This is a genomic window from Halobacterium hubeiense (assembly GCF_001488575.1).
In the GTDB taxonomy this organism is placed as follows: domain Archaea; phylum Halobacteriota; class Halobacteria; order Halobacteriales; family Halobacteriaceae; genus Halobacterium; species Halobacterium hubeiense.
Window position 1 is genome coordinate 1 of the sequence record NZ_LN831302.1, and the last position, 56,340, is coordinate 56,340.

General features: G+C 67.8%; 49 protein-coding genes, 3 tRNA genes and 3 rRNA genes (1 of these 55 only partly in view). 32 read left to right on the forward strand and 23 right to left on the reverse strand.

Annotated elements, in window-relative coordinates:
* Positions 1-15: 15 nt before the first annotated feature.
* The 3 genes from HHUB_RS00005 to HHUB_RS00015 are packed head-to-tail and all read right to left on the reverse strand — an operon-like array spanning position 16 to position 1,904.
* The gene (locus tag HHUB_RS00005; RefSeq protein ID WP_059055069.1) at positions 16-861 is read right to left on the reverse strand and encodes a Zn-ribbon domain-containing protein; all 846 of its coding nucleotides are present in this window, start codon (positions 859-861) and stop codon (positions 16-18) included.
* A complete protein-coding gene (locus HHUB_RS00010; RefSeq protein WP_059055071.1) occupies positions 861-1,253 on the reverse strand; it encodes a DUF2073 domain-containing protein in 393 nt (130 codons plus the stop codon). Before HHUB_RS00010 ends, HHUB_RS00005 begins: the two co-directional genes overlap by 1 nt.
* Before the next feature lie 6 nt (positions 1,254-1,259).
* Positions 1,260-1,904 (reverse strand): Era-like GTP-binding protein, encoded by a 645-nt coding sequence (locus HHUB_RS00015; RefSeq protein ID WP_059055072.1) that lies wholly within the window; start codon positions 1,902-1,904, stop codon positions 1,260-1,262.
* A 1,158-nt stretch (positions 1,905-3,062) separates the two neighbouring features.
* On the opposite strand from HHUB_RS00015, the gene HHUB_RS00020 reads away from it, so the two are divergent.
* Positions 3,063-4,559 carry a Cdc6/Cdc18 family protein gene (locus HHUB_RS00020; protein ID WP_059055073.1) on the forward strand — a complete coding sequence of 499 codons (1,497 nt, stop codon included), beginning with the start codon at positions 3,063-3,065 and terminating at the stop codon, positions 4,557-4,559.
* A gap of 156 nt (positions 4,560-4,715) precedes the next feature.
* On the opposite strand, the gene HHUB_RS00025 is transcribed toward HHUB_RS00020, so the two are convergent.
* Both HHUB_RS00025 and HHUB_RS00030 read right to left on the reverse strand, forming a co-directional pair.
* Positions 4,716-5,021, reverse strand: coding sequence for a hypothetical protein (locus HHUB_RS00025; protein ID WP_059055074.1), 306 nt, complete (start codon positions 5,019-5,021; stop codon positions 4,716-4,718).
* Positions 5,022-5,034: 13 nt separating this feature from the next.
* The gene (locus HHUB_RS00030) at positions 5,035-5,556 is read right to left on the reverse strand and encodes a DoxX family protein (RefSeq protein WP_059058124.1); all 522 of its coding nucleotides are present in this window, start codon (positions 5,554-5,556) and stop codon (positions 5,035-5,037) included.
* A 157-nt stretch (positions 5,557-5,713) separates the two neighbouring features.
* Here HHUB_RS00030 and HHUB_RS00035 point away from each other — a divergent pair, with 157 nt between their 5' ends.
* Positions 5,714-6,088: a winged helix-turn-helix domain-containing protein gene (locus HHUB_RS00035; RefSeq protein ID WP_197570628.1), complete on the forward strand. Its 375-nt coding sequence runs from the start codon at positions 5,714-5,716 to the stop codon at positions 6,086-6,088.
* On the forward strand, positions 6,085-6,360 hold the full coding sequence (locus tag HHUB_RS00040) for a DUF7521 family protein (protein WP_059055076.1): 276 nt from the start codon (positions 6,085-6,087) through the stop codon (positions 6,358-6,360). Before HHUB_RS00035 ends, HHUB_RS00040 begins: the two co-directional genes overlap by 4 nt.
* Before the next feature lie 58 nt (positions 6,361-6,418).
* On the opposite strand, the gene HHUB_RS00045 is transcribed toward HHUB_RS00040, so the two are convergent.
* A complete protein-coding gene (locus tag HHUB_RS00045) occupies positions 6,419-7,204 on the reverse strand; it encodes a S26 family signal peptidase (protein ID WP_237582724.1) in 786 nt (261 codons plus the stop codon).
* 85 nt (positions 7,205-7,289) lie between these two features.
* On the opposite strand from HHUB_RS00045, the gene HHUB_RS00050 reads away from it, so the two are divergent.
* A complete protein-coding gene (locus HHUB_RS00050) occupies positions 7,290-8,960 on the forward strand; it encodes a DNA-directed DNA polymerase II small subunit (RefSeq protein WP_059055078.1) in 1,671 nt (556 codons plus the stop codon).
* A gap of 230 nt (positions 8,961-9,190) precedes the next feature.
* Here the strand turns inward: HHUB_RS00050 and HHUB_RS16440 are convergent, their stop codons facing one another.
* Positions 9,191-9,364 (reverse strand): DUF7535 family protein, encoded by a 174-nt coding sequence (locus HHUB_RS16440; RefSeq protein WP_157533960.1) that lies wholly within the window; start codon positions 9,362-9,364, stop codon positions 9,191-9,193.
* A gap of 50 nt (positions 9,365-9,414) precedes the next feature.
* The gene (gene leuS / locus HHUB_RS00055) at positions 9,415-12,264 is read right to left on the reverse strand and encodes a leucine--tRNA ligase (protein ID WP_059055079.1); all 2,850 of its coding nucleotides are present in this window, start codon (positions 12,262-12,264) and stop codon (positions 9,415-9,417) included.
* Between the two features lie 130 nt (positions 12,265-12,394).
* Between leuS and HHUB_RS00060 the strand changes: the two genes are divergently transcribed.
* Positions 12,395-12,862 (forward strand): hypothetical protein, encoded by a 468-nt coding sequence (locus HHUB_RS00060; RefSeq protein WP_059055080.1) that lies wholly within the window; start codon positions 12,395-12,397, stop codon positions 12,860-12,862.
* A 13-nt stretch (positions 12,863-12,875) separates the two neighbouring features.
* Here the strand turns inward: HHUB_RS00060 and HHUB_RS00065 are convergent, their stop codons facing one another.
* The 7 genes from HHUB_RS00065 to lipA all read right to left on the reverse strand — a co-directional run bounded on the left by HHUB_RS00065 (position 12,876) and on the right by lipA (position 20,511).
* Positions 12,876-13,274 (reverse strand): Hsp20/alpha crystallin family protein, encoded by a 399-nt coding sequence (locus HHUB_RS00065; RefSeq protein ID WP_059055082.1) that lies wholly within the window; start codon positions 13,272-13,274, stop codon positions 12,876-12,878.
* A gap of 212 nt (positions 13,275-13,486) precedes the next feature.
* The gene (gene pheA, locus HHUB_RS00070; RefSeq protein ID WP_059055084.1) at positions 13,487-14,293 is read right to left on the reverse strand and encodes a prephenate dehydratase; all 807 of its coding nucleotides are present in this window, start codon (positions 14,291-14,293) and stop codon (positions 13,487-13,489) included.
* A gap of 57 nt (positions 14,294-14,350) precedes the next feature.
* A complete protein-coding gene (lpdA, locus tag HHUB_RS00075; protein ID WP_059055086.1) occupies positions 14,351-15,775 on the reverse strand; it encodes a dihydrolipoyl dehydrogenase in 1,425 nt (474 codons plus the stop codon).
* The gene (locus HHUB_RS00080; RefSeq protein WP_059055088.1) at positions 15,775-17,241 is read right to left on the reverse strand and encodes a 2-oxo acid dehydrogenase subunit E2; all 1,467 of its coding nucleotides are present in this window, start codon (positions 17,239-17,241) and stop codon (positions 15,775-15,777) included. Before HHUB_RS00080 ends, lpdA begins: the two co-directional genes overlap by 1 nt.
* A 1-nt stretch (position 17,242) precedes the next feature.
* The gene (locus HHUB_RS00085) at positions 17,243-18,220 is read right to left on the reverse strand and encodes an alpha-ketoacid dehydrogenase subunit beta (RefSeq protein WP_059055089.1); all 978 of its coding nucleotides are present in this window, start codon (positions 18,218-18,220) and stop codon (positions 17,243-17,245) included.
* Position 18,221: 1 nt separating this feature from the next.
* On the reverse strand, positions 18,222-19,304 hold the full coding sequence (gene pdhA, locus HHUB_RS00090; protein ID WP_059058126.1) for a pyruvate dehydrogenase (acetyl-transferring) E1 component subunit alpha: 1,083 nt from the start codon (positions 19,302-19,304) through the stop codon (positions 18,222-18,224).
* A gap of 271 nt (positions 19,305-19,575) precedes the next feature.
* Positions 19,576-20,511: a lipoyl synthase gene (gene lipA, locus HHUB_RS00095; protein WP_059055091.1), complete on the reverse strand. Its 936-nt coding sequence runs from the start codon at positions 20,509-20,511 to the stop codon at positions 19,576-19,578.
* Between the two features lie 126 nt (positions 20,512-20,637).
* On the opposite strand from lipA, the gene HHUB_RS00100 reads away from it, so the two are divergent.
* From HHUB_RS00100 to pheT, 7 genes are all read left to right on the forward strand, one after another.
* Complete coding sequence (locus tag HHUB_RS00100; protein WP_059055094.1) at positions 20,638-22,050, forward strand: MATE family efflux transporter; 1,413 nt, start codon at positions 20,638-20,640, stop codon at positions 22,048-22,050.
* A gap of 271 nt (positions 22,051-22,321) precedes the next feature.
* Positions 22,322-24,658, forward strand: a complete 2,337-nt coding sequence (locus tag HHUB_RS00105) for a DEAD/DEAH box helicase (protein ID WP_059055095.1) — start codon at positions 22,322-22,324, stop codon at positions 24,656-24,658.
* Positions 24,659-24,697: 39 nt separating this feature from the next.
* Entirely contained in the window at positions 24,698-25,450 is a 753-nt protein-coding gene (locus tag HHUB_RS00110) for a PDDEXK family nuclease (protein ID WP_059055097.1), read from the forward strand.
* Between the two features lie 25 nt (positions 25,451-25,475).
* Positions 25,476-26,507: a tRNA-intron lyase gene (endA, locus tag HHUB_RS00115; protein ID WP_059055099.1), complete on the forward strand. Its 1,032-nt coding sequence runs from the start codon at positions 25,476-25,478 to the stop codon at positions 26,505-26,507.
* A 2-nt stretch (positions 26,508-26,509) separates the two neighbouring features.
* Positions 26,510-28,063, forward strand: coding sequence for a tryptophan--tRNA ligase (locus HHUB_RS00120; protein ID WP_059055100.1), 1,554 nt, complete (start codon positions 26,510-26,512; stop codon positions 28,061-28,063).
* 242 nt (positions 28,064-28,305) lie between these two features.
* The gene (pheS, locus tag HHUB_RS00125; protein WP_059055102.1) at positions 28,306-29,814 is read left to right on the forward strand and encodes a phenylalanine--tRNA ligase subunit alpha; all 1,509 of its coding nucleotides are present in this window, start codon (positions 28,306-28,308) and stop codon (positions 29,812-29,814) included.
* Positions 29,814-31,529: a phenylalanine--tRNA ligase subunit beta gene (gene pheT / locus HHUB_RS00130; RefSeq protein ID WP_059055103.1), complete on the forward strand. Its 1,716-nt coding sequence runs from the start codon at positions 29,814-29,816 to the stop codon at positions 31,527-31,529. Before pheS ends, pheT begins: the two co-directional genes overlap by 1 nt.
* A 5-nt stretch (positions 31,530-31,534) precedes the next feature.
* On the opposite strand, the gene HHUB_RS00135 is transcribed toward pheT, so the two are convergent.
* Positions 31,535-32,584, reverse strand: a complete 1,050-nt coding sequence (locus tag HHUB_RS00135) for a quinone-dependent dihydroorotate dehydrogenase (protein WP_059055105.1) — start codon at positions 32,582-32,584, stop codon at positions 31,535-31,537.
* A 4-nt stretch (positions 32,585-32,588) separates the two neighbouring features.
* Positions 32,589-32,786 (reverse strand): AbrB/MazE/SpoVT family DNA-binding domain-containing protein, encoded by a 198-nt coding sequence (locus HHUB_RS00140; protein WP_058984575.1) that lies wholly within the window; start codon positions 32,784-32,786, stop codon positions 32,589-32,591.
* 225 nt (positions 32,787-33,011) lie between these two features.
* Here HHUB_RS00140 and HHUB_RS00145 point away from each other — a divergent pair, with 225 nt between their 5' ends.
* The 8 genes from HHUB_RS00145 to HHUB_RS00180 all read left to right on the forward strand — a co-directional run bounded on the left by HHUB_RS00145 (position 33,012) and on the right by HHUB_RS00180 (position 40,773).
* Positions 33,012-33,320, forward strand: a complete 309-nt coding sequence (locus HHUB_RS00145) for a non-histone chromosomal MC1 family protein (RefSeq protein ID WP_059055106.1) — start codon at positions 33,012-33,014, stop codon at positions 33,318-33,320.
* 897 nt (positions 33,321-34,217) lie between these two features.
* Positions 34,218-35,690 (forward strand): 16S ribosomal RNA (locus HHUB_RS00150).
* 109 nt (positions 35,691-35,799) lie between these two features.
* Positions 35,800-35,871 (forward strand) — tRNA-Ala (locus tag HHUB_RS00155).
* Positions 35,872-36,239: 368 nt separating this feature from the next.
* Positions 36,240-39,162 (forward strand): 23S ribosomal RNA (locus HHUB_RS00160).
* A 128-nt stretch (positions 39,163-39,290) separates the two neighbouring features.
* Positions 39,291-39,412 (forward strand): 5S ribosomal RNA (rrf, locus tag HHUB_RS00165).
* Together the 16S, 23S and 5S rRNA genes with 2 tRNA genes alongside form the textbook arrangement of a ribosomal RNA operon.
* A gap of 124 nt (positions 39,413-39,536) precedes the next feature.
* A tRNA-Cys gene (locus HHUB_RS00170) sits at positions 39,537-39,612 on the forward strand.
* A gap of 102 nt (positions 39,613-39,714) precedes the next feature.
* Positions 39,715-40,515, forward strand: coding sequence for a hypothetical protein (locus HHUB_RS00175; RefSeq protein ID WP_082687127.1), 801 nt, complete (start codon positions 39,715-39,717; stop codon positions 40,513-40,515).
* A 54-nt stretch (positions 40,516-40,569) separates the two neighbouring features.
* Positions 40,570-40,773 carry a hypothetical protein gene (locus tag HHUB_RS00180; RefSeq protein ID WP_059055108.1) on the forward strand — a complete coding sequence of 68 codons (204 nt, stop codon included), beginning with the start codon at positions 40,570-40,572 and terminating at the stop codon, positions 40,771-40,773.
* Positions 40,774-40,950: 177 nt separating this feature from the next.
* Here HHUB_RS00180 and HHUB_RS00185 read toward each other — a convergent pair.
* Positions 40,951-41,024, reverse strand: a tRNA-Lys gene (locus tag HHUB_RS00185).
* Between the two features lie 81 nt (positions 41,025-41,105).
* On the opposite strand from HHUB_RS00185, the gene HHUB_RS00190 reads away from it, so the two are divergent.
* A complete protein-coding gene (locus tag HHUB_RS00190) occupies positions 41,106-42,335 on the forward strand; it encodes a M20 family metallopeptidase (protein WP_059055110.1) in 1,230 nt (409 codons plus the stop codon).
* Here HHUB_RS00190 and HHUB_RS00195 read toward each other — a convergent pair.
* Positions 42,332-42,988 carry a DUF7119 family protein gene (locus tag HHUB_RS00195; RefSeq protein ID WP_059055112.1) on the reverse strand — a complete coding sequence of 219 codons (657 nt, stop codon included), beginning with the start codon at positions 42,986-42,988 and terminating at the stop codon, positions 42,332-42,334. The genes HHUB_RS00190 and HHUB_RS00195 overlap by 4 nt on opposite strands.
* Positions 42,989-43,020: 32 nt before the next feature.
* Positions 43,021-43,170, reverse strand: coding sequence for a hypothetical protein (locus HHUB_RS16960; protein ID WP_169793375.1), 150 nt, complete (start codon positions 43,168-43,170; stop codon positions 43,021-43,023).
* Positions 43,171-43,407: 237 nt separating this feature from the next.
* On the opposite strand from HHUB_RS16960, the gene HHUB_RS00200 reads away from it, so the two are divergent.
* The 3 genes from HHUB_RS00200 to HHUB_RS00210 all read left to right on the forward strand — a co-directional run bounded on the left by HHUB_RS00200 (position 43,408) and on the right by HHUB_RS00210 (position 45,878).
* Positions 43,408-43,695: a hypothetical protein gene (locus HHUB_RS00200; RefSeq protein ID WP_059055116.1), complete on the forward strand. Its 288-nt coding sequence runs from the start codon at positions 43,408-43,410 to the stop codon at positions 43,693-43,695.
* 87 nt (positions 43,696-43,782) lie between these two features.
* Complete coding sequence (locus HHUB_RS00205; protein WP_059055117.1) at positions 43,783-45,543, forward strand: nitrite/sulfite reductase; 1,761 nt, start codon at positions 43,783-43,785, stop codon at positions 45,541-45,543.
* A 65-nt stretch (positions 45,544-45,608) separates the two neighbouring features.
* Complete coding sequence (locus HHUB_RS00210) at positions 45,609-45,878, forward strand: DUF6360 family protein (RefSeq protein ID WP_059055120.1); 270 nt, start codon at positions 45,609-45,611, stop codon at positions 45,876-45,878.
* Here HHUB_RS00210 and HHUB_RS00215 read toward each other — a convergent pair whose 3' ends face one another.
* A complete protein-coding gene (locus HHUB_RS00215) occupies positions 45,879-47,129 on the reverse strand; it encodes an MBL fold metallo-hydrolase (protein WP_059055121.1) in 1,251 nt (416 codons plus the stop codon). It abuts the gene before it with no gap.
* A 203-nt stretch (positions 47,130-47,332) separates the two neighbouring features.
* Between HHUB_RS00215 and HHUB_RS00220 the strand changes: the two genes are divergently transcribed.
* The 6 genes from HHUB_RS00220 to HHUB_RS00245 all read left to right on the forward strand — a co-directional run bounded on the left by HHUB_RS00220 (position 47,333) and on the right by HHUB_RS00245 (position 54,143).
* Positions 47,333-47,818 (forward strand): plastocyanin/azurin family copper-binding protein, encoded by a 486-nt coding sequence (locus HHUB_RS00220; RefSeq protein ID WP_059055122.1) that lies wholly within the window; start codon positions 47,333-47,335, stop codon positions 47,816-47,818.
* A gap of 199 nt (positions 47,819-48,017) precedes the next feature.
* Positions 48,018-50,015 carry a TAT-dependent nitrous-oxide reductase gene (nosZ, locus tag HHUB_RS00225; protein ID WP_059055123.1) on the forward strand — a complete coding sequence of 666 codons (1,998 nt, stop codon included), beginning with the start codon at positions 48,018-48,020 and terminating at the stop codon, positions 50,013-50,015.
* 132 nt (positions 50,016-50,147) lie between these two features.
* Positions 50,148-50,855, forward strand: coding sequence for a hypothetical protein (locus HHUB_RS00230; RefSeq protein WP_082687128.1), 708 nt, complete (start codon positions 50,148-50,150; stop codon positions 50,853-50,855).
* 6 nt (positions 50,856-50,861) lie between these two features.
* The gene (gene nosD / locus HHUB_RS00235) at positions 50,862-52,253 is read left to right on the forward strand and encodes a nitrous oxide reductase family maturation protein NosD (RefSeq protein ID WP_059055126.1); all 1,392 of its coding nucleotides are present in this window, start codon (positions 50,862-50,864) and stop codon (positions 52,251-52,253) included.
* Positions 52,246-53,205: an ABC transporter ATP-binding protein gene (locus HHUB_RS00240; RefSeq protein ID WP_059055127.1), complete on the forward strand. Its 960-nt coding sequence runs from the start codon at positions 52,246-52,248 to the stop codon at positions 53,203-53,205. The genes nosD and HHUB_RS00240 overlap by 8 nt, the downstream gene beginning before the upstream one ends.
* On the forward strand, positions 53,202-54,143 hold the full coding sequence (locus HHUB_RS00245) for an ABC transporter permease (RefSeq protein ID WP_059055128.1): 942 nt from the start codon (positions 53,202-53,204) through the stop codon (positions 54,141-54,143). The genes HHUB_RS00240 and HHUB_RS00245 overlap by 4 nt, the downstream gene beginning before the upstream one ends.
* On the opposite strand, the gene HHUB_RS00250 is transcribed toward HHUB_RS00245, so the two are convergent.
* A complete protein-coding gene (locus HHUB_RS00250; RefSeq protein WP_059055129.1) occupies positions 54,140-54,421 on the reverse strand; it encodes a hypothetical protein in 282 nt (93 codons plus the stop codon). The two genes, HHUB_RS00245 and HHUB_RS00250, sit on opposite strands and share 4 nt — an antisense overlap.
* A 147-nt stretch (positions 54,422-54,568) precedes the next feature.
* Here HHUB_RS00250 and HHUB_RS00255 point away from each other — a divergent pair, with 147 nt between their 5' ends.
* Both HHUB_RS00255 and HHUB_RS00260 read left to right on the forward strand, forming a co-directional pair.
* Positions 54,569-54,988, forward strand: coding sequence for a 30S ribosomal protein S6e (locus HHUB_RS00255; RefSeq protein ID WP_059055130.1), 420 nt, complete (start codon positions 54,569-54,571; stop codon positions 54,986-54,988).
* Positions 54,989-55,030: 42 nt separating this feature from the next.
* Positions 55,031-55,468, forward strand: a complete 438-nt coding sequence (locus HHUB_RS00260; RefSeq protein WP_059055131.1) for a DUF5807 family protein — start codon at positions 55,031-55,033, stop codon at positions 55,466-55,468.
* On the opposite strand, the gene HHUB_RS00265 is transcribed toward HHUB_RS00260, so the two are convergent.
* Positions 55,469-56,340 carry the 3' portion of a DHH family phosphoesterase gene (locus HHUB_RS00265; RefSeq protein ID WP_059055133.1) on the reverse strand. 214 nt of this gene lie beyond the right edge of the window, so only the last 872 of its 1,086 coding nucleotides appear in the window; the start codon falls outside the window, past its right edge — the gene reads right to left on this strand; its stop codon occupies positions 55,469-55,471.

Below are 56,340 nucleotides of genomic sequence, written 5' to 3' on the forward strand. Positions count from 1 at the left end.
GGGACTGCTCGCGCGCTACTCGTCGGTCTCCCACGCGTCCGGCACCTCGATGACGTACTGGCCGTCCTCCTGGAGCGCGATGATGTACTCCTGGCGGTCGTACAGCTCCATGAGGTTGAGCTCGTACTGGCCGGGCGCGACGATGCGGATGGACTCGAACTGGTCGTTGAGCTCCTGCCGGAGCTCGTCGAGGTCCGGGCGGTCCTCGGAGTCGTCGGGCTCCTTGACGACGCGGCCCTCGGCGGGCGCGTCCGGCAGCGAGTCCGTGTCCACGACGGAGCTCCGGGCGTCCGCCTGCGCGGCGTCTTCGCCGTCGGTCTCGGTGCTGGCGTCGATGGCCTCGGCGGGCTCGTCGCCCGACTCCTCGACCGCCTCGCCCCCCGTTTCGGGTGCGCTCGGATCGGCTTCGGCGTCGGGAGTGCCGGACGCGTCAGCAGTGGTCGCGTCGGCAGTGGCCGCGTCGGCGGCGTCCGCTGTGTCGGCAGCGTCCGAGGCGTCCGCAGCGTTGGCAGTGCTGGCGGTGTCAGCGCCGTCGGTGGTGGTAGCGTCATCGGCAGTGGCGGCGTCAGTCGCGTCCGTGTCCTCGGCAGACGTACGCGCTGCGGGGTCGGGGTCGCTGGTCACGGCGTCCCGGACCTTGTTCGCGGCGCGGCCGACCGCGCCCGCGACCGAGCCGCCCTCCGGCTCCGGTGGCTCGGGCGCGTCGGCGTCCGCGTCGGCTGGCGGGTCAGCGGGCTCGGACTCGGCGACGTCGCCGGGGTGGTACTGGAACTTGTTCCCGCCGCAGTCCGGGCACCCCGACAGCATCTCCTTGGAGCCGTCCGCGAAGACGTGCCCGCAGTTCGTACACTGGTGAGGCATTACTTGCGGGACACGAGCGCGCTGATGAGCGTCTCGTCCTTGTGGAGGGACTGAATCTGGTTCGCCGGTCCGACGACCGTGAGCTTCGACGTCGACTGCTTGCCCATCAGCCGGCCGAGCAGGCCGGTGTCGCTGGCCTCGGACTGCGGGAAGCTCTCGATCTCGATGCCGGAGAAGCCGTCCGGGTTGATTTCGCTCATCGTCACCTCGATGAGCTTCGACTCCTCGTCGGGAGTCAGGCCCGCTTCGAGGACGACGATTTTGCCGTCGCGGACGCCGTCCAGAATCATCCGGATCTTCTCCATGGACGTCTTCCCGGACATCCGCTCGGCGCTGATGAGATCGATTTGGACGCCGTCACCGGGTCCGTCGTCGCTCGTTGTTTCAGGCATCGTGGGTCACCCGAAGTACTCCGCGATCTTCTCGTAGACCTCGTCCATGTTCTCGCCCTCCAGCGCGGAGAGCGGAATCGTCTCGTGCTGGGGGAACGCGTTCGACACGCGCTGGATGTTCGAGCCCTCGAGGTCGGTCTTGTTCGCGAGGATGAGCACGGGCAGGTCGCGGCTCTCGATGATGCCGATGAGCATCGTGTTCACCTGCGTGAACGGGTCCTCGGTGGAGTCCAGCACGTAGATGACGCCGTCGACGTCCTCGCGCAGCCAGTGCATCGCCTCCGCGACGCCCTCGGTGGCCTCGCGGGAGCGACGCACGGCCTCGTCTTTCTCCATGTCGTGCTCGAGGAACTCCGAGTAGTCGACTTTCGTCGTCACGCCGGGCGTGTCGACGATGTCGATGTTGACGGTCTTCCCGTTGCGCTTGATTTCGACGTTCTCCTTCCTACGCGCGCGACGCGTCTCGTGCGGGATGTGGCTCTCCGGGCCGACCGCGTCGCCGGTCCAGTCGCGAGCGATGCGGTTCGCGAGCGTGGTCTTGCCGGCGTTCGGCGGGCCGTAAATCCCGATTCGTTTCGGTTCCGAGTCGTCGGCGAACAGGCTCGCCGACACCCGTGAGATGCTGTCTCTGAGTTCTGCGAACAGTCCCATCCTTGGCCTCCATACGCACCCCGCGCCTTGTATGCTTGACGCAGGATACGGACGGTTGCTACGGTAGAGCGGCCGAGCGGACTTAAACCTACGTCAGACGTATCGGCACGGAGATAGGTATTCGGACGGTCAGGTATGGAGTGATTCGGATGGGGTGGGACTGACAGAACAGAGCAGAGCGGAAGGAAACGAGGTGGGACGGAAGGGGTGGAACGGAATAGAGCGGAAGGAAACGGGACGAAACGGAACGGTTCGACGCGAAGCGGGCGGGTGCGTGAATGTGGGTTGACGAGAGCGCGTCAGCGGAGCCGGATGGAGACCGGTCGGGACTAGGCCGGACGGACCGGAACTGCGTGGGGAGTGCTAGCAGGAGCAGGCCGGAAGGCCCCCACCCCTTCGTTTCGAGTGGAAACGAGAGACGGAACGGGACCGTCGCCACAGAACAGGAGTTTCGACCGAGAACACGACTAGTCCTAGACCAGACCACGCCCACAAAATCCGGTTTAGGCTGTATTGCGGTTACTGTTTCTGAGTGTATTACTTAGTCTTTTCTCTCTCCTAGAACCAATCGTGTACTGGACCCCCTCCCCCGGTCTGTTTCGCCGTTCCACTCGAAACGAAGGGGTGGGGGGCGGACCCCTGTCCCCCACTCCGACCCCCCTGTTTCCGATGGAACCCGCAATACGCCGGGTCGAGACCACCCACTCCTCGGAACGTCTACCCCGAGCTGACTCTCACCACCGTTTCACCGCGCAGTCGAAACGCTCCCGCGGGACCCCTTCTCGCCGCTCACCTCGCTCGACAGAGATATTCTCTAGCACGCTCCGGTCGCGGTTCCGGAGCGAACGCCGGCTGCTCCTCCAGTAGTGCTACACTCCTCTCTTCGCCCACTCTCGCTCGTCTCTCCCCGTCTCGGGCGCACTTGCGCCGTCTCGCTCGCTGCCGCTCGTCTCCGACATCCCCCTGGCTTCGAGTCCGATTGTCAGTCACCGACCTGACCCCATCGAAACTTATTAGTCCCTCTCGTTTCCATTAGTTCATCTGCATCAACTGGAGCGCCCGGTCACTGAACCGCCTCGAACGCCCCGTTCGCGTCGGTCTGTGGCTTCCTCTCCGTGCGCGGCGCTCTCCACACGAAACGAAGGGGCTCCGCAAACTATGTCAGACGAACCGACGACGGACGGCCGACGCACTGCCGACCGGGACTTCGAGGTGGACCTCGACGACGTCCTCGAGGACGACGAGGACGGCGACGAGGGGCTGTTCGACGACCTGCTCAGCGGCGAGCCCATCTTCGAGAACAAGGAGGTGCTGCGCCCGTCGTACACGCCACACGAACTCCCGCACCGGAAAGACCAGATCAACAACATGGCGACGATTCTCGTCGCGGCGCTGCGCGGCGAGACGCCGTCGAACATCCTCATCTACGGGAAGACCGGGACGGGGAAGACCGCCAGCGCGAAGTTCGTCAGCCAGGAACTGGAACGGACCTCCCAGAAGTACGACGTCCCCTGCGAGGTCGAGTACATCAACTGCGAGGTCACGGACACCCAGTACCGCGTGCTCGCGCAGCTCGCGAACACGTTCATCGCGCAGAACCGGGCGTTCGTCGACGAGCGCGTCGAGGAACTGCGGGACCTCCGCGAGGCCGCCGAAGACGACCCGAGCGTCCTCGAATCCGACGACGACAACGACGACCACCTCGACTTCGACTCCCCGGAGGCCGTCGACGAGCACGTCGAGGCGCTGCTCGAGGAGAAGGCCGAGATGGACGACGTCCCGATGACGGGGTGGCCGACCGACCGCGTGTACGCCCGCTTCTTCGAGGCCGTCGACTACGTCGAGCGCGTCGCGGTCATCATGCTCGACGAGATCGACAAGCTCGTCGAGAAGTCCGGCGACGACACCCTCTACAACCTCTCGCGGATGAACTCCGAGCTGGAGAACTCCCGGGTCTCCATCATCGGCATCAGCAACGACCTGAAGTTCACCGACTTCCTCGACCCGCGCGTCAAATCCTCGCTCGGCGAGGAGGAGATCGTCTTCCCGCCGTACGACGCCAACCAGCTCCGGGACATCCTCCAGCACCGCTCGGAGGTGGCGTTCAAGGAGGACGCGCTCTCCGAGGACGTCATCCCGCTGTGCGCGGCGTTCGCCGCCCAGGAGCACGGCGACGCGCGGCGCGCGCTGGACCTCCTCCGGACTGCCGGCGAACTCGCGGAGCGCGACCAGTCGGACTCCGTCACCGAGGAGAACGTGCGGCGCGCGCAGGACAAGATCGAACTCGACCGCGTGGTCGAGGTCGTGCGCACGCTCCCCACCCAGAGCAAGCTCGTCCTGTACGCCATCCTCCTGCTGGAGGACAACGGCGTCCACAACGTGAACACGGGCGAGGTCTACAACATCTACAAGACCCTGTGCGACGAGCTGGACGCGGACGTGCTCACGCAGCGCCGCGTCACCGACCTCATCAGCGAACTCGACATGCTCGGCATCGTGAACGCGGTCGTCGTCTCGAAGGGCCGGTACGGCCGCACGAAGGAAATCTCGCTGTCGGTGCCCGTCGAGGAGACCGAGGCCGTCCTCGAAGCCGACTCCCGCCTCAGCGACATCGAGAACGTCACGCCGTTCGTGCAGGCGCGCTTCGACAACTGAGGCCCGTTCGACGTTCCACGGTTCCCGACCCCCTTCGTTTCCCGTCCACACACCACGACGACGTAGCGACGGCCGTCCACTCGAAACAGTCCCGTCCGGGACGAACTCGCGCTCACTTCCCGCAAAAGGGGGTCGAAAAGTCAGTTCTCGCCGCCGTCAGTCGCTGGGCTGCGTCTCGGGCGTCGTGCTACCGGTGCCGGAGCCGACGTGTGGCACGGCGAGCCGGTAGATCGCGTACACGAGCAGCACGAGCAGCGCCGCGACGACCAGCGCCGTCCGGATGTTCGGATCGATGGTCGGCTGGGCGATGACTTCGCCCGCGTCGTTGGTCGTGGCCGCCGGGCTGCGCGGCGCGCCGTCCAGCGTTTCTATCAGGCCGGTGACGACGATGCCCAGCAGCAGCAGGCCGCCGCTGAGGTACATCGCGAGTCTGTCCACGAGGTCGACGTCGTTGGATTGCATGTTCTGTCACCTCCTATCCGAGTAGGTACTTCAAGCGCGGTCTGTTCTGGACGAACTCGGTGCGCTCGACGACGGCGTCGAGACCGTAGTACCGGCCAGCGGCGAACACGATCATCGTCACGAACAACAGCAGACCCATGAGGTCGCCGTTGATGATGCCGGTGCCGAACTCGGCGTTCCCGACCCAGAACAGCGACATGAAGACCACGCCGCCGAACGAGGCCAGCCGAGTGAGCAGGCCGGCGACGAGCGCGAGCCCGATGAGCGTCTCGAATATCGGGACCATCGCCCCCATCAGGTCGGGGAACCCGCCGAGGAACGTGGCCACCGGGCCGAGCGTCGTGCCGTCCATCCCGTTCAAGTACGTCGCCGCGTACCCGTAGCTCAGTCCGCTGTCGAGGAGCTTCCCGATCCCGGAGTGGAGGAACCACCACCCCGTAATCACGCGAAGCATCGCGATCCAGTACGTCGCCCACGGCCCCGAGAGTTCGAAGTCGACCCCGTTCCTCAAGGGGGTAGCCGCGTCGTATGACATTCCCATCACCTCACGTGTGGAGGTAGTCGCTGCACCCCTATAACCCGGGCTGCGATTCCAACGCGGTAAGACGCGTTCCCAGATTCTGAGAAGGACGTTCCCGGACTCTGAAAATCGGACGACCAGTTAACTCCCAGTACCCCAGAGAGTCGTGGTGATGCGTGCTCCGCTCGGGACGGACGAGACGCCCGAACTCCAGGCCGTCCTCGACGCCCTGGACGACGAGGGATGCAGACGCATCATCGAGGCGCTCGACGAGCCGATGGCCGCCAAGGAGCTCTCCGAGGAGTGCGACATCCCGCTGTCGACGACCTACCGGAAGCTCGAACTCCTCACGGACGCCGCGCTGCTGGAGGAGCGGGCGGTGCTCCAGCCGGACGGCCACCACACGACGGAGTACGATCTCGTCTTCGAGGAGGTCGTCATCCAGCTGGACGAGGACCGCACGCTCGACGTCGGCGTCACGCGGCCGTCGCAGTCCACGGACGAGCGCCTCGAAACGCTCTGGGCGGAGGTGAGCAAGGAAACATGATAGACATCACGGTAGTCGTCGTCGCGTTGAAGACAGTCACGCTGCTGCTCGGCGGCGCGGTCACGTACTTCGCCACGAAGGCCTGGCAGCGAACCGGCTCGCCGGCGCTGCGGTCGCTGGCCATCGGCTTCGGGTTCGTGACCTTCGGGGCGCTGCTCGCGGGCATCGCCGACCAGGTGCTGGCCGTCGAGCGCACGCTCGCGGTGTTGACCGAGAGCGCGCTCACGGCCGTCGGGTTCGCGGTCATCGTCTACTCGCTGTACGTCGACTGACCACGCCCGAACGCCGAGTCCGCGCGGCCGGAGTGAAATGCGCGCGCGAGAAACTATACTACGTCACCGGCGCGAGCGCGACGCCGGACCCGTTCTCCGCGGTCGAATCAGCGCCGATAGCAGCCGGTCCGCCGCCACTCGCGCCGGCTGACGCAACGTCGGCGCTCGTCGTGCCCGGCGTAAGCGTGCCGGCGAACGTCAGCCGCACCCAGCCGAGGTACGGGATGCGGTACTCCGCGGTCCCCTTCACCCACGCGGGCTTGACGGGGCTGGAGATGCCCCGCGTCTGGTCGTAGTAGTCGTTCGTGACCGAGTTGTCGCCCTTCGTGATGAACCCGGCGTGGGGCGCGGGGCAGTTCCGGAGCTCCTCGCAGTTGTCGGCGTCCACGTACTCGGGGTCGGCCTTCGAGTACCAGTTCTCGCCGTCGTCGACCCAGAAGCGCGCGCGGTGTATCACCGGCGTCTCTCGGGCGTTGCCGTACGGCTGGTAGACGACGACGTCGCCGAGGCCGCCGAACTGCCGGTAGCCGTGGTCGGTGGCGTCTTGGTGGGTGACGACGCCGGTGTCGCCAGTGGCGTACTCGGGGGCGAACCGTTGTTCTTCCATCACGAACACGAGGTCGCCGCGCTCCATGTTCGGCTGCATGCTGCCGCTCTCGACGGCGACCAGCGGCGGCCAGACGCCGCTGACCGAGAACAACAGTAGGCCGACCATGGCGACGGTGAGGGCGCTGCTGGCGGCCTCGCGGACGAACATCACGGCACCGTGGTCGGTGCGGAGGAACCAGACGAGCGCGGCCCGCGGGCCGCCGCGGGGGTCGGGCACGTCGTCGCCGTTGGTCATCTACTGGGAGTTCGCCGCTCCCGCGTTTCAACTTTCCCCTCGCGGACCGCCACCCTTTTGCTCGCGCTCGCCGTGCTGACGTGGTGTGCCACGAGAACCCCCGGTCCGGGTCGTCCGCGAACTCACCAGCCGGGGGTACAACGCGGAACGCGAGGCCGTGACGCTGCTCGCGGGCGCCAGCGACCCCGCGGCCGCCGTCGAGCGCGCGGTCGACGCCGCGCCCGACGACGCGCTGACGCTGACCACCGACCACGTCCGCGAGGTGGTCGATGACGCGACGCCGAACGCCTCGGACAGCGAGGCCGACGCGTCGGGCGGCGACGCGCCGACCGCTCCGACCGAAACTGCCGCGGCCGCTACCGCCACGCAGTCCGCCGACCCCGGGCCGGAAGCGCCCACCGACGAGACGGCTTCCGCCACCGCTTCGACTGGAGCCACAGACGACGATATCCAGCCGACAGAGAGCACTACTCCAGTTGAAACGAAGGGGGTAAGCGAGGGGCAGAACGCGGCGGGGCGGCGGGACGGCCGCGACGCCCGCGACGACAGCCAGCGCAGCGTCGAAATCGACGGCGACATCACCGGCGAATCGACGGGGACCGGCGAGTACGCGGACTTCGTCGCGACGTTCCGCGACCGCTACGACCGCCTCTCGAAGAAACTCCGCGGCCGCGTCAACCACCGGCCGACGGACGCGCTCGACTCGATGCCCGGCGGCAGCGAGGCCGCGGTCGTCGGTATGGTCAACGACGTCCGCTCGACCGCCAGCGGCCATTGGCTCGTCGAGGTCGAGGACACGAACGGCGTCTTCCCGACGCTCGTGATGAAAGACCGCGACATCGCCGACCACGTCGACGAACTCCTCACGGACGAGGTCATCGCCGTCGAAGGGACGATTTCGGACGACGGCGGCATCCTGTTCGCGGACGAACTCCACTTCCCGGACATTCCCCGCACCCACAGCGCATCGACCGCGGACCGACACGTGCAGGCCGCGCTCGTCTCCGACGTCCACGTCGGCAGCCAGGAGTTCGCCGCGGACGCGTGGCAGGCGTTCGCCGACTGGCTCCACACCGAGGAGGCCGACCCCGTCGAGTACCTCCTCATCGCGGGCGACATGGTCGAGGGCGTCGGCGTCTACCCCGACCAGGACGAGGAACTGGACATCGTCGACATCTACGAGCAGTACGAGACGTTCGCGGAGCACCTCAAAGACGTCCCCGGGGACATGGAGATCGTGATGATTCCTGGCAACCACGACGCCGTCCGCCTCGCGGAACCCCAGCCCGCCTTCGACGAGGAGCTGCGCTCGATTATGAGCGCCCACGACGCCCGCTTCACCGGGAACCCCTCCACGGTCACCGTCGAGGGCGTCGACGTTCTGATGTACCACGGCGTCTCCATCGACGAAATCATCGCCGAGTACCCCGGCGACGACATCTCCTACGACAACCCCCACCGCGCGATGGAGCAACTGCTGAAGAAGCGCCACGTCGCCCCGCAGTTCGGCGGCCGCACCCGCGTCGCCCCCGAGAAGGAGGACTACCTCGTCATCGACGACGCGCCCGACGTCTTCCACACCGGCCACGTCCACAAGCTCGGCGTCGGCGGCTACCACAACGTCCGCCTCGTGAACTCGGGGTGCTGGCAACACCAGACGGAGTTCCAGAAGTCCGTCAACATCGACCCCGACGTCGCCACCGCACCCATCCTCGACTTGGACACGCTGGACGTGACCGTCCGCAAGTTCGCTTAGCCACTTTTTGCTGCGCTCGGTCGCTACCGCTCCCTCGCTTGCAAAAACTTGGGGAAAAAGCGCTCCTCCCTTCAGCCGCGCCCTCCGGGCGCGTTAGTCGGTCGTCGGCCCGCGCTCCCTACGGTCGCGCGGTGAGCCGCTCGTGCTGGCGGCTTACGAATCGCTGCGCTCCCCGTTCGCACGAACCGAGGCGCGTAGCGTCGTGAATGTCTGACTGTTCGGCGTCCCGCTTAGCTGGTGAGCCGCGTGACGAGCCAGATGACCGCGAGGAACGGCAACACCGGCAGCAGCAACACGAGCAGGCCCACCGCTATCGCGTAGCCGACCGCGCTCATCTCGGCGTTCGCCATCGAACGCGCGTGTCGTCGGACGCTCCGCGGCGCTTCGTCGTTCTCGTCGCTCATGTGTGGGCCTTCGCTGTCCGGCGGAAAAAGTCGTCCGGTAGACAGGACCGCTACGCGAGGTCGATGGCGGGGCGGAACGGCACCGCGCGGGACGCGCGCTCGGCGTCAGTCTCGGTCTCGGGGACGACGTCGATGTCGGCGTCGAACTGCCGGGCGAGGAAGCCCGCCGCGTTCTCGTAGACGTCCTGCTCGTCGACCTCGTCGAGCGCCGCCAGCTCGTCGTCGGAGCGCTCGCGGACGTCCGCCACGAGGTCCTGCACGAGGTCGTTGACCGCGTCGCCCTTCTCGCGCAGGCTCTCGTGTTGCATCACCTTCCCCATCACCGCGCCGACGTCCGTGCCGGTCTCGCGGACCGTCTCGTAGACGGTCCGCTTCCACGGCGCGGGCGTGAACACCGTAATCTGGTCGGGGTCGGTGTCGGTCACGTCGATGACCTCCCGCACGTCCTCGGTCAGCGACTCCACGAGCTGCTCCTCGACTTCCACACGCTCGGACTCCAGTTCGGGGTCGGCCTCCGGCCAGTCGTCCTGCCCGACGGGCTCGCCCGTGAGCTGTTCGTGGAGTTCGTTCGCGAGGAACGGCACGATGGGCGCCAGCAGGCGCAGTCGCGTCCGCAGCACCTCACGGAGCGTCCACCGCGCGCCGTCGCGGTCGAGGTCCGTGCGCTTGCGGTACCACGTCAGGTGCTCCTCGAAGTGGTAGAACGCCTCCTGGCTGGCGGCGCGCGTCTGGAACTCGTCCATCGCGTCGGTGGCGTCCCGAATCGTCGACTGGAGCTTCGACAGCAGCCAGCGGTCGATGCGCTGCAACTGGACGTCCTCGCGGTCGCCGACGCCCTCGGCGTTCTCGATGACGTCCTGCGCGCGCTCGTAGAAGCTCGCGAGCTGGTCCTGCGTGGTGCCGACCTCGTCGTCGCGCCAGTCGACGTCCTGCCACGGCTCCGCGGAGTTCAACAGCACGAACCGCACGGTGTCGGCGCCGTACTCCTCGATGGCCTCCGTGGGTAGCACGACGTGGCCCTTCGAGGAGGACATCGCGTCGCCCTCCAGCAGCACCATCCCCATCACGGTGATGCCCTCCGGCCACTTCGCCTCCTCGAAGAGGTCGGTGTGGTGGAAGAGGTAGAACGTGAGGTGATTCGAGATGAGGTCGTTGCCGGAGACGCGCTGGTCGACGGGGTACCAGTAGTCCCACTCCTCGCGGAGGTCCAGCGCTGTCTCGTCGGGGTCCTCGACGGCCTCGGCGCCGTAGAACAGCGTGTCGAAGAACTCGCGGTCCATCTCCTCCGGCGGCACGTCCTGCAGCCGGTGGGCGATGGTGTAGTAGGACATATACACCGTCGAGTCCGACAGCGGCTCGATGACGAAGTCGTCGTCCCACGGCAGGTTCGTGCCCAGCCCGAAGTTCCGGATGCAGGGCCACTCGTTGAGCCAGTCGACGGTGTGGTCCAGCTGGTCGCCCGCGCTGTCCGGGCGCGCGTCCAGCTGGCTAATCGCGTCGTGGGCGAGCTGCTTCCAGTCGTCGTCGCTGTACGTCAGGAACCACGTGTCCTGCTTGGCGACCTCGACGTCGCCGCCGCAGCGGCAGACGACCTCCTCGGAGAACTCGTACATCGAGTCGAACTCGCCGCTCGACTGGAAGTGCTCGGCCAGCTCGTCGCGGACGTCTTCCACGGTCGCGCCCGCGTACTCGTCGTACATGTCCTTCAGTTCGCCCGCGTGGAACTCGCGGTTGTACACCTCTTGGGTGGCCTCTTCGAGCGCGGGGTCGTCGCTCGATTCGATGCCGTGCTCCTCGACGGCCGCGCGCGCCGGGAACGGGTCGTCGTAGCCGTCCACGTCGATGATGGCCTTCGGCTGAATCTCCTCGACCTCGGCGGGGTCGATGCCGTACTCGCGCATCCGCTCGTCGTCTTTCTTGGCCTCCTGGAGGGCCATCCAGTCGTCCGGCGAGTGCGCCGGCACCGACATCACGACGCCGGTGGCGTTGTCCGCGTCCACGAAGTCCGCGGGCAGCACGAGCACGTCCTCGCCCGTGACGGGGTTGGTGACGCGCTCGCCGACCAGCGCCTCCCCGGTGAACCGGTCGAGAATCTCGACGTCGCGCTGCTGGAGGACGAGCTTCTGTGCGCCCTCGTCGCTGAGCAGCCACGTCTCGCCGTCCACGTTCGCCTCCACGTAGCTGGCGTCCGGGTCGATGTACGCGTTCGTCACGCCCCGCACCGTCTCCGGGCGCAGCGTCGCCATCGGCACTACGGTGTCGCCCTTCCGGAACTTCACGAGGGTGTACTGCTGGAACTCCGCCTCCTCGCCCTCCAGCAGGTCGTGGGTGGTGACGGGGTTCTCCTCGTTCGTGCAGTACTTCACCGGGTGGAGCCCCTTCTCCAGTCGGCCGTGGTCGCGCAGCGTCTCGTACTGCCACGTGACGAACTTCGAGTAGCGCTCGTCGTTGGTCGTGAACTCCCTCCGCCAGTCGATGCTGAGGCCGAGGGACTTCATGTTCTGCTTGTAGTGGTTCTCGATGAAGTAGCGCGCGAACCCCATCGGCGTCTCCAGCTGTTCGAGCTCGGACTCCGGGACGTTGTACGTGTCCCGCAGCACCGACATCTGCTCTTCCTCGCGCTCCTGGAGGCGGTTCACGGCGCCGACGATGGGCGTGCCCGTGACGTGCCACGCGATGGGGAACAGGACGTTGTCGCCCTGCAGGCGTCGGTAGCGGGCGTAGACGTCCGGCACCGTGTACGTGCGGGCGTGCCCGATGTGCATCCCACCGGAGGGATAGGGGTACGGGACCGTCACGAACGTCGCGTCCTCGTCGGGGTCGGGGTCGGCGTGGTAGCGGCCGCCGTCCTCCCAGCGGTCCTGCCACTTCCGCTCGACTTCCCGTGGCTCGTAGGTCATATCCGGTGTGACACTCTGCCGGGCCAAAAGCCCTCCCATAGTGACTGTCGCGCCCGTCGGGTTCCCGGCCGACCTCGCCGCGACCACCCCACGGAAACGCCTTTGCCGCCCCGGCGCCTCCGCCGAGCTCGTGGGCGAGTTCACCGACGCCGTGCACGCACGCCTCCGGGACGCGCTCGCCGCCCGCGACCCCGGCCGCGAGTGGACGACCGAGTGGTACGTCCAGCGCACGCCCGTCGACGTCGCCGGCGTCCCCGACGCCGACGCGCCGCTCGTGCTCGTGGAGGTGGAGATGCGGCGCGCCGACCCCGCGAACAACCCCGTGAAACTCGCCCGGCACGCCGCCGACGGCGCGTTCGACCGGCCGGTCGCCCTCGTGCACCTGTTCAGCGACTACTACGCGCTCGCGGACGGCGGCCACTCCTCGAAGCGCGAGAACGCCGAGTTCGTCGGCGGACTCGCCAGCGACGCGCTCGACGGCTTCGACTACCACGCCGTTGACCTCGCGCTCGCGCCGCCCGTGCGCGGCGACGACCCGCCGGCGGACTGGGAGGATGCGGTCGAGAACGCCGCCGACCGCGTCACCGACCGCGTCTGAGAAGAACGGGTCGCTACTCGATGTCGACGCTCGTGGACTCCTCGCTGGTGTGTACCTTCGGGAGTTCCACCGTCAGCACGCCGTTCTGGAAGGCGGCCGATGCCCCCGCTTCGTCGACTTCCTCGGGGAGCGTGACGCTCCGGGAGAGCGAGCGCTTGCTGCGCTCCCGGCGGACGTAGTTGTCCTCGCCCTCCTCGGTCTCCTCCTCGTGGCGCGCCTCGATGCGGAGCGTCCGGTCGCGGACCTCCACGTCGATGTCGTCCTTCTCGAAGCCCGGGAGGTCCGCGGTCACGACGAACTGGTCGTCCTCGTCCTCGACGTCGACCGCGAGCCCCCCGCCGGCGCGCTCCCGGGCGTCGTTCATCTTGTCCAGCAGTCGCTCCAGCTCGTCGAACGGGCTGCCTCGTGCCATATTCGACCGTTCACCGCGAATCCCAGAAAAGGTATTGGCCAGCCAAACTCGACAGCCGACGAGCATCCGCGAGCGCCAGCGGCGCTCGCGGTTCACCGCGCCGGAGGCGCGGGCGCCGAGGACCCCCGAAGGGGGTCCGACGGCGCTTTTTCCCCAAGTTTTTGCCGAGCGGGGTGCGCCTCCGGCGCACCCCCGCAGCGCAAAAAGTGGTTTCAGACGACGTGCTCGACGTCGTAGGAGCCGAGGCGGCGCACCCAGCCGTTCTCGGCGAGCGCTTCGATTTCTTCGAGGGCGGCCTGCGTGCGTTCCTCGTAGAGGCCGGCGTCGACGTCGATATGGAAGAGGTAGTCGCCGAGGCGCTCGCCGCTGGGGCGGGATTCGACGCGGGAGAGGTTGATGTCGCGGTCGGCGAACGGCTCCAGCAGTTCGAGCAGGAGGCCGGGGTAGTTCGCGTTGGGGTAGACGACGAACGAGGACTTGCCGCCGGCCTCAGAGCGCTCGCTGGGCGGCGCGACGACGAAGAAGCGCGTGGAGTTGCTGGACTTGTCCTGGATGTCGGAGGCGACCAACTGGAGGTCGCCGTCGGCGTTGTCCGGGTGCGCGATGCCGGCGACCGTGGGGTCCTCGCGCGCGATTTCGACGCTGCGAGCGGTGGAGGCGACGGGTTCGCGGTCCACGTCGGGGTAGTTCTCGTCGAGGTAGGTGCGACACTGCGCGAGCGCCTGCGAGTGGCTGGCGACGGTGTCGAAGTTCTCGCTCTGCGCGATGAGGGCGTGGCGAATCGGCGTGACGACTTCGCGGACGACTGCGAGGTCGACTTCCGCGAGCGCGTCCAGCGTCTCCGTCACCGAGCCCTCGATGCTGTTCTCGATGGGGACGACGCCGCGGTCGGCGTCGCCGTTCGCGACCGCGTCGGCGATGGCGCGGACGGACTCCACGAAGGAGATGCCGTCGTCGGTGACGGCGCTGGCGGCGCGGTGGGAGTACGTGCCGGTCGGACCGAGCGTGACCGTTTCCATGCGCTCGTGTACGCGGCGGAGGCGGGAAAAGACCGTCGGGGCGACAGAATTTGCGGGCTATCGGTTCAGCGTGTGGATGGCGTGGCCGAGCGCGTGCTCCGCGGCCTCCATCGTCGCCTCCGAGAGCGTCGGGTGGGTGTGGATGGTGGAGGCGACGTCTTCGAGCGTCGCGCCCATCTCGATGGCGAGCCCGAGTTCAGCAATCAGCTCGCTGGCCTCCGGGCCGACGATTTGCGCGCCGAGCAGGAAGCCCGACTCCTCGTCGGCGACGACGCGGACGAACCCGTCGCTGTCGCCCGTGGTGAGCGCGCGGCCGCTCGCGCGGAACGGGAACGTGCCGACCGCGGGCTCGAAGCCCTCCTCGCGCGCGTCGTCCTCGGTGAGACCGACGGTCGCGATTTCGGGGTCCGTGAACACCGCCGCCGGCACCGCCTGATAGTCCAGTGCCGCGGGCTCGCCGGCCGCGACCTCGGCGGCGACCTGCCCCTCCTTGCTGGCCTTGTGCGCGAGCATCGGGCCGGGCGCGACGTCGCCGATGGCGAAGACGTTCTCCACGTCGGTGCGCGCCTGCTCGTCGGTTTCGAGGCGGCCGTCGTCGTTCGGTTCGAGGTCGATGGCGTCCAGATTCAACGTGTCCGTCACGGGCTGGCGGCCGACCGCCACGAGCACCTTGTCGGTCTCGAACTCCGTGAGTTCGCCATCCTCGTCCTCGGCGGCGACGACGATGCCGTCGCCGGACTCCTCCCAGTGGTCGGCGGCGAGCCCGAACTCGAAGTCGATGCCGAGTTCCTCGGCGCGCTGTTTGACGGGCTGAGTGAGGTCGTCGGGGTAGCCCGCCAGCGCCTCGTCGAGCATCTCCACGACGGTGACGTCGACGCCGAGCTTCGCGAGCACGGTCGAAATCTCCATCCCGATGTAGCCCGCGCCCACCACGACGATGGAGTCGGGCAGGTCGTCCATCGCGAGCGCCTGCCGCGAGTCGAGGACGGGGTCGGCGTCGAACTCGAAGCCCGGCACCTCGATGGGCCGCGACCCCGTCGCGACGACGCAGTTCTCGTACTCGATGGTCTCCGAGCCCTGCCCCTCGCCGCCGTGGACGACGCGGAGCTTGTCGTTGCCTGCGAACTCCGCGCGCCCCTCCATGAGGTTGACGCCGCTGGCCTTGCAGAGCTTCTCGACGCCGCCAGTGAGCTGGTCGACGACGCCGTCCTTCCATTCGACCATCTCCCCGAAGTCCACGTCGGGGTCGGCGTAGACGCCCATCTCCTCGGCGTTGCCCGCGTCGTGGGCGACGTCGGTCGCCGTAATCAGGGCCTTCGAGGGGATGCAGCCGTAGTTCAGGCAGGTGCCGCCGTAGGCGTCCATCTCCACGAGCGTCGTGTCGAGGCCGAGCTGTGCGGCGCGAATCGCCGCGACGTAGCCGCCCGGCCCGCCGCCGACGACCGCCACGTCCGTTCCAGTGGATACGTCTCCAACAACCATTATTCGAGTAGTAGTAGTTCGGGGTCAGTCAGTCGCTCCATCACGTAGTTCGTGAACCGCGCGGCCTCCGCGCCGTCGATGACGCGGTGGTCGATGGACAGCGACAGCGGTAGCGTCTGCGCCGCCCGCACTTCGCCGTCCTCCGCGACCGGCCGCTCGTCGATGCCGCCCAGACCGAGAATCGCGGTCTCGGGGTAGTTGATGATGGGCGTCGCGTACTCGCCGCCGACCGCGCCGAAGTTCGTGATGGTGAACGTCCCGCCCTGCATCTCCTCGCGGCTAATCGAGCGGTCGCGGGCCTTCGCCGCGAGTTCGTTCACCTCCTCGGCGATGTCGAGGATGGATTTCTGGTCGACGTGCTTCACGACGGGCACCATCAGCCCGTGGTCGGTCGCCACCGCGACGCCGATGTTGTAGTCCTGCTTGAGTGCGATTTCCTCTTCTTCCTCGCGGAGTTCGGAGTTCAGAATCGGGTACTCCTTCAGCCCCGCGACGACCGCCTTCATCACGAACGGCAGGTACGTGAGCTTCACGTCCTGCTCGGCCGCGCGCTCCTTGAGCTTCGCGCGCGTCTCAACGAGGTCGTCGATGACCGCGGTGTCGTGGTGGGTGACGTGGGGCGCGGTGTACTTCGACTTGGCCATCTGCTCGCCGATGCTGCGCCGGACGCCGCGGTACGGTTGGGTCGTCTCGCCGCCCTCGACGAACGCCTGCTCGGGCGCGCCGGTCGTCGGTTCGCCCTGCGCGGCGGTGCCGCCCTCGGCGTACTCCTGGACCGCCTCGGCGGTGACGAACGCCTCGCCGTCGCGCTCCTCGGTCGCGGGCACGTCGTCGATGTCGACGCCGAGTTCCTTCGCCAGCCCGCGGGTCGCGGGCGCGGCGAGCGTCTTCTCGCGGCCCGCCGACTCCTGCCCGCCGGCGCCGCCCTCGGTGTGGTCGGCGGCCTGCTCGCCCACCGGCTCCACTGCGGAGCGCACCTCGTCCGGCGGCTCCTCCTGCGGCTCGGTCGCGTGGCCTTCCGCCGCCGCGCGCACGTCGCTCTCGGTCACGCGGCCGGACGGCCCCGTGCCCTCGACGGAATCGAGGTCGACGTCGAGTTCGCGCGCGAGCCGACGCACGCTCGGCGGCGCGAACGTCCGCGTCGACGCCTTCTCCGTCGCGGACTTCGACGCGGACTCGGGCTCCTCGGTGGCTTCTTCTTCCGGCTCTGTCGCTTCGGCGGCTTCGCCCTCCACGTCGAAGGTGACGATGACCTCGCCGACCGGGACGACGTCGCCCGCGTCGTAGTGCAGTTTCCGGACTGTGCCGTTCACCGGGGCGGGGACCTCGACGACCGCCTTGTCGGTCTCCACCTCCGCGACCGGCTGGTCCTCGGAGACGGTGTCGCCCTCCGAGACCAGCCAACTGACGATTTCGCCCTCCGCTACGCCCTCGCCGACGTCGGGTAGCTTGAACTCTCGTGCCATCTCAGAACTCCACGGTCTCCCGGATGCCCGACTCGATGCGCTCGGGCTCGGGCAGGTAGTAGTCTTCCAGCGCGGCCAGCGGGAACGGCACGTCGAACCCCGTGACCCGCTTCACCGGTGCCTCCTGGTGGAGCAGCGCCTCCTCCTGGAGCGTCGCCGTGATTTCGGCGCCGACGCCCGCCGTCTTCGGCGCCTCGTGGACGATGGCCGCTCGGCCCGTCTTCTCGAAGGACTCCACGATTGTCTCCTCGTCGAGCGGGCTCAGCGTCCGGAGGTCCACGACCTCCACGTCCACGTCGTCGGCCATGTTCTCTGCGGCTTCCAGCGTCGGCCGGGTCATCGCTCCCCACGTGAACACGGAGACGTCGCTGCCCTCGCGGCGCACCGCGGCCTCCCCGAGTTCGACCTCGTAGGGGCCGTCGGGCACCTCCTCGCGGAACGCGCGGTAGATTTTCTTCGGTTCGAGGAAGATGACCGGGTCGGGGTCCCGAATCGCCGCGACGAGCATCCCCTTCGCGTCGTGGGGCGTGCTCGGAATCGCGACCTTCAGCCCGGCCTCGTGGACGTAGAACGCCTCCTTCGACTCGGAGTGGTGCTCGGGCGCGCGGATGCCGCCGCCGAACGGCGCGCGCAGCACCATCGGACACGTGAACCGCCCGCGGGAGCGCGTGCGGAGCCGCGCCATGTGGCTCACGATCTGGTCGAAGCCCGGGTACATGAACCCCGAGAACTGGATTTCGGGCACCGGCTTCAGGCCGTAGGCGGCCATCCCGATGGCGGTGCCGACGATGCCCGACTCCGCCAGCGGCGTGTCGATGACGCGGTCCTCGCCGAACTCGTCGTACAGTCCCTCGGTCGCGCGGAACACGCCGCCGTTCTTCCCGACGTCCTCGCCCATCACGAGCACGTCGTCGTCCTCGGCCATCTCGTCGCGGAGGCCGTCCCGTACCGCCTGCACTAGCGTCAAGTTCTCTCCCATGTTAGTCCTCCAGTAGCGCTTCGTCGCCGTGTTCGGCGCGGATGGACTGGAACCACTCCAGTTGTTTCTCGAGCCGGCCGGGCATCTCCGCGTAGACGTTCTGGAACATCTCCACGGGGTCGGGCCGCGGCGTCTCCTCGGCGGCCGCGATGGCGTCCGCCACGCGGTCCTCGACGTCCTCCTCGATGTCCGTAATCGCCTCGTCGTCCAGCCGGTCGGTCCGCTTCAGGAACTTCTCGAGGCGCGGAATCGGGTCCTTCGCCTTCCACTTCTGGACTTCCTCCTCCTCGCGGTAGACGGAGGGGTCGTCGGCGGTCGTGTGCGCGCCGAAGCGGTACTGGACCGCCTCGATCATCGTCGGGCGCAGTTCGCCCTCCGCGGGGTCTTTGGCCTTCTCGACGGCCGCCTTCGTCACCGCGTACACCGCAAGCGGGTCCATCCCGTCTACCTGCACGCCCTCGAAGCCGTACGCCTCGGCCTTCTGCGCGAGCGTCTTCGACGCCGTCTGCTTCTCGCGGGGCACGCTGATGGCCCACTGGTTGTTGTTGCAGAAGAACACGTTCGGCGTGTCGAAGACGCCCGCGAAGTTCAGCCCCTCGTGGAAGTCGCCCTCGCTGGTCGCGCCGTCCCCGAAGTAACAGAGGAACGCCTTGTCCTCCTCGTCCTTGAGCTTCGACGCCCACGCCAGTCCCGTGGCGTGGGGAATCTGGGACGCGATGGGCACCGCGACGGTGAACAGGTTCACGTCCTCCGGGACGCGCGCGCCGTTCTCGTCGCCCATCCAGAGCCGCAGCGTCTGCTTCAGCGGGAGGCCCTGCACGAGCGAGGCGGCGTGCTCGCGGTAACTGGGCACCATCCAGTCGTCGCCGCCGAGCGCCATCGCGGAGCCGACCTGCGCGCCCTCTTGGCCCGACAGCGGCGGGTACGTGCCGATGCGACCCTGCCGCTGGAGGCTCACCGCCCGCTCGTCGAAGCGCCGAGCGAGCTTCATCGTCCGGTACATCTCCACGAGCTCGTCGTCGTCGAGGTCCGGGACCTCGGCGCCGTCGACGACCTCGCCGTCCTCGTCGAGCACCCGTACCATGTCGTCGGGTTCTCGGTGCACGGTCGCAGTCACGGGTACCCCCGTCCTGACATGTGCGGAGAATCGCCCCGTGCGACCATATGATTTTCGTAACGGTCTTTCTAGCGGGTTACCGTCGCGGCATTTTTCACAACTCACGTTCACAACTTCCCGAGGTAAATCGCTGAACGTTCGACACTGAACTCGAAAACTGGGCGGACAGCCACCCTACGCGAAGTATTGCCGGATTCTGTCTCCGTCCAGCGGCCCGGTGACCCGGTCCCTCGTTCAGTCAGTCGGAGGCCGCCCTTCGGGCGTCCTCCCGCGCCTCTTCGATGCTCTTGCCCTCCCGCAGCACCGCGTCGACGAACAGCTCGCCCGCCTTGTACGACGACCGCACCATCGGACCCGAGGCGCAGTAGAGGAAGTCGAACTCCTCCTCGGCGACGCGGCGCCACGTCTCGAACTTCTGGGGGTGGACGTACTCGGCGACGTCCAGATGGGAGCGCGACGGCTGGAGGTACTGGCCGAGTGTCACGACGTCCACGCCCACCTCGCGGAGGTCGCCCAGCGTCTGGTAGACCTCGTGGTCGTACTCGCCGACCCCGAGCATCACGCTCGTCTTCGTGTAGATGTCGGACTCGCGGTTCACCTGGTCGAGCACTTTCAGGGACTGCTCGTAGCCCGCGCGGCGGTCTCGCACCGGGAACTGGCGGCGCTCGACCGTCTCGACGTTGTGCGCGATGACGTCCGGGTTCGCGTCGATAATCTTCCGGACGAGGTCCTCTTCCCCTTGGAAGTCCGGAATCAGCACTTCCACCAGAATCGAGGGGTCGCGGGCCTTGATTTCCCGGATGGTTTGGGCGAAGTGGCCGGCGCCCTGGTCGTCGAGGTCGTCGCGGTCGACGGAGGTGAGGACGACGTAGTCTAGGCCGATTTCCGCGACCGACTCCGCGACGTTCGCCGGCTCGTCGGGGTCCAGCGGCTCCATCCCGCCGGTCTGGACGTCGCAGAAGTTACAGCCCCGCGAGCACCGGTCGCCCATCAGCATGAACGTCGCGGTGCCCGGGCCGTCGCGGCCGCTCCAGCACTCCCCCATGTTCGGGCACGAGGCCTCCTCGCAGACCGTGTGGAGGTCGTGGCCCCGGAGCGTCTCCTTGATGTCCGTGAATCGCTCTCCGGACGGCGGCCGCATCTTCAGCCAGTCCGGCTTCCGCCGACTGCTCATGCACCTTCCTTCGCGGGGGACTGCAAAAACTGTGGGGTTCGGGTGCCCGGAGCCGTGTTGTGCGAGCGCATCCCATACGTTAAAGAGGGGTGAGAACCGACTTTCAAACCACCTCGAAACAGCAAAATGTTTGACATATCTCGCGAGGAGATAACCGACGGGCCGCTCACGCGCGCCCTCCTCTACGTCGCCGCACCGCTGGTCGTCCAGCAGTACGTCGTCGTCCTCCAGCAGGTCGTCGACGCGTTCTGGCTCGGCCGCGTCAGCGAGCAAGCGGTCGCCGCGGTCGGCCTCGTCGCGCCGGTGCTCGCGCTCCTCACGCTCGGTAACCACGTCGCGCTCACCGGCGGGCAGGTGCTCGTCGCCCAGCACGCCGGCGCGGAGAACGACGGCGACGCCCGCCGCGCCGCCTTCCACGCCATCCTCGTCGCGCTCGCGCTCAACCTCGTCGCGCTCGCGCTGGCGTACCTGTTCGCCGCCGACGTGCTCGCGCTGTTCGACCCCGGCGAAGTCGTCGTCGAACTCGGCGCGCTCTACCTCGTCGTCGTCCTCGGCGGGATGGTGTTCGGCGGGATGAGCGACGCCATCGAGGGCGCGTTCGTCGGCTGGGGAGACTCCCGCGCGGCGCTCGTCGTCAACGCCGTCGCCGTCGCCGTCAACGTCGTCCTCGACCCGTTCCTCGTCGTCGGCTGGGGCATCCCCGGCTTCACCGGCTACGGCATCCTCGGCGCCGCGCTCGGCACCGCCGGTGGCTACGTCGCCGGGTTCGCCGTCGCCGTCGCCGTCGCCACCACGGACTTCACCGATTTCGCGTACACGCGCGAGGCGATGCAGTTCCGGCTCGACTCGCTGCGGGAAGTCCTCGAAGTCGGCGTGCCGAAAGCCGGCCAGGAGGGCGGCCGACAGACCGCCCGCCTCCTCATGGTCGCCATCGTCTCCGGCGTCGGCGGGAGCGCCGGCCTCGCCGCGTACACCGTCGGCATGCGCATCTCCACGCTCGCGTTCGTCCCCGCCATCGCCGTCGGCAGCGCGGTCGCCAGCGTCGTCGGTCAGAACCTCGGCGCCGAGCGCCCCGCCCGCGCGACCCGCGCGACGTGGCTCGCCGCCGGCGTCGCGACCGTCGGCCTCGCGGTCGTCGGCGTCGCCCAGTTCCTGATTCCCGGCCTCATCACGGACGTGTTCGCGCCCAGCCTCGACGGCGACGCGCTCACGTACACCGTCGCGTACCTCCAGATTCTCGCGGTCGGCTACTGGGCGTTCGGCCTCATCTACCCTCTGCAGGGCGGCTTCAACGGCGCCGGGAAGACGCAGGTGTCGATGGTCGCGACGATGCTCCAGTACTGGGTCGTCCGGCTCCCCATCGCGGTCGTCGGCGCCTACGTCGTCGTGCTCTCCGTGCCCGTGTACGCCGCGTTCTGGGCCATCACCGTCTCGAACGTCGTCGCCGCAATCGGCGTCACCGTCTACTTCTACTACTCGACGGACCGCGGCCTCCTCGAACGCGTCGCCTCCACGATGAGCGCCGACGCCGCCGACTGAATGCGCGCCTCGCCGCTCGCGGGTCGCTTCGCTCGCGGCTCCTGTTGGTCGCCGCTCGTCGTCCTGTGCCCTCCCTGCGGTCGGGCACACGCTCCCCGCTCGCCATATCCGTGAGTCTCGGTCGTTCGCTTCGCTCACTCCCTCCGACTCACGCCGCTCACGGCTCCCGCTGGTCGCCGTTCGCATTTCCGCGGTTCTCGCTCACTTCGTTCGCTCCGAACCGCGCCACTAAGGAAACGCCTATCCGCAACCCTCCCCTCCCCAACTGGTGATGGAAGTCGCCGAGGTCGTTCCCGAGTTCGCCGACGCCTTCCCCTTCGACGAGTTCAACGAGATGCAGCGCGAGGCGGTGCCGGCGCTCGTGAACTCCGAGGCCAACGTCGTCGCGTCCGCGCCGACGGGCAGCGGGAAGACCGCGCTCGCGGAGCTGGCCATCTGCCAGACCCTCGACGCCGGCGGCACCGCGGTGTTCGTCGCGCCCCTGCGCGCGCTCACCAACGAGAAGGAATCGGAGTGGGAGCGCTTCGAGGAACTGGGCTACTCGGTGTACGTCGTCACTGGGGAACGAGACCTCAACCCCCGGCGCGCGGAGCGCGCGGACGTGCTCGTGATGACCCCCGAGAAGGCCGACTCCGCAACGCGGAAGCACGACTCGCCGCGGTACTCGTTCGTCACGGACGTCGACTGCGTGGTCATCGACGAGGTCCACCTGCTCGACTCCGAGAAGCGCGGGAGCGTCCTCGAAGTCGTGGTGTCGCGCTGGCGGCGGCTCTGCGACCCGCGCGTGGTCGCGCTGTCGGCGACGATGCCGAACATCGACGACGTGGCGGCGTGGCTCGACGCGGAGCCGGAGACCACCTTCGAGTTCGGTGACGACTACCGGCCCGTGGACCTCCACGCGGGTGTGCGGACGTACACGCACGGCGACAACCCGTTCGCGGACAAGTACCGCCGGCTGTTCACGACGCTGGACCTCGCCGAACCCCACCTGCGCGAGGACGGGCAGGCGCTTGTGTTCGTCTCCAGCCGGCAGGACACCGTGCAGGCCGCGAAGAAGACCCGAGACGAAATCGGCGAGCGCGATATCCCGGTGGGCTCGCGGGGCGACTACGAGTTCCACACCGAGACCGAGGAGCTGGACAACGCGACGCTCCGCAAGTCCGTGCTGGACGGCGTCGCGTTCCACCACGCCGGGCTCTCCACGAACGACAAGAACCTCGTCGAGGAGTGGTTCCGCGAGGGCAAAATTCGAATCTTGTTCTCGACGTCGACGCTGGCGTGGGGCGTCAACCTCCCCGCGCGCTGCGTCGTCATCCGGGACACGAAGCTCCACGACCCCCTCGAGGGCGAGGTGGACATGAGCCCGCTGGACGTCCTCCAGATGCTCGGGCGCGCTGGCCGGCCGGGCTACGACGACGTCGGCTACGGCTGGGTGGTCTGCGACGAGTCGGACGCCGACATGTACCGCAACCTCCTCCGCGAGGGCAAGGAAATCGAGTCGCGGCTCGCCGGGAACCTCGCCGAGCACCTGAACGCGGAAATCGCGATGGGGACGATTCGCGGGCTCGGCGACGTGATGGACTGGCTGGAGACGACGTTCTACTACCAGCGCGCCCGGTCCGAGCCCGACGACTACGACTTCCCGGGGCTCCGGGACCGCGTCCGGGACACCTTAGACGACCTCGTCGAGGAGGGGTTCGTGGAGACCGACGACGACCTCGGGCTCTCCGCGACCCGGCTGGGCGTGCTCGCGTCCACCTACTACCTCCGCTTGGACACCGCCCGCGAGTTCCGCGACGTGGCGGACGGTGACGGCGACGCCGACAGCGTGCTCCGCGCGGTCGCCAGCGCCGGCGAGTTCGACAGCGTGAGCGCGCGCAAGTCCGAGCGCGACGCCGTCGATAGAATCGTCGGCAGCGAGGCCGACGACCTCGACTCCGGCCCGCGGAAGGTGCTCGCGATTCTGCGCGCGAGCATGGACGGCTCCATGCCGCCGGAACTGCGCTCGGACGCGTGGGTCATCAAGCAGAACGCGCTCCGCCTGCTCGCGGCGCTGGGCGCGTTCTTCGAGCGCTACGACGATCCCGCGGGCGCGAACGTCGCCGCGCGCCTCGAAGCCCGCATCGACACCGGCGTCCCCGAGGACGCGGTCGGCCTCACCGCGCTTGACGGGGTCGCCGCGGGCCGCGCGCACAAGCTCGCCGACGAGGGCATCGAGACGCCCGCGGACGTCCGCGAGGCTGGCACGGACGGCCTCGAAGCCGCCGGCCTCGGCCCCGGAGTCGCCGAGAGCGTCCACGAGCAGGCCGCCGGGATGCCCGACGTCCTCGTCGACTGGAGCGACCTCCCGGACAGCATCGCGGCCGGCGACAACCAGATGTGCGAGGTCGTCGTCCGCAACGCGGGCGGCGGCGCGGCCGCAGGCGTCGCGGTCACGGTCAACGACGTCGAGATGACTGAGACAACGGGCTACCTCGACGACGAACTTTCGGTTCCCGTGGGCGTGTTCGGCGCCGATGCGGACGAACTCGAATTCGAAGTCACCGTCTCTTTCTCCGATCTCCCGCTGCTCCCCGTCACCGAGACGCGGACCGTCCGCGTGGAGTAGCGCGTAGGTTCAAGTACCAAACCGGGACCAATCCGGGCCATGCAGGACGCGATTCGCGTGCTCGCTGGCGAGTGTGCCGTCCGCTACGAGAGCGACGGTCGAACCGAACGCGACCTCCGCGGTGACGTCGTCGTCATCGTGAAACCCGACGACACCGTGCTCGTCCACGACGCGGACGGCTACCAGCCCGCGGCGTGGCTCACGCGCCCGGGCGTCGTCCGGTACACGCGGGACGCCCGCGGGTTCCGCATCGACGCGGCGGACGGCGACGAGCGGCTCGTCGTGGAGAGCGCGACCGAGCACGGCGACGCCCACTATCCCGCGTCGCCCGCCGGGCCGCCGGTCGGCACGTGCGAGTGCGACGGCACGCTCGTCAGGGACGGCGGGCGCGTCGTCTGCATCGACTGCCGGACGAGCTACGCGATTCCGCGGGACGCCGCCGTCGTGGACGAGCCCTGTCCGGACTGCGGGCTCCCCCAGTTGCGGGTGGAGCGCGGCGGCGAGGTGACGGCGTGTCTGGACCGCGACTGCACGCCCATCGCCGACGTCGTCGCCGAGCGCTTCGACGGCGCGTGGGCGTGTCGGTGTGGCGCGCCACTCGAAATCGAGGCCGACCGGGGCCTCCACGCGGCCTGTCCGGACTGCGACGCCAGCTACCGGCTGCCCCGCGGGACCGTGGACGGCACCTGCGAGTGCGGACTACCGGCCTTCGAGACGCCGAGCGGGCCGCGCTGTCTCGACGGCGACTGCGGGCAGGCACTGACCGCGGGCGGGCGCGACCGCAACAGTTGAACGTCGGGCGCGCGACGCTCCCGGTATGGACGGCGAGCTACACGGCGACGAGGTCCGGGTCGGCGGCGACGCCCGCCAGCGGTTCCACGACGCCCGCGGCTACGGCCACCCGCTCGACGGCAACGCCATCGCGCTGTCGGTCGTGGAGGCCGCCCACCTGCTGTTCCGCGGCGACCTCGACGCCGTCGACGGCGCGGGGTTCCGGGACTTTTTCGCCGACCGCGGCGCCGGCTTCGCCGCGCGCTTCCTCGTCTACGCGGACCTCCGCGACCGCGGCTTCTACCTCGCGCCCGACCGCCAGCCGTGGTGGGACGACCCGGGCGACGGCGACTTCGTCGTGTTCCCGCGCGGGAAGGGGCCCGGCGACGGCGTCGTGAAACACCGGATTCGCGTCGTCGACGAGCGCGCGACCATCCCCGCCGGCGACCTCGGCGACGTCGTGCTCGCGGTCGTCGACGAGGAGAGCGAAATCACGTACCTCGACGTGACCGCCACCGAGCCCGACGGCGACACCGACTTCACCCCGCCGACGGACGTCCGCGGCACGCTGCTCGAAGACCGCGTGCTCGTCTGGGACGCGCCCGGCGAACTCCACGAACAGGGGTTCTACGGGCAGCCGCTCGGCGGCCGCGCGGCCGAGTACGACGCGCTCCAGCTCTCGCTGCTGGAGGCCGCGTACCTCGCCGCGCAGGGCGTCCTCGACCTCGGGGACGACGACGTCGAGGCGGTCGTCGAGCGCGGCCGCGCGGGCGAGGCCGATCGCTTCGACCGCCGGCTGCGCGTCTACCGGGCGCTGCGCGACCGCGGGATGGTCCCCAAGACCGGGTTCAAGTTCGGCGCGGACTTCCGCGTGTACAGCGAGGTCGAGTCCGTCGATGACCTCGGGCACTCGGAGTTGCTCGTGCGCGTGCTCCCCGACGATGTCGTGTTCGCGCCGCGGGACCTCTCGCTGGACGTGCGCCTCGCCCACGGGGTCCGGAAGCGAATGGTTTTTGCGCTCGACAATCCCAGTGCGGACACGATTCGCTGGCTCTCCGTGAGCAGGCTCACTCCCTAACTATGACCGACACAGACAACGAGACGGACGGCGAGGACGCGCCGGGCGCCGACAGCGTCGCGCTCGACCCGTGGGGCTCCTCGACGGTCTCGGACTACCGCAAGCTCTTCGAGGAGTTCGGCATCGAGTCCTTCGACGACGTCATCGACGAGGTGCCCGACCCGCACTACCTGATGCGGCGGGCTATCATCTTCGGGCACCGCGACTACCGCCGCGTCGCCGACGCGATGCGCAACGACGAGCCGTTCGCCGCGCTGTCGGGGTTCATGCCGACCGGCGACCCCCACATCGGCCACAAGATGGTCTTCGACGAGATCATCTGGCACCAACAGCAGGGCGCCGACGCGTACGCGCTCATCGCCGACCTCGAAGCCCACGCCGCCCGCGGGCTGACGTGGGACGAAATCGACGAGCACGCCCGCGACTACCTGCTCTCCCTGCTCGCGCTCGGCTTCGACCCCGAGGACGGCACGCTCTACCGGCAGTCCGCGAACCGCGAACTCCAGGACCTCGCGTTCGAACTCGGCGCGGAGGCGAACTTCTCGGAGTTCGAAGCCATCTACGGGTTCGACGGCGAGACCGACGTCTCCCACATGCAGAGCGTCGTCACGCAGATGGCGGACATCCTCTACCCGCAGCTCGAGGAGTCCAAGCCCACCGTCATCCCGGTCGGCCCCGACCAAGACCCCCACATGCGGCTCGCCCGGGACCTCGCGGAGCGCACGCGCTACTTCAAAGTTACCGAGGCGTACGCCAGCGTCGCGTTCGACGACGACGAGCGCCCGCTCGTCGCCGCCGCCTACGACGCCCGCGGGGAGTACGCCGAGGACGAGGACCAGCCGCGCTGCACGGAAGCCGCCGACTGGCTGCGCGAGGACGCCGACCTCGCGGCCGCATACGACGCCGAAGTGGTCGAGTCGGTCGTCCAGAAGCTCGAAAACGCCGGGATGGAGCCGCTCCGCCCCCGGATTCGGTTCTTCGACCGGCAGGCGACCGACGAGGCCTTCGAGGCGCTCATCGACGAGGTCGCCGGCGAGAAGCGCGTCTTCGAGGGCCACGTCGACGCGTTCGACATCGACCGCGAGACCGCCGAGGACCTCGCGCTCGCCGTCGAAGTCGACCACGGCGGCTACGGCTTCGTGCCGCCCTCGTCGATCTACCACCGCTTCATGACCGGGCTCACCGGCGGGAAGATGTCCTCCTCGATTCCCGCCAGCCACATCAGCCTCCTCGACGACCCCGAGGACGGCTACGACAAGGTCAAGGCCGCGACCACGGGCGGCCGCGAGACCGCCGAGAAACAGCGCGAGCTCGGCGGTGAACCCGACCAGTGTCCCGTCTACGAGCTGTACGCCTACCTCCTCGCGGCGGACGACGACGAGTTCGCCGAGCGCGTCTACGAGGAGTGCGCGGGCGGCGAACGGCTCTGCGGCGGCTGCAAGGAGGAGGCCGCGGAACTCATGGCGGAGTTCCTCGAAGACCACCAGGAGAAACGCGAGGAGGCGAAGGAAGTGCTGGCGGACCTCGACGTCGAACTCGACTCGGCGCGAGCCTGACGGTCCCGGCGAGCCGCTGACGGAATTCTTTTCACCGGCCGTGCCATCCTCCCGCACATGGCGTCCGAACCCCACGCCGGTCGCAGCGCACGTCGAGTAGTCGCGGCTCCGGGGTTCGGTTTCTTCTTCGCCTGAGTGAGCCGGTGGACGCCGCGCGGCGGCGGGAGCCGTCGCGGGGCCGAACCCGCTCGTTCGGGCCGGGAGCGGAACGGATAACTGACTGCCACACGCCCCTACGCACAATGAAACTGCCACCACAGCAGGTCGCGGTGCTCGAAGCGGCGAGCGCCGACGAACCGAGACGCATCGCCGACCTCGCGGCCGAAATCGAGCGGCCGCCGGAGACGGTCACGGGCGCGGCGTTCGAACTGGAGGACGCCGGCCTCGTGGACGTCGTCGAGGAGACCGAGGAGGAGGTCGAACTGACCGAGGAAGGCCGCGAGTACGCCGAAGATGGACTGCCGGAGGTCCGACTCTACGAGGCCGCCCTCGACGCCGGCGCGGACGACGAACCGGTCTCGATGGGCGAAGTCATCGGCACGTCCGGGCTGGAAGGTCCGCAGGTCGATATCGCGCTGTCGAACTACGCCCGGAAGGGCTACGGGAGCATCGACTCGGGGGACCTCGCCGCGGACCCCGACGCCGACCCCAGCGAGGACGCGGAGGCCGCCGCACTCGAAACGCTGGCCGCGGGCGGGGCCGTCGAGGCCGACGACGCGCTCGACCAGCTGGCGCGCCGCGACCTCGTCGCCGTCACCGAGCGCACCGTCCGGTCGGTGCTCCTGACGGAGGCCGGCGTCACCGAACTCATGGCGGGCGTCGAGTCCGCCGAGGAAGTCGGCCAGCTCACCCCAGACATGCTCGCGTCCGGCGAGTGGCGCGACGCCGAGTTCGCCGACTACAACGTCGAAGCCGACGCCGGCGAGCACACGCCCGGGAAGACGCACGTGCTCCGGCAGGCGTCCGAGCGCGTCAAGGAAGTGCTCGTGGGGATGGGCTTCCAGGAGATGGAGGGGCCACACGTCGACGCGGACTTCTACATCAACGACTGCCTGTTCATGCCCCAGGACCACCCCGCGCGCAACCACTGGGACCGGTTCGCGCTGGAGCAGCCCGAGAAAATCGACGAGTTACCCGAAGACCTCGTCGAGCGCGTCGAACGCGCCCACCGCGAGGGCGTCGGGCCGGACGGCGACGGCTACCACTCGCCGTGGGACGAGGACTTCGCGCGTGCGCTCGCGCTCCGCGGGCACACGACGAGTCTCACTGCCCGCTACCTCTCCGGCGTCGCCGGTGAGGACGTGGAACCGCCCGCGCGGTACTTCAGCGTCGAGAAGGCGTACCGCAACGACACCCTCGACGCCACCCACCTCCTGGAGTTCTTCCAGATCGAGGGCTGGGTGATGGCCGAGGACCTCTCCGTCCGCGACCTCATGGGGACGTTCCGGGAGTTCTACAGCCAGTTCGGCATCACGGACATCGAGTTCAAGCCCACGTACAACCCCTACACGGAGCCGAGCTTCGAGCTGTTCGGACGCCACCCCGAGACCGGCGAACTCATCGAAATCGGGAACTCCGGCATCTTCCGCCCGGAGATGCTCGAACCGCTCGGCGTCGAAGCCGACGTGATGGCGTGGGGGCTCGCCCTCGAACGCCTGCTGATGCTCGTGACTGGCTTCGAGGACATCCGCGACGTCCACGGGACGCTGTGTGACCTTGAGTTCCTGCGGGACGCGGAGGTGGTGTACTGATGCCCGTCGTCGACATCGACCCCGACGAACTCCGGACCCTGACGGGGCACACCGACAAGAGCGACGACGAACTCAGGGACGACCTCTTCGGGCTCGGTATCGAGTACGAGGGCGAGACCGAGGACGGCGAGTTCAAACTCGAGTTCGAGGCCGACCGCCTCGACCGCCTCTCCGTGGAGGGCATCGCGCGCTCGCTGCGCTACCACTACGGCGACACCCGGGGCGTCTACGTGCCGGACACGAACAGCGCCGAGTGGACCATCAACGTCGAGGACGTCCCCGACGACCGGCCCTGCGTCACGGGCGCCGTGATTCGCGGCGTCGACCTCGACGAGGACGCGCTGGACTCGCTCATCCAACTGCAGGAGAAACTCCACGCCACGATGGGCCGCAAGCGCGCGAAGGGCGCCATCGGCATCCACGACCTCGCGATGCTGAAAGGCGAGTCCGTCAGCGGCGAGGACGGCGACGCGGGGCGCTCCATCACGTACACCGGCATCGAACCCGACGGCGACACGTTCGTGCCGCTGGACGACGACGCCGAGCGCACGCCCGCCGACGTGCTCACCGAGCACCCGACCGGCGAGCAGTACGCGGACCTGCTGGAGAACTACGACCGCTACCCCGCCATCTACGACGACATCGGGCTGTTCAGCTTCCCGCCGGTCATCAACGGCCGCCGCACCGAGGTCTCCACGGACTCCCGGGAGCTGTTCGTCGAACTCACCGGCACCGACCAGTGGACCATCGACCGGATGTGCGCCATCATCTGCTACGCGCTCGACGCGCGCGGCGCCACCGTCGAGGACGTCACCGTCGAATACGGGGACACTGAACTCGTCCGCCCGGACTTCGAAGTCCAGACCAAGCAGGTCCCCCACGAGCGCGTCGAGACGCTGCTCGGCATCGACCTCGAACCCGACGAAGTCGTCGACCTCGCCGAACGAGCGGGTCTCGATGCCGAGCCCGAGGGCGGGGACGAACTCACCTACGAGGTGGAGATTCCGCCGTACCGCGTCGACGTCCTCCACCCCGTGGACGTCGTGGACGACATCGGGCGCGCGTACGGGTTCAACAACCTCGTGCCGCGCTACCCCGACGTCGGCACCATCGGCGGCCGCACGGAGACGTCGCGCCTGGAGGCCGCCGCCCGCGAGACGCTCGTCGGCCTCGGCTTCGAGGACCTCCTGAACTTCAACATGACCAGCGAGGCCGACAACTTCGAGCGGATGCGCATCTCGCCGGACGACGACGTGGTGGGCGCCGCCGAACCCGCGACCATCGACGAGCCCTACAGCGAGGACTTCACCATCCTCCGCACGTGGGCGCTGCCGTCGCTGGTCTCGGTGCTGGAGAACAACACGCACCGCGCGTACCCGCAGGACCTCGCGGAAATCGGGTTCGCCGCGCACGTGGACGACGCCACGGAGACGGGTGTCGCCGAGCGGCGCACCGTCGCCGCCGTGCTCGCGCGCCACGACGCCTCCTACGAGGACGCGAAGGCGCGGCTCGCGGCGCTCTGCGAGGAGTTCCACGTCGACCTCGAAACGCCCGCCACCGAGCATCCGTCGTTCATCGACGGCCGCGCCGCCAGTGTGGTCATCGACGGCGAAGAAGTGGGCGTCATCGGCGAACTCCACCCCGCGGTCATCGTCGACCACGACGTCGAAGTGCCGGTCGCCGGCTTCGAGTTCGAACTCGACGCGCTCCGGTAGAACAGTTACAGGTCCGCGCCGACCGCGTCTTCTACGGACGCGAAACCGTCGCGGTCCAGCAGTTCGAGCAGCCCCTCGTTGATTTCTCGGGCGATGCTGGGGCCGCGGTAGACGAGGCCCGTGTACAGTTGCACGACGGACGCGCCCGCGCGAATCTTCTCGTAGGCGTCCGCTGCGGTGAACACGCCACCGACGCCGACCACCGGGAGGTCCGTGCGCTCGGCGACGAACCGCACCTGGTCGGTCGCGCGCTCCCGAATCGGCCGCCCCGACAGTCCGCCCTTCTCGGCGGCGTTCGGGCTCCGGAGGGCGTCGGGCCGGTCGGTCGTCGTGTTCGTCGCGACCACGCCGTCCAGTCCGAGGTCGTTCGCGAGCTCGACGGCGTCTACGACCGCGTCACGGTGGAGGTCCGGAGAGAGCTTCACGAGCAAGGGCGCCGCGCCCGCGTCCTGGAGCGCCTCCAGAATCGCCGCTAACTGCTCGCGGTTCTGGAGCTCGCGCAGCCCCGGCGTGTTCGGGCTGGAGACGTTCACCACGAAGTAGTCGCCGTCCTCGGCCACCTGCTCGTACGTGTAGCGGTAGTCGTCCGGGGCGTCCTCCAGTGGCGTGGACTTCGACTTCCCGACGTTCACGCCCACGGGCACGTCCGGGAGGCGCTGCTCGGCGAGGCGCTCACCGACCACGTCTGCGCCCGCGTTGTTGAACCCCATCCGGTTGACGAGCCCCTCGTCCTCGCGGAGCCGGAACATCCGCGGTCGCGGGTTCCCGGGCTGGCCCTCCGCCGTGACCGCGCCGACCTCGACGTGGCCGAACCCCAGCGCCGCCAGCGCCCGCGGTATCTCGGCGTTCTTGTCGAAGCCCGCCGCCACCCCGACGGGATTCGGGAACGACTGGTCGAACGCCTCGACGGACAACCGCTCGTCGTCGACAGTGTAGTGGCCCGCGTACGCGCGCTCGAGACGTGTGCGCTGTGCGACTCGCAGTAGCCCCGTAATCGCCTCGTGGGCGGTCTCCGGAGGCAGCCGGAACAACAGCGGTTTGGCCAGCCGGTACATCCCGTTAGAAGTCGTGTTCGACGTCGTCCTGGTCGGCCCGCTGGATGATGATCTTGTCCTCGCGCACCCGCACGAAGACTTCGTCGCCGATGTCGAGGCCGGCGACCGACAGTTCGTCCTCGTGGAGATTGACGTGGGCGTTGTGGTACTCGCCGTCGTCGCCTTTCGCGCCACTCGGGCTGAGCGTCTTCTTGCGAACCATCGCGAAGTGTCTACGTTGCCTTTCGCCGCACTCCGTACTTAAGTTCTTCCGACCGTTCGGGCTGACGCGCGCTCGCGGCGACTGAGGGCTGTCGTCGGCGGTCACGAGCCGGGCTTCCGGGTCGGCGCTTTCCCCGAACCGGCCGACGAGATAGATAAAACTATCGGCAAAATCGGCGGTATATTTATCACCCGGCCTTGTGTTCGCATAGCATGGAGCAAAACCATGGTACGTGAGGACGGCAAGCGCAACTTCGCGCTCCGAGAATCCGGTGACGAGAGCAGCGTCTTCAGCGGGAACACCCCACGGCAGGCCGCACTCAAGGCGGCTCGCCGCATCGAGGACGTCGCCGACAGCGAACAGGACGCCGACCGCAAGGAGCTCCGGCTCCGCGAGAAAGGCACCGACAAAGTCCACATCTACGAAGCGTGGGCGTGGGAAGAGGAAGCCCCTGGCGACAAACCCGACTGGATGCCCGGCGAGATTACGAAAGCGAACGTCTCCAAGGAAGGCATCAAGCACATCGAGGACTGACGCCGCTGGCGGTCTCTTTTGTCCCGCGTGTGCGACGCGTAACGGCTTAGTCACCCCCGCGACTACCCAGAGCTGCGTGGGCACCACTCGGCCCGACCGCACGCACTCGCGCGGGACGACTGGCCGACCTCCACCCACGCGGTACTTTCACGCGTAGCCTCCGGTACGTCGTCTCGCGGTTTTCTGGTATGCGGTGGCGTGTCGATGCGCCGCTGGTTCGATGGGGTTTTACGTAACCCGGCACTCGGATGAGATGCGAACGACGTGAGGTGGCTCGGTGCACCCGACGCCACTGATTGACGCCTCGACGCCCCCGCGTCGAACCCCTCGCCTTCGGCGAGTCTGGTTCGACGCCCTTAAGTGATACCGGGCGCTTCGGAAGAATGCGAACGACGATGAGGTCACTCGGGTTTCCCGGGTGACTGACGTATGCTTCCGACGCCCGCTTCCGGGCTTCGACCTTCGCTCTTTCGAGCGTGGTTCGATGCCCTTAAGTAATAACGGGCAATACGAGGTAATGCGCACGACAATGAGGTCGTCCGGGTTTCTCCGGGCGACTGATGCATTACTTCGGTCCCGTTCTGGGGCTCGACCTTCGCTCTTTCGAGCGTGGTTCGATGCCCTTAAGTAATAACGGGGCGTTGGAGGAAATGCGAACGTCGTCTCGGGCCGAGCGAAGTCCGATGGGTTTATGACCCGTCGCGGACTACGTTCAGGTCCGAAGGAATGAGGATTCCACCCCTGCGGTCCGCCGTACAGATGGGATCTGATGTTAGCCTTGATGGTTTGGTGACATCCAACTGGCCACGGCGCTTTGTCGTGGCTATGAGGAACACTTTGTGTTCCCGCCAAACCAGGACTTTTAGTTCTGGTCGCTGGGGTTTAACCCCAGCAAACATTCCGGTTGATCCTGCCGGAGGCCATTGCTATCGGAGTCCGATTTAGCCATGCTAGTTGTGCGGGTTTAGACCCGCAGCGGAAAGCTCAGTAACACGTGGCCAAACTACCCTGTGGATGGGAACAATCTCGGGAAACTGAGGCTAATTCCCAATAACGCTCCACCCCTGGAACGGGCGGAGCTGGAAACGCTACGGCGCCACAGGATGTGGCTGCGGTCGATTAGGTAGACGGTGGGGTAACGGCCCACCGTGCCAATAATCGGTACGGGTTGTGAGAGCAAGAGCCCGGAGACGGAATCTGAGACAAGATTCCGGGCCCTACGGGGCGCAGCAGGCGCGAAACCTTTACACTGTACGCAAGTGCGATAAGGGGACTCCGAGTGTGAAGGCATAGAGCCTTCACTTTTGTACACCGTAAGGTGGTGTACGAATAAGGGCTGGGCAAGACCGGTGCCAGCCGCCGCGGTAATACCGGCAGCCCGAGTGATGGCCGATATTATTGGGCCTAAAGCGTCCGTAGCTGGCCGGACAAGTCCGTTGGGAAATCTGTTCGCTTAACGAGCAGGCGTCCAGCGGAAACTGTTCGGCTTGGGACCGGAAGACCTGAGGGGTACGTCCGGGGTAGGAGTGAAATCCTGTAATCCTGGACGGACCACCGGTGGCGAAAGCGCCTCAGGAGGACGGATCCGACAGTGAGGGACGAAAGCTAGGGTCTCGAACCGGATTAGATACCCGGGTAGTCCTAGCTGTAAACGATGCCCGCTAGGTGTGGCGCAGGCTACGAGCCTGCGCTGTGCCGTAGGGAAGCCGAGAAGCGGGCCGCCTGGGAAGTACGTCTGCAAGGATGAAACTTAAAGGAATTGGCGGGGGAGCACTACAACCGGAGGAGCCTGCGGTTTAATTGGACTCAACGCCGGACATCTCACCAGCTCCGACAGTAGTAATGACGGTCAGGTTGATGACCTTACCCGATGCTACTGAGAGGAGGTGCATGGCCGCCGTCAGCTCGTACCGTGAGGCGTCCTGTTAAGTCAGGCAACGAGCGAGACCCGCACTCCTAATTGCCAGCAGTACCCTTTGGGTAGCTGGGTACATTAGGTGGACTGCCGCTGCCAAAGCGGAGGAAGGAACGGGCAACGGTAGGTCAGTATGCCCCGAATGAGCTGGGCAACACGCGGGCTACAATGGTCGAGACAATGGGATGCAACTCCGAGAGGAGGCGCTAATCTCCTAAACTCGATCGTAGTTCGGATTGAGGGCTGAAACTCGCCCTCATGAAGCTGGATTCGGTAGTAATCGCGTGTCAGAAGCGCGCGGTGAATACGTCCCTGCTCCTTGCACACACCGCCCGTCAAAGCACCCGAGTGGGGTTCGGATGAGGCCGGCATGCGCCGGTCGAATCTGGGCTCCGCAAGGGGGCTTAAGTCGTAACAAGGTAGCCGTAGGGGAATCTGCGGCTGGATCACCTCCTAACGATCGGGACCAGGGCGTTGCCCTGGCCCACCTTTCGACGACGCCGTGACCAGTTGGACACCTACAAACCATCAAGGCTAACGTTACCTCCTCCCGATTCGGGAGGTGGGCCCATAGCTCAGTGGTAGAGTGCCTCCTTTGCAAGGAGGATGCCCTGGGTTCGAATCCCAGTGGGTCCATCCCGTCCGGGATTCACCTCAAACCGTGCCCCTTAAGTGGGAGACGGCGCAACGGTGAATCGCGACGAAGACTGATGCACCACCCCGCGAAAGTGCGGGTGGGAAGGGTCTATGTACGCTCCTCGTTCACCACGAGGACGTACGATGACGACCGTGTGTAAGTGCAATCCAGGCGCTCACTGGACTCGACCACCGTGGTCGAGTACCGACTGTTGGTCACATCCGTGACTCAACAGCGCTCAACCATTGCGTGTTGAGCATCGTTGACTGCTTCGCAGTCAACATTCATCGTCGTTGGCTTCACCGCCAACAACCCTCGACCACTTCGTGTGGTTGAGTACCATCGTCAGCTGCTCTGCAGCTGACATCCAACGTGGCTACTGTGCCACCTGGTGGATAGCTCGGCTCGGATGCCGATGAAGGACGTGCCAAGCTGCGATAAGCCTGAGGGAGCCGCACGGAGGCGAAGAACTCAGGATCTCCTAATGGGAATCCCCACTGCAATTGCTTTGCGCAATAGGGAACGGCCGGAATTGAAACATCTCAGTACGGCCAGGAAGAGAAACCGAATGGGACGCCGTCAGTAATGGCGAATGAACGCGGCACAGTCCAAACCGAAGCCCTCACGGGCAATGTGGTGTTCGGACTGGCGTGCATCGACTGAACGTTCTCGCGAAGTCTCCTGAAACGGAGCGCGATACAGGGTGACAGCCCCGTATCGAGGACAAGTAAGTCGTGAGCCAGCTCCAGAGTAGCGGGGGTCGGAAATCCCTCGTGAAGATGGCAGGCATCGACTGCCAAGACTAAGTACTCTCCGAGACCGATAGTGAACAAGTAGTGTGAACGAACGCTGAAAAGCACCCCACAAAGGGGGGTGAAATAGGGCTTGAAATCAGGTGGCGATGGAGCGACGGGGCATAAAAGGCCTCACTGGGAACGAGTCAGGCGCGAGCCTGTAGTAGGACCTGTGAGGAGCCGATGTTCCGTCGTACGTTTTGAAAAACGAGCCAGGGAGTGTGTCTGTCTGACGAGTCTAACCGGAGTATCCGGGGAGGCGCAGGGAAACCGACATGGCCGCAGCGCTTTGCGCGAGGGCCGCCGTCTTCAAGGGCGGGGAGTCAAACGGACACGACCCGAAACCAGATGATCTACGCGTGGGCAAGATGAAGCATGGCGAAAGCCATGTGGAGGTCTGTTAGGGTTGGTGTCTTTCAATACCCTCCCGTGACCTACGTGTAGGGGTGAAAGGCCCATCGAATCTGGCAACAGCTGGTTCCAACCGAAACATGTCGAAGCATGACCTCTGCTGAGGTAGTTCGTGGGGTAGAGCTACCGATTGGAGGGTCCAACTCCGAGAGGAGTTGGCCCTCCTGTCGAACTCCGAACCTACGAACGCCGTCGACGCAGGGAATCCGGTATGCGGGGTAAGCCTGTGTACCGTGAGGGAGACAACCCAGAGTTAGGTTAAGGTCCCAAAGTGTGAGCTAAGTGCGATTGAAGGTGGTCCCGAGCCCTAGACAGCCGGGAGGTGAGCTTAGAAGCAGCTACCCTCCAAGAAAAGCGTAACAGCTTACCGGCCGAGGTTCGGGGCGCCCAAAATGATCGGGGCTCAAGTTCACCACCGAGACCTAACGGCACGCGTGACAGCGTGATCCAGTAGGTTGGCACTCTGTTCGGGCGGAAGCTCGGGTGAGAACTCGAGTGGACCGAATGGGGAAGAAAATCCTGGCCATAGTAGCAGCGTTAGTCGGGTTAGAACCCCGACGACCGAGAAGAGCAAGGGTTCCTCGGCAATGCTTATCAGCCGAGGGTTAGCCGGTCCTAAGTCCCGTCGTAATTCGAGCGGGTCAAAAGGGAAACGGGTTAATATTCCCGTGCCATCGTGCAGTGAAAGTCGACGCCTCGGAGTAGCTCGAGCCGGGCCATCGCCCGGTCGAACTGTCCAAGTCCGTGGAAGCCGTAATGGCAGGAAGCGGACGAACGGTAGGATAGGGAAACTCGAGTCAATCTGGGGCCCGTGAAAAGACGAGCACGATGTCCGTACCAAGATCCGACACAGGTGCTCTGGCAGCGAAAGCCTAGGTCTGTCGGGAACAACCGACGTTAGGGAATTCGGCAAGTTAGTCCCGTAAGTTCGCGATAAGGGATGCCTGCCCAGTGATTGGGCAGGTCGCAGTGTCTTGGAGGCTCCGACTGTCTAATAACAACATAGGTGACCGCAAATCCGCAAGGACGCGTACGGTCACTGAATCCTGCCCAGTGCGGGTATCTGAACACCCAGTACAATGGGGCGAAGGACCCGTTAACGGCGGGGGTAACTATGACCCTCTTAAGGTAGCGTAGTACCTTGCCGCTTCAGTAGCGGCTTGCATGAATGGATCAACGAGAGCCTCACTGTCCCAACGTTGGGCCCGGTGAACTGTACGTTCCAGTGCGGAGTCTGGAGACCCCCAAGGGGAAGCGAAGACCCTATAGAGCTTTACTGCAGGCTGTCGCTGGGACACGGTCGCTGATGTGCAGGGTAGGTAGGAGACGTTACACAGGTACGTGCGCTAGCACGCCACCGAGTCAGCCATGAAACACTACCCGTCAGTGACTGTGACCCTAACTCCGGGAGGAGGACACCGGTAGCCGGGCAGTTTGACTGGGGCGGTACGCGCTCGAAAAGATATCGAGCGCGCCCTAAGGCTACCTCATCCGGGTCGGAGACCCGGAGAAGAGCGCAAGAGCATAAGGTAGTCTGACAGTGTCCTACACAACGAGGGACGCTGAGGCGAAAGCCTGGTCTAGCGAACCAATGAGCCTGCTTGATGCGGGCCATTGCTGACAGAAAAGCTACCTTAGGGATAACAGAGTCGTCACTCGCAAGAGCACATATCGACCGAGTGGCTTGCTACCTCGATGTCGGTTCCCTCCATCCTGCCCGTGCAGAAGCGGGCAAGGGTGAGGTTGTTCGCCTATTAAAGGAGGTCGTGAGCTGGGTTTAGACCGTCGTGAGACAGGTCGGCTGCTATCTATTGGGGGTGTTATTGGTGATTGACAGGAACGTTCATATAGTACGAGAGGAACTATGAACGGGTGCCACTGGTGTATCGGTTGTCCGAGAGGGCAAGTGCCGAGCAGCTACGCACCACGGGGTAAGAGCTGAATGCATCTAAGCTCGAAACCCACCTGGAAAAGAATCACCGTCGAGGTCTCTCGTAGAAGACGAGTTCGATAGACTCGGGGTGTACGCGTCAAGGCAACGAGACGTTCAGCCCGCGAGCACTAACCGACCGAATGCCACACACTCATGCACTCACCACATTACGTGGTCGAGTCCAGGCGTTAACTGGATTGCACTTACACACGGACGTTCGCCGATACTGGCGTCCCGGACTTCTGTCCGGGGACAACGGTTCGATTCCGTTGGTCGGTATTAAGGCGGCCATAGCGGCGGGGCAACTCCCGTACCCATCCCGAACACGGAAGATAAGCCCGCCTGCGTTCCGGTCAGTACTGGAGTGCGCGAGCCTCTGGGAAATCCGGTTCGCCGCCTGCCATTCATACTTCATCAAGCCTCGAACAGCATCGCTGCTGTTCGGGGCTTTTTGTATTTGTATCGCGGAGTGGCGACGCTCCGGACCGCTACGTTTAAGCGAGCGAGCGCAGTACCACGATACAGTGCCAAGGTGGCAGAGTCCGGCCTAACGCAGCGGCCTGCAGAGCCGCCCACCGCCGGTTCAAATCCGGCCCTTGGCTTTCTCGCGTGCTCGTTCGTTCCGTAGCAGTCGGTTCGTCGATGTCGCGGATTCGCGGGGCGGGAAAGTAACGATTATACGACGCCCTCTCTACGCTTCGAGTATGCAACGACGTGCTGCGGCGGTGTCCGTCGTGGTCTTCATTCTGCTGGCGGCCGGCGCGTACACGTTCATTGGCGCCGCTCAGCAGCCCGACGTGACCCTCGAGAACCCGGATTACACTGTTTCCGCCGACGAGACGTTGACGCTGGCGGGGACGTCGTACAGTTTCACGGAGGTCTCGGGTGATTCCGCGACTGCGGAGTGGACCAACGAGTCCGCGCGGTACACGGAGTCGTGGTCGGCCAACGATACGGTGGTCTACCAGGGCAGTAACTATTCGGTCGTAATCCCGAGCCAGACGGATCCGACGGAGTTCGAGCTCCGTGAGGTCCAGACGGTCGACCGGCCGACCGTCGAGCAGGACGGCACGACGTACGTCATCGTGGAGGAGGACGGCGAGCGCCGGCTCGTCGAGCGGGACGAGTACCTCGACGATCCGGTCGTCCACGAGTTCGTGGAGGGCGACGCAATCGAGCGCCCGGACAACGACAACGAGACGCGCGTGGCGTCAGTCACGAACTCGTCGGTGACGGTCGAGTGGTTCGCGCCCCAGACCAACGAGGTTAGCTTCGACGAGGGCGAGAACACCACTGTCGGTGACACGGCGTACCTCGCGCACTTCGAGCAGCAGGGCGGGTCGTCGGTCCTCCAGTTGACGACCGACTACGAGGACTACCACTCGGACGTGGAGGCCCAACAGGAGTTCCACGAGCGCACGAACGGGCTCTGGGGCATCGCCATCTTGAGCGCGCTCGCGGCGGCGCTACTCGTGATGCTGGCGTTCATGCCGTCGCGGTACTGACCGTCACCGGCCCGTTCCGTCACCGTTAACGTGTTCCGCGGCGAGGCGTCGTGCATGCAACAGCTATTCGCTGACACGCTCGACGTCTACGGCGTCCTCGTTGGCGTGTTCGTCGCGCTCGTCGGCGTCGGGACGCTCGTCGGGATGCCGTGGCAGTACACGAACAGCGGCGTCGTTACCGTCTTTCAGGCGCTCGGCGCGGTCGGCGCGGTCGGCATCGGCGTCGGTCTCGCCTGGCTTGCACACGCACAGGCGTAGTCGCTCGTTCTCGTTCAGTTTTCCATACCGATAGTGGCGACGCCAGCCACGTCCAGTCGAGGCCGGTTTCACCCGGTCTGGTGCCGCGAGTCCCGGGTTCGAATCCCTTCACCGGACTCGTAGCTACAGCGTGGAAGTTTCCGAAGCCCGTCGCTTCACGTTCGCTCGTCACAGAAGCGGGCCGAGAGGGATTTGAACCCTCGACCGTCTGGTTAAAAGCCAGACGCTCTGCCGGACTGAGCTATCGGCCCTCGATTTCACGTCGGGCGGGCCGACGTTAAACGTTTACCATCCAGCGAAACCCTTAGGCGGGCGTCGGCGAACCGTTCGGTATGACTAGCGCACGCGAGTTCGTGACCGAGCTCGTCTCGTTCGCGTCGACGGACGGCGGGGAGGCGCCGGTGTCTTCGTGGTTCTCGTCGCGGCTGGCGGAACTCGGGTTCGAGACCTACGAGTGGGACGTGGACGCGGACTTGCTCGCGGGACACCGATCGTTCCCGGACGACCCGGACGCGATTCGGGCGGCCGACCGGCGCAGTGTGGGCGGCGTGCTCGAACTCGGCGACCCGGACGCGGGCCCGACGCTCGTGTTGAACGGCCACTTCGACGTGGTGCCGGCCGACGAGGCGGTGTGGTCGTCGCAGCCGTTCGAGGCGCGGTGGCGCGGCGACGAGCTGACCGCGCGCGGCGCGGCGGACATGAAGTCGGGGCTGGCGGCGTGCGTGTTCGCGGCGCTCGCGCTCGCGGAGCGCGACGTGGACGGCCGGGTCGTCGTGGAGGGCGTGGTCGGCGAGGAGGCCGGCGGCGTCGGCGCGGCGACCGCGGCGCTGGACAACCCCTACCCCTTCGAGCGGGACGCCGCAATCATCGCGGAGCCGACCGCGCTCACTCCCGTGGTCGCCTCGGAGGGGAGCCTGATGAAGCGCCTGCGACTGACCGGACGCTCGTCGCACGCGGCGACGCCGTGGCGCGGGGAGTCCGTGCTCCCGCACTTCGATAGTATCCGCGAAGCGTTCGCGGACCTCGCGGGCGAGCGCGAACAGACTGTCACCCACCCGCTGTACGAGGAGTTCCCGACGAAGTGGCCGGTCGTCTGCGGCACGGTCGAAGCGGGGGAGTGGGCGTCGACGGTGCCGGCGTCGCTGGTCGCGGAGTGGCGCATCGGCGTCGCCCCGGGGGAGACCGTCGCCGAGGTCGAGGAGGCGTTCGACCAGCGGCTCGCGGACGTGGTCGCCGAGAGCGAGTGGCTCGCCGAGCATCCGCCCGAGTTCGAGCGGTTCTCCGTCCAGTTCGAGGCGTCCGAGATTTCGCCTGACGAGCCCGTGGTGCGAGCCGTTCAGTCGGGGATGCACGCGAACGACCTCGCGGAGACGGAGCCACGGGGCGTGACCTACGGCGCGGACGCGCGCCACTACATGGAGGCGGGGATTCCGACGGTGATGTTCGGCCCGGGGAGCATCGAGCAGGCGCACTTCCCGGACGAGACCATCGACTTCCGGGAGGTCGAGACGGCTGTGGACGTGCTCGCGGACGCCGGCGAGGCGTTCCTCGCGGAGAACTAGAGGTAGTCGCGGAGCGCGTCGGCCACGACGTCGTCGGCGTCGCGGTCCGAGACGGTCGCGTGCCGGCGGAGGTCCCGGTAGACCGGCGACGGGAGCGTGACCGTGAGTTCGCCGGGCGTGACGCCGAGTTCTTCGAGCACGTCGTCGAGGGTCTCGCCGTCGTTGACCGCGCTGGCGGCCTGTCGGACATCGCGGACCGTGAGGTCGTTGTCGACGACCGCCCACGCGAGGAGGTAGCGGTCGTCGCCGCCGACCCGGGCGATGTGTTTCGCGGCGGTCGGCGGGATGTGGCCGGCGGCGACGTGCTCGCGGACGGCCCGCGGGAGGTCGTGGACGCGCGCCCACTTCCGGATGAACGAGACGCCGACGTCGCCGTCCGCGCGCTCGGCGGCGGCCTTGTAGGAGTTCTGTGCGCGGACGAGCGCCGCGCAGGCGGCGGCGCCGCGGAGCATGTAGATGTGGCTGTCGCCGAGCTCGTTGCGCGCGAACGCGCCGACGGTGTCGGCGGCCTCGGTGACGCTGTCGGGGTCGTCGGGGTCGAACGAGACGGCTTCGCGGGCGTGCTCCCCGGTGAGGCGTTCGTCGCCGCGGACGACCGGCTCGCCGACGGGGGATTCGCGGTCCGTCGGCGGGAGCCGCTCCTCGTCAGTCATGGCGTCCAGTAACGGCGTTGCGCGTAAAACACCTACTCCTCGTCGTCGTGGTTCTCCCGGCGCTCCGAGAGGTGCTCCCAGATCTCCGTGCAGCCGGCGCCGGGTTCGACGTCGGCGAGGTGGTCGTCGTCGCGGTCCTGCGTCTCCTCGCGGTCGGCGTCGCGTTCGGCGTGTTGGTTCACTCGCCGTCCACCTCCGCTGTGAACAGTTCGGGTGCGGCGTCGGCGGACGCGTGTTGGCGGTGGCCGCGCGTTCGAGTGTGCATACTCGTCGGTACGCCACGCAGACGGATAACTGTCGCTTCGCGCGCAACGCCCGCCAGCGCTGACTGGTACCAGAGAGTCTTGACGGTAGTGGGGACGACTGGCAGGCGTTGCCAGCGCCGATGAGGGGACCCGACTGGACCCGATAGGGCGTGTATGGCGACGCGACTGCGGCTGCTCGACGACGCCGCGTGGGTGAGCGTGAACGACGAGCGCGAGGTGGGGACCAGCGAGGTGTGGCCGGTCGCGGAGACCTTCTGTTCGTGCGAGCTCGCGTGGCTCGTCGTCGAGGCGTTCGTCGACGTCGGCGTGGACGGGCGGCGCGTGGAGGCGCGCCCGCACGGCCACTGCCTGAACTGCGGGGAGTCGGGAACGACCCCGTGGCTGCCGGTCGGGAAGGTGACCGACGACGGCTTCGAGCTGGTCGAAGGTGTTCGGCGATAGCGGTAAGTGTATCCGCTACCGGACGGCCGCGGGGAACCTTGACACCAAGCGCGCTTTGGTAAGGGCGGACGCCGAGTATGCTTCTATATGCCCACGGACGTCGAGCGATGGAAGGACGAGGTCTACGGTAACGAGATCCGGGAGCATCTCTTCCGGTTCGCCGAGGAGGGGTGGGACGCCATCCCCGACGACGAGGAGGACGCGTGGTTCGAGCGCTTCAAGTGGTGGGGGCTGTACCACCAGCGGAAGGGCCAGGAGAGCTACTTCATGATGCGCATCGGGACGCCGAACGGCGTCCTCGAACCCGGCCAGCTCCGAACGGTCGCCGAAATCGCCGACGAGTACGCCCGCGGCCCGGTCGACAATCCGGAGTTCGGCGCGGCGTACTGCGACTGGACGACCCGCCAGTCGATTCAGCTCCACTGGATCAAACTGGAGGACGTGCCGGATATCTTCGAGAAGCTCGAGGCCAACGACCTCACGACCCAGCAGGCGTGTGGTGACTCGTGGCGGAACATCGTCGGCTGCCCGGTCGCCGGGAAGGACACCCACGAGCACATCGACGCGTGGCCGGTCGCCGAGGAGCTCCACGAGACGTTCAAGGGCAACGACGACTACGCGAACCTCCCGCGGAAGTGGAAGGTCTCCGTGACGGGCTGCGACCAGGGCTGCGGCCAGGGCGACATCAACGACCTCGCCTTCGAGCCCGCCGAGAAGCACGGCGAACTCGGCTTCAACGTCCGCATCGGCGGCGGGCTCTCCCGGAAGGAGCCGCGCCTCGCTCGCGACGTCGACATCTGGGTGCCCGAGGAGAAGGCCACAGACATCGCGGCGGCCGTGACGGAGCTGTTCAACGACCACGGCGACCGCGAGGACCGCTACAACGCCCGCATCAAGTTCCTCGTCGACGAGTGGGGCGTCGACAAGGTCCGCCGCGTCCTCCAGGAGGACTACACCGACTGGGACCTCGAAACGGCGGGCGACGACCTCCGCGACCAGTACACGTACAACGCGGGCGGCCACGAGCACGGCGACCACGTCGGCGTCCACGAGCAGCCCGACGGCAACTACTACGTCGGCCTGAACGTGCTGGTCGGCCGGCAGGGCGTCGAGGACGTCTACGAGCTCGCCGACCTCGCTGAGGAGTACGGCAGCGGCGAGGTCCGGCTCACGCAGCGACAGAACGTCATCGTGACGGACATCCCCGAGGAGAAACTGGACGACTTCCTCGCGGAGGACCTCTTAGAGGATTACTCGCCGGACCCCCACCCGTTCATGCGGGGCTCCATCGCGTGTACGGGCACCGAGTTCTGCTCGCTGTCCATCGTGGAGACGAAGAACCGCCAGGTGCGGTACGCGCGCTGGTTCAAGGAGAACGTCGACGTCCCGGAGGGCGTGACGGACTTCCACATCCACCTCTCGGGCTGCACGGCGTCGTGTGCGCAGCCCCAGATTGCGGACATCAGCCTCCGCGGGATGAAGACCCGCAAGGACGGCGAACCCGTCGAAGCCCTCGACATCGGGCTGGGCGGCGGGCTCGGCGAGAACCCCCACTTCGCGGAGTGGGTGGAGATGCGCGTGCCCGCCGACGAGGTTCCGGGGTACATCCAGAACTTACTCGGGACCTACGAGGACCAGCGCCAGGACGGCGAGACGTTCCGTGACTTCATCCAGCGCCAAGAGGAGGACGCGCTCCAGGAGCTCGCGGACCCCGAGGAGACGGACTACGACGACCCCTACATGCACAACACGAAGATGACGTGGTACCCGTACGCGGACGACGACGACATGGGTGACAGCCCCGCGCCGACGAACGGCGAGGGCGAACCCATCTCCGCGGACGACTGACCGCGCTCGCGTTCTGCTGGTGCCGCTGTCGAAACACCCACGGGGCTGTCCCGCGTTCGCCCTCCATGGCCGACCGCATCATCAAGGTCAACGCGTACACGACGTTCAACCTCCTCGACGGCGAGGCGGAGGGCCACGGCTGGACCGAGGAGGCGCTGGCCGTGCTCAACGTCACGACCGACGACGGCGACGTCCTCCTGGAACTCGAACTGGACAACACCGACACGGAGCGCGTGCCGGCCCACGCAGAGCGCGCGACCCTCTCCCCCGAGCAGGCCCGCGAACTCGCCGGGGAACTGGAGTCGTACGCCGACCGCGCGGAGAGCGACGAGTAGCTACACCGTAATCGTGGGGCCGCGGTCGGGCGCGCTCGCGTCGAAGCCGTCCGCGCGCAGCTGCTCGGCGAACCACTCGCAGCGGTCGCCGTGGTTGACCAGCACCTCGCTGCCGCGGTAGTCGTCGAGGAACGTCCGGAGGCCCTCGCGGTCGGCGTGCGCGGAGAAGTCGTAGCTGTTGACGCGCGCGGCGACGCGGAGGTGGCGGCCGTCGATTTCCGCGCTCCCGGTGTCCAGCAGTTCCCGGCCGGGCGTCCCCTCGACCTGATACCCCGTGAGCGCGAGTTCGTGCTGGGGGTTGCCCGCGATCTCGGGGACGTACGTCATCGCGGGGCCGCCCGAGAGCATCCCCGCGGTGGTGACGATGGCCGTGGGCTTGTCGGCGATGCGCTTGCGCTGGCCGTTTCTCGTGGACTTGTTGAGGAAGCGCGCGTGGCCGCGAGCCGCTTGGAACGCGTCGGCGTCCCGGAGGAACTCGCTGGTCTGCGTGAACCGCTCGGTGACGGCGACGCCCATGCCGTCCACGTAGCAGGGGATGTCGTGGGCGGCACACACCATGAACAGCTCCTGCGTGCGCCCGACCGCGAACGCGGGGACGACGGCGGTACCGCCGCCGCGAATCGTCTCCGCGACGGAGGTGGCGAACGCGTCCTCGATGCTCGCGCGGTCGTCCCGGGTCACGTCCGCGTACGTGGCTTCGGTAATCACCACGTCGGCGTCGGGGCGGGCGGTCGTGCCGGCGAGCAGGCGCTGGTCCTCCGTGTTGAAGTCCGCCGTGTAGAGCAGCCGCGTGTCGCCGTCGTCCACGAGGACGTGCGCGCTCCCGGGGATGTGGCCGGCGTCGTACAGCGTGACTTCGTAGCCGGCGGCTTCGAACGTCTCCTGGTAGCCGTGGGTCTCCGAGACTTCGCCGAGCGCCGCGACTTCCGCGCGCGTGAACGGGCAGTCGTAGCGGCCGCCGCGCTCGCCGCCGCCCTGTAGCTTGAGCGTGTCCTGCGCGAGCAGGCGCGTGAGGTCCCGCGTCGGCGGCGTCCAGTGAATCGGCGGGCGACGCGTGCCGGCGACGAGCGCGGGGACGGCGCCGGCGTGGTCGAGGTGGCCGTGGCTGACGACGACGGCGTCGGGGGCGACGTCTTCGGGGTAGCCCGGAGGCGTCCCGGGCTTCATCCCGTAGTCGAGCAGCAGCGAGTCGTCGACGAGAATCGCGCTGCGCCCGACCTCGCGCGCGCCGCCGAGAAACCGCAAGTCCATGCCCCGCGGTAGGGGCGCGCGGCGTTTGGCTCCGTCGGTCCACGCGGGGTGGCGGCCGGCGGACCGTTGGAACTCCTCGTGTTACGGTTCGCGGAGCCACCCCCTAACCGCTTTCACGAATATGTTCGGTTGCTTTCCCGTACTCTGGTACCGTGCTCGGCGGTTTACGTGTCCGCACCCCTGACCGGCGAAGTGAGGCAAACATGGACGAGTACTACTCGCGGAGACGGTTCCTCGCAAGCACTGCTGTCGTCGGTGCCGCGGCGCTCGCCGGCTGTTCCGGCGGCGGTGGCGGTGACGGCGGTGGCGACGGCGGCGGCGAGGAGACGACCGAGGCACAGACCACGGAGTCCGGCGGCAGCAGCGGCGGCGAGAACGTCGTGCAGGTGGGGCCGGGCGGCCAGCTCGTGTTCGAGCCCGAGGAGATCACGGTCTCGACGGGCGACACCGTCACGTGGGAGTTCGCCAGTCCGAGCCACAACGTCTGCGCGTACCCCGAGATGAACGACGAGGTCTCCATCCCCGACGGCGCCTCCGGGTTCGGGACGATGGAGCAGGGCGGCGACTCGTTCGCGCTCGTCTCGCAGGGCGAGACCTACGAGCACACGTTCGAGACGCCCGGCGAGTACACGTACGTCTGCGTCCCCCACGTGGGGTCGGACATGATCGGCACGGTCATCGTCGAGTAGGTGTCTCGGGCCGTCGCGCGCGACCGAACCACGTCTCGTTTTCGCCCGGAGCGGCGGTGTCTGCGAACGAGCAGTCGGTGGTCCGTCGCCGACGCAGTTCTGGGGTCGTGGGCCCGCAGAACATGTTCGCTCGTATTCCCGGCTTCCGGTAGCCTGCTCGGCGGTTTACGTGGGTGAGTCGCCGAGCAGCGACGTGAGGATGACCGACGACACGACCGACGCCGACGGCGACGCGCTCGACCCCGACGAGGTGGTCGAGCGACACGAGAACCAACTCGACGACCTCCTCGCGGAGGTCGACGAACCGACCCCCGCCGAGGACGACTCGACGACGCTGGAACTGGCGGGCTTGGAGCTTTCGCGGCGCGACTTCGTGAAGGCCGGCGCCGCGACCGGCGCGATGGCGGGACTGGCCGGCTGTTCGGGCAACATCGGCGGCGGCTCGAACAACACCACGTCGTCGCCGTCGGGCTCGTCGACGCCCGACCACAAGGTAGCGCCGGGCGAACACGACGAGTACTACGGCTTCTGGTCGGGCGGGCAGTCCGGCGAGATTCGCGTCATCGGCATCCCGTCGATGCGCGAGCTGATGCGCGTCCCCGTGTTCAACACGGAGGCCGGCCGCGGCTACGGCTACGACGACCAGACCACGGAGATGCTGGAGGAGGCCGGCGACCTCACGTGGGGTGACAACCACCACCCGGTGCTGTCGGAGACCGACGGCGACTACGACGGCGAGTACCTCTGGGTGAACGACAAGGCCAACGGCCGCATCGCCCGCGTGAACCTGAAGTACTTCGAGACGGACGCCATCACGAACGTCCCGAACACGCAGGCCATCCACGGCTGTTCGGTGCAGAGCCCGGACACGGGGTACGTCTTCGGGAACGGCGAGTTCCGCACGCCGCTGCCCAACGACGGCCGCGACCTCGACAACCCCGACGAGTACGTGTCGCTGTTCTCCGCCATCGACCCCGAGACGATGGAGACCGAGTGGCAGGTCAAGGTCGACGGCAACCTCGACATCGTGGACACCGACAAGGACGGCCGCTGGGCGATCTCGTCGGCGTACAACGACGAGGGCGGGGTCACCGTCTCGGAGATGACTCGCGACGACCGTGACTTCGTGAAGGCCTTCGACGTGCCCGCCATCGAGGAGGCCGTCGAGGCCGGCGAGTACGAGGAGGTCAACGGCGTGCCCGTCGTGGACGGTACGCAGGACAGCTCGCTGAATCAGGGCGACAGCCCCATCGTGCGGTACATCCCGACGCCGAAGAGCCCGCACTGCGTGGAGGTCGGGCCGAACGGCGACTACGCGTTCGTCGCCGGGAAGCTCTCCCCGACGGTCACCATCATCGACATCGACGCGCTCGACTCGTCCAGCGACCCCGAGGACGTCGTCGCCGGCCGGCCGAAGGTCGGCCTCGGCCCGCTGCACACGACCTTCGACGGGAACGGCCACGCGTACACGTCGCTGTTCATCGACTCGCAGGCCGTCAAGTGGGACATCGAGGCGGCCGTGGAAGCCGAACAGGGCTCGACCGACCCCGTCATCGAGAAGCAGGACGTCCACTACAACCCCGGCCACATCCAGGCCGTCGAGGCGATGACGACCGACCCCGACGGCGAGTGGCTGGTGAGCCTGAACAAGCTCTCGAAGGACCGCTTCCTGCCGGTCGGCCCCATCCACCCGGACAACGACCAGCTCATCCACATCGGGCAGGGCGAGAAGGAGATGGAGCTGGTCGCCGACCACCCCGCGTATCCGGAGCCCCACGACTGCGTGTTCGCGCACCGTGACAAGCTCGACCCCGCGACGACGTGGGACAAGAGCGACTACGAGGGCGAGAAGGAGTTCGTCACGCAGGAGAACTCTCGCGTCGAGCGCACGGGCGAGCGCTCCGTGGACGTGAAGACCTCGTCGATGCGCTCGGAGTACGGCCTCAAGGACTTCACCGTCAAGGAGGGCGACGAGGTGACGCTCACGGTGACGAACATCGAGGGCGTCCGCGACGTCATCCACGGGGTCGCCATCCCCGACCACGACGTCCACCTCTCCATCGCGCCCCAGGACACCCGCGAGGCGACGTTCACCGCGGACGAGCCGGGCGTCTACTGGATCTACTGTACGTACTTCTGCAGCGCGCTCCACCTGGAGATGCGCTCGCGGATGCTCGTGGAACCGCGCGACGACTGACCGACCGCTGTCTGTCATCCACTCGACGGCCATCGGCGGCCGCCCGGGGTCGCCGGCACGCTCGCCGTGTCGGCGCGGCCCGCGGCGGTCGCAACCGGTGGTTCGTCGCGCGAACCCCGGGCAGGTGACACCATGGACTACGAGATTCCCGACCCGTCGGCGTTCCGCGAGCTGCGGCGGGCGCTCCCGCTGGCAGCGGCGGCGCTGTTCGTTGCGGCGCTGTTCTTCCCGATGTGGCGAATCGCCGTGGACGCGGTGCAGTACCCCTCCACGACGCTGCACCTCGAACTGTACGCCTACCCCCGCATCGCGGGCGACTACGCGGAGATGGCGAACCTCAACAAGTACATCGGGTTCTACTACCCCGACCCGGTGTACTGGCAGCCGAACTACGAGCCCCACCCGTACGCCGTGGACGTGCCGGAGTGGTCGCTGGGGCCGCTGGCGTTCGTCGCGGTGTCGGCGGCGACGCTGTTCGTCTCGCTGGCGCCCGACGCCCGCCGGCTGAAGCGCGGGCTGACCGCCCAGCTGGTCGGCACGGCCGTCGTGTTCGGCGTGATGCTCGCGGACATCCAGTACCGGCTGTATCAGGCCGGCCACACGCTCGACCCGGACGCGCCCGTGATGGGCGTCTCGGGGTTCACGCCGCCACTGTGGGGTCAGTACAAGGTCGCGAACATCACCAGCCACAGCCGCTTCGGGCTGGGCGCGTACATGGCCGTCGTCGCCGTCGCGCTGCTGGTCGTTGCGTTCTACTTCCGGGACAGCGACGCGACGTTCGGCGACCTCGCCGCGCGCGTCACGGGCGGGCGCGCCGGGGACGCGGAGGCCGGGAGGTGACAGCTCGTGACTGACCGTCGCACCGAGCGCTGGTTCGCCGCCGTCGCCGTCGTGCTCCTCGTCGCGAGCGTCGGCGCCGTCGTCGCCGACCCCGGCGGCGAGGCGTCCGGGAGCCCCGAGGTGGCGTTCGACGCGCCGGTGCCCGCTGAGTACGACTTCGGGCTCTCGGCGGTCGGCGAGCGCGGCGACGGCTACGCGGCCATCGACGGCGAGCGCTACGACACCCTCGCCGCCGCCGTCGGCGCCGCCGAACCCGGTGACACTGTCGCGGTCCACGGCCACGTCGCCGGCCCCGTCAGCGTCGAGACGCCGAACGTCACCATCGCCGGCGAGTCCCCCTCGCAGTCGGTCGTCTCGGGCGAGGCCGAGGGCGACATCGTCACCGTCAACGCCAGCGGCGTGACGGTCCGGGACGTCTGGGTGCGCAACGCCGGCTACAGCACCGCGGACAACGACGCCGCCGTCTGGGTCGCCGCCCCCGACGCCACGCTCGCGGACGCGCGCGTGACGAACACCACGTTCGGCGTCTGGGTGGACGGCGTGCCCGACGCGACCGTCCGGAACACCACCATCGTCGGCCGCGAGTCCATCGACCGGCTCTCGAACCGCGGGAACGGCGTCCAGCTGTGGCGCGCCAACGACGCCGAGCTCGCGGACAACCGCATCACGGACGTCCGCGACGGCGTCTACTTCTCGTGGAGCTCCGGCGTCGTCGCGTCGAACAACACGATGTGGAATCTGAGGTACGGCGTCCACTACATGTACTCGGACCGCAACCGGCTCGCGAACAACACCGCGTTCGGCAACGACGTCGGCTACGCGCTGATGGTCTCCGACGACCTCGAAATCGTGGACAACGTCGCCGTCAACAACTCCGGCACGAGCGGCCACGGCGTCCTCGTGAAGGAGGTCGATCACTCCACCATCGCGGGCAACGATTTCGTCGGCAACGACAACGGCATCTTCGTCTACAACTCCCTGGACGACGCGTTCCGGGACAACCTCGTGCTCGCCAACGACGTCGGCGTCCACCTCACCGCGGGGAGCGTGGACATGGACGCGTCGGGGAACTCGTTCGTCGACAACGCGGACGCGATGTACGCCGTCGTCGGCGAGCAGGTCGCGTGGAACGCCAGCGACCGCGGCAACTACTGGAGCGACGCCAGCCCCGTCGACGTCGACCACGACGGCGTCAGCGAGGTGCGCTTCCAGCCCGACGGCACCGTCGAGAACCTCGCGCGCGAGCACCCCGAGACGCGCGTGTTCGCGTCCAGCCCGGCGTTCGACGCGGTCCGGCTGGCGGGCCGCTCGGTGCCGCTCGTGGACGCGCCCGGCGTCGTCGACCACCACCCCCTCGCGACCCCCGCACACGACAACTGGAGGCGATACTATGAGTGACCCCGCAATCGACATCCGCGACGCACAGAAGTCCTACGGCACAGTCACCGCGCTCGACGGCGCGAGTCTCTCCGTCGAGCGCGGGGAGACGCTCGGGCTCGTCGGCCGCAACGGCGCCGGCAAGACGACGCTGTTCAAGCTGCTCGTCGGCCACGACACGCCCGACGCGGGCAGCGTCACGGTCGCCGGCCTGCCGCCGTCGGCGGGCACCGCGCTCCGCGAGCGCGTCGGCTATCTCCCCGAGCACGCCGGCTTCCCGCCGTCGCTGACGGGCCGCGAGGTGCTGTCGTTCCACGCTCGCGTGCGCGGCGTCCCCGCCGACGCGCGGGACCGCCGCGTCGAGCGCGTGCTTCGAACGGTCGGCCTCGCGGACGCCGCGGACCGCCGCGTCGGCGGCTACTCGAACGGCATGAACCGCCGGCTCGGGCTCGCGACCGCGCTCGTCGGCGACCCCGAGGTGCTGTTGCTGGACGAGCCGACCGCCGGCCTCGACCCCGCGGGCGTCGCGGACTTCCACGCCATCGTGGACGCGCTCGCCACCGAGACGGACGTGACAGTGCTGGTCACCTCCCACGTCCTCCCGGAGATCGAGCGCCTCTGCGACCGCGTCGCGGTCCTCGAAGACGGCGACATCTCCGTCTCGGGGAGCGTCGACGACCTCCGGCGCGCCGCCGCCGACACCGTCTCCGTGGACGCGACCGTCGCCGGGGACGCGGACGCGGCCGCTGGCGCGCTGGCGACCGAGGACGGCGTGGTTCGCGCGTCCGCGGACGGCGCCCGCGTCCACCTCGACTGCGAGCGCGACGCCGTCTTCGACGCGCTGGACGCGCTCCGGGAGGTCGCCGACGTCGAATCCGTGGAGGTCACGGAACCCGGCCTCGACGCCGTGTTCCGCGAGGAGGTCGCGGCCGGCGGCGACGTCGCAGTCGAAACGGGGGGTGAGCGGGCGTGACCGCAGACAGCACCGACGCCGGGGACGAGCAGCCCGCGACCGACGGCGGCGCGGCCGCGGTCGTCGACGAGTCCCCGGAGTTCGCGACCGACGGCGCGACGGCGACCGACCTCGTGGAGCGCGGTGGACTCCGTGACACCGTCCGCGGCACCGTCGAGGTCGCCGCCCGCGAGTACCGCCTCGCGGTCCGCCGGCGCTGGGCGGTCGGCGCCGCGGTCGTGTTCGCGCTGTTCTCGGTGGCGCTGGTCGTGCTGGGCGGGTCGGAAGTCGGGCCGACGCGCGTCGGCGCGGTGCTCGCGAGCTTCGCGCAGGTCGGGGTCTACGTCGTCCCGCTGGTCGCGCTCGCTGCGGGCTACGACGCCATCGTCGGCGCCGACGAGTCCGGCAGCCTCGAGATGCTGCTCGCGCTCCCGCTGTCGAATCTCTCGGTGGTCGTCGGGAAGTACGCGGGCCGGGCGGCCGCGGTCGGCGGCGGGATGCTCGTCGGGTTCGCGGTCGGCGGCGCCCTGCTCGTCCGGTACGCCGGCGTGGGCGTCGTTGGCGCGTACGCGTGGGTGGCGCTGGTCGCCGTCGCCGCGGCACTGGCGTTCCTCGGCGTCGGCGTGCTCGCGTCCGCGCTCGCAAGCGAGAAGACGCGGGCGCTCGGCGCCGCGCTCGCGGCGTGGGTGTGGTTCGTGCTCGTCCACGACCTCGTCGCGCTCGGCGCCGTCGCCTCCTTCGACCTCCCGCAGTGGGTGGTGTCGGTGGCCGTGTTCGCCAACCCCGCGGACCTCTTCCGCGTGCTCGTGCTCCGCACCGTCTCCACGACCGCGGGCGGCATCGCCGGCGTCCTCACCGGCGCCGGGCTGAGTCAGGGCGTGTTACTGGCGGCGCTCGCGGCGTGGATACTCGTCCCCGTCACCGGCGCGGTCGCCGCGCTCGGCCGGCGCTCCGTCTAGGAGTCCTCGCGCTGCCACGCGGTCACGCGGAACCGCCGGTAGCCGCCGTGGGACGCCTCCAGCGCGCCCATCCACCAGTTCCAGCGCTCCGCCGGCGACCCGCCCGGCGCGTCCGTCAGCTGGTCGACGACGGCCTCCGCGGTCACCTCGAAGTCGAGGTCGTCGGCGAGCACGCCGGCGTCGGCGAGGTCGCCGGCCGTCCGCGCGACCACGCGGCGCTCCGCGGGCGTCCCGCCGAACTCGGCGTCGAGGCGGTCCATCAGGTGTCGGCGGTCCATGCCAGTCACCGCGTGGTTGTGTGGGCCGCGCCTTCAACGCTCGGGTCGCCGCCACCCCCCCAACATCCGCAATTCCCCGTCGTGGGGCGTCCTGCCGCCGGGAGCGGCTTCGACGGGTTTTTGAACTGCGCCCGACTGGTTTCACGCATGGCTACGTTCCAAGTTGTCGTCGCCGACCCCGAGTCGGGGCGAAGCTACCAGCAGGAGGTAGACGGACAGGACGCGAACCGGTTCCTCGGCCTCGAACTCGGCGACGAAGTCGACGGCGAAGCCGTCGGCCTCGACGGCTACACCGTCGAAATCACTGGCGGCAGCGACGCCGCCGGCCGACCGATGCGCAACGACGTCAACGGCTCCGCGCTCAAGGACGTGCTGCTCACTGGCGGTCCCGGCTTCAACCCCGAGGACGACGGCGAGCGCAAGCGCGTCACCGTCCGCGGGAAGGAGGTCTCCGAGGAAGTCGCCCAGCTCAACGTCTCCATCAGCGAGCGCGGCGAGGAGTCCGTCGAGTCCCTCTACGGCGAGGGCGACGCCGAGGACGAGGACGCCGAGGAAGCCGAAGCCTAACGGAACGCCACGCTTTTTCGCGGTCGCCGCGTATTCGTCGCCGTGAGCGACTACGACGCGTATCTCGCCGGCGACAGGACCGACGACGTCGCACTCTACCTCTCCGAGTCGTACGTCTCCGACGTCGAGAAGCTAGCCGACCGCGACGACGCCGAACGGGTCGAGGACGGCGTCGTGCTCGTCGTCGAGGGCGAGCGCGGCCGCAGCGTCTTCAAGTCGATTACGGGGATGGGCGCGATGGACTTCGGGTCCGCCGCGATGGACAACCCCGGGCACGTGGACGGCGACCTCGCGGGCGGCGACTGCCCGCACGCAAGCGACGGCCCACAGGAGCACAGCGCGCAGTTCGCGTTCTCGTTCGCCGAGCCGCAGAACGAGGAGGTCGGCGGGCTCTACGCTGAGGGCGACGTCATCCACGCCTACGTCTACTGTTCCTGCGGCGAGTCGTACTCCGACAAGTGGCTCGCGGGCGAGCGCTAGCTACGACTCCTCGGGCTCTTCCTCGGGGTCGAGGTTGCGGAAGCCGTCGAGGATGACCTGTTTCGCGGTCGCGCCCTGCGACGTCCAGTGGTTCGCGTAGTCGAGCATGTCCTCGTAGATGTCGGGCTTGCAGCCCGCCGCCTTCGGGTGGCCGCCGCCGTTGACCTGACGGGCGACCTCGTGGGCGCGCTGGAAGTCCTCGGTGCCGCGGATGCTCGCGCTCCCGGAGGGCTTGACGATGACGGCGGCGTCGGCGCCCTGTTCGCGCAGCGCTTCCGCGACCTCGTTCTGCGAGCAACGGCCGTAGGTCACGCCGACCGTCCACCCGTTGACCTCGCGCAGCGACGCTCGCGCGACCGCGCGGTCGATGAGGTCGTTCTTCTCGACGCGGCGCTCCTCGAGGAACTCCATGACGTCCTCGGGGAGGTCGGCGCCGTGCTCCTGAATCGTCTCCATGTACTCGTCGGTGTCCACCCAGTAGGAGTAGTCCGCGAGGTCGTCGCTGCGCGGGTCCTCCTTCAGCCAGAGGTCGTGGTCGCGGGTGACCGCCGCCAGCTCCTTGAGGTACCGCGGCAGGTCCGCGTCGACCGAGCGCACCGCGACGTCGGCGGTGCACTCCTCCTCGGAGTCGCCGATGACGAGGTCCACGCCCGCCTCCCGGACGGCGGCCTCGACGTCCTCGGTCCACTGGTGGTGGTCGTACCAGTGGACGTCGCCGGCGTGCTCGACGAGGTACGCCAGTTCGTCCTCGACGTAGCGGAACTCGTCGGGGCAGAGGTCGCAGACGAACACCGTCGCGCCGTCCGCGCCGAACTCCGCGGCGCGCCGCAGGCCGTCTTCGAGTTCGTGGGGGCCGGCGGGCACGAGCGCCG

Excerpts from the sequence above, each read along its gene's own strand:
- HHUB_RS00005 (WP_059055069.1), bottom strand. The coding sequence starts at position 861 with ATGCCTCACCAGTGTACGAACTGCGGGCACGTCTTCGCGGACGGCTCC.
- HHUB_RS00010 (WP_059055071.1), bottom strand. The coding sequence starts at position 1,253 with ATGCCTGAAACAACGAGCGACGACGGACCCGGTGACGGCGTCCAAATC.
- HHUB_RS00015 (WP_059055072.1), bottom strand. The coding sequence starts at position 1,904 with ATGGGACTGTTCGCAGAACTCAGAGACAGCATCTCACGGGTGTCGGCG.
- HHUB_RS00020 (WP_059055073.1), top strand. The coding sequence starts at position 3,063 with ATGTCAGACGAACCGACGACGGACGGCCGACGCACTGCCGACCGGGAC.
- HHUB_RS00025 (WP_059055074.1), bottom strand. The coding sequence starts at position 5,021 with ATGCAATCCAACGACGTCGACCTCGTGGACAGACTCGCGATGTACCTC.
- HHUB_RS00030 (WP_059058124.1), bottom strand. The coding sequence starts at position 5,556 with ATGTCATACGACGCGGCTACCCCCTTGAGGAACGGGGTCGACTTCGAA.
- HHUB_RS00035 (WP_197570628.1), top strand. The coding sequence starts at position 5,714 with ATGCGTGCTCCGCTCGGGACGGACGAGACGCCCGAACTCCAGGCCGTC.
- HHUB_RS00040 (WP_059055076.1), top strand. The coding sequence starts at position 6,085 with ATGATAGACATCACGGTAGTCGTCGTCGCGTTGAAGACAGTCACGCTG.
- HHUB_RS00045 (WP_237582724.1), bottom strand. The coding sequence starts at position 7,204 with ATGACCAACGGCGACGACGTGCCCGACCCCCGCGGCGGCCCGCGGGCC.
- HHUB_RS16440 (WP_157533960.1), bottom strand. The coding sequence starts at position 9,364 with ATGAGCGACGAGAACGACGAAGCGCCGCGGAGCGTCCGACGACACGCG.
- leuS (WP_059055079.1), bottom strand. The coding sequence starts at position 12,264 with ATGACCTACGAGCCACGGGAAGTCGAGCGGAAGTGGCAGGACCGCTGG.
- HHUB_RS00065 (WP_059055082.1), bottom strand. The coding sequence starts at position 13,274 with ATGGCACGAGGCAGCCCGTTCGACGAGCTGGAGCGACTGCTGGACAAG.
- pheA (WP_059055084.1), bottom strand. The coding sequence starts at position 14,293 with ATGGAAACGGTCACGCTCGGTCCGACCGGCACGTACTCCCACCGCGCC.
- lpdA (WP_059055086.1), bottom strand. The coding sequence starts at position 15,775 with ATGGTTGTTGGAGACGTATCCACTGGAACGGACGTGGCGGTCGTCGGC.
- HHUB_RS00080 (WP_059055088.1), bottom strand. The coding sequence starts at position 17,241 with ATGGCACGAGAGTTCAAGCTACCCGACGTCGGCGAGGGCGTAGCGGAG.
- HHUB_RS00085 (WP_059055089.1), bottom strand. The coding sequence starts at position 18,220 with ATGGGAGAGAACTTGACGCTAGTGCAGGCGGTACGGGACGGCCTCCGC.
- pdhA (WP_059058126.1), bottom strand. The coding sequence starts at position 19,304 with ATGGTACGGGTGCTCGACGAGGACGGCGAGGTCGTCGACGGCGCCGAG.
- lipA (WP_059055091.1), bottom strand. The coding sequence starts at position 20,511 with ATGAGCAGTCGGCGGAAGCCGGACTGGCTGAAGATGCGGCCGCCGTCC.
- HHUB_RS00100 (WP_059055094.1), top strand. The coding sequence starts at position 20,638 with ATGTTTGACATATCTCGCGAGGAGATAACCGACGGGCCGCTCACGCGC.
- HHUB_RS00105 (WP_059055095.1), top strand. The coding sequence starts at position 22,322 with ATGGAAGTCGCCGAGGTCGTTCCCGAGTTCGCCGACGCCTTCCCCTTC.
- HHUB_RS00110 (WP_059055097.1), top strand. The coding sequence starts at position 24,698 with ATGCAGGACGCGATTCGCGTGCTCGCTGGCGAGTGTGCCGTCCGCTAC.
- endA (WP_059055099.1), top strand. The coding sequence starts at position 25,476 with ATGGACGGCGAGCTACACGGCGACGAGGTCCGGGTCGGCGGCGACGCC.
- HHUB_RS00120 (WP_059055100.1), top strand. The coding sequence starts at position 26,510 with ATGACCGACACAGACAACGAGACGGACGGCGAGGACGCGCCGGGCGCC.
- pheS (WP_059055102.1), top strand. The coding sequence starts at position 28,306 with ATGAAACTGCCACCACAGCAGGTCGCGGTGCTCGAAGCGGCGAGCGCC.
- pheT (WP_059055103.1), top strand. The coding sequence starts at position 29,814 with ATGCCCGTCGTCGACATCGACCCCGACGAACTCCGGACCCTGACGGGG.
- HHUB_RS00135 (WP_059055105.1), bottom strand. The coding sequence starts at position 32,584 with ATGTACCGGCTGGCCAAACCGCTGTTGTTCCGGCTGCCTCCGGAGACC.
- HHUB_RS00140 (WP_058984575.1), bottom strand. The coding sequence starts at position 32,786 with ATGGTTCGCAAGAAGACGCTCAGCCCGAGTGGCGCGAAAGGCGACGAC.
- HHUB_RS00145 (WP_059055106.1), top strand. The coding sequence starts at position 33,012 with ATGGTACGTGAGGACGGCAAGCGCAACTTCGCGCTCCGAGAATCCGGT.
- HHUB_RS00175 (WP_082687127.1), top strand. The coding sequence starts at position 39,715 with ATGCAACGACGTGCTGCGGCGGTGTCCGTCGTGGTCTTCATTCTGCTG.
- HHUB_RS00180 (WP_059055108.1), top strand. The coding sequence starts at position 40,570 with ATGCAACAGCTATTCGCTGACACGCTCGACGTCTACGGCGTCCTCGTT.
- HHUB_RS00190 (WP_059055110.1), top strand. The coding sequence starts at position 41,106 with ATGACTAGCGCACGCGAGTTCGTGACCGAGCTCGTCTCGTTCGCGTCG.
- HHUB_RS00195 (WP_059055112.1), bottom strand. The coding sequence starts at position 42,988 with ATGACTGACGAGGAGCGGCTCCCGCCGACGGACCGCGAATCCCCCGTC.
- HHUB_RS00200 (WP_059055116.1), top strand. The coding sequence starts at position 43,408 with ATGGCGACGCGACTGCGGCTGCTCGACGACGCCGCGTGGGTGAGCGTG.
- HHUB_RS00205 (WP_059055117.1), top strand. The coding sequence starts at position 43,783 with ATGCCCACGGACGTCGAGCGATGGAAGGACGAGGTCTACGGTAACGAG.
- HHUB_RS00210 (WP_059055120.1), top strand. The coding sequence starts at position 45,609 with ATGGCCGACCGCATCATCAAGGTCAACGCGTACACGACGTTCAACCTC.
- HHUB_RS00215 (WP_059055121.1), bottom strand. The coding sequence starts at position 47,129 with ATGGACTTGCGGTTTCTCGGCGGCGCGCGCGAGGTCGGGCGCAGCGCG.
- HHUB_RS00220 (WP_059055122.1), top strand. The coding sequence starts at position 47,333 with ATGGACGAGTACTACTCGCGGAGACGGTTCCTCGCAAGCACTGCTGTC.
- nosZ (WP_059055123.1), top strand. The coding sequence starts at position 48,018 with ATGACCGACGACACGACCGACGCCGACGGCGACGCGCTCGACCCCGAC.
- HHUB_RS00230 (WP_082687128.1), top strand. The coding sequence starts at position 50,148 with ATGGACTACGAGATTCCCGACCCGTCGGCGTTCCGCGAGCTGCGGCGG.
- HHUB_RS00240 (WP_059055127.1), top strand. The coding sequence starts at position 52,246 with ATGAGTGACCCCGCAATCGACATCCGCGACGCACAGAAGTCCTACGGC.
- HHUB_RS00250 (WP_059055129.1), bottom strand. The coding sequence starts at position 54,421 with ATGGACCGCCGACACCTGATGGACCGCCTCGACGCCGAGTTCGGCGGG.
- HHUB_RS00255 (WP_059055130.1), top strand. The coding sequence starts at position 54,569 with ATGGCTACGTTCCAAGTTGTCGTCGCCGACCCCGAGTCGGGGCGAAGC.